General features: G+C 69.6%; 51 protein-coding genes, 1 tRNA gene and 3 pseudogenes. 23 read left to right on the top strand and 32 right to left on the bottom strand.

The window, feature by feature from the left end; genetic code table 11:
- Nucleotides 1-158: 158 nt before the first annotated feature.
- Together ACWGI8_RS02035 and ACWGI8_RS02030 are read right to left on the bottom strand one after the other, a co-directional pair.
- Entirely contained in the window at nt 159-1,067 is a 909-nt protein-coding gene (locus tag ACWGI8_RS02035) for a GNAT family N-acetyltransferase (protein WP_453657761.1), read from the bottom strand.
- A 5-nt stretch (nt 1,068-1,072) separates the two neighbouring features.
- Nucleotides 1,073-1,618: a DUF2269 domain-containing protein gene (locus tag ACWGI8_RS02030; RefSeq protein WP_453657759.1), complete on the bottom strand. Its 546-nt coding sequence runs from the start codon at nt 1,616-1,618 to the stop codon at nt 1,073-1,075.
- Between the two features lie 77 nt (nt 1,619-1,695).
- Here ACWGI8_RS02030 and ACWGI8_RS02025 point away from each other — a divergent pair, with 77 nt between their 5' ends.
- Nucleotides 1,696-2,328: an HAD family hydrolase gene (locus ACWGI8_RS02025; RefSeq protein WP_453657757.1), complete on the top strand. Its 633-nt coding sequence runs from the start codon at nt 1,696-1,698 to the stop codon at nt 2,326-2,328.
- 323 nt (nt 2,329-2,651) lie between these two features.
- On the top strand, nt 2,652-4,220 hold the full coding sequence (locus ACWGI8_RS02020; protein ID WP_453657755.1) for a globin domain-containing protein: 1,569 nt from the start codon (nt 2,652-2,654) through the stop codon (nt 4,218-4,220).
- A gap of 77 nt (nt 4,221-4,297) precedes the next feature.
- Here ACWGI8_RS02020 and ACWGI8_RS02015 read toward each other — a convergent pair whose 3' ends face one another.
- The 5 genes and pseudogenes from ACWGI8_RS02015 to ACWGI8_RS01995 all read right to left on the bottom strand — a co-directional run bounded on the left by ACWGI8_RS02015 (nt 4,298) and on the right by ACWGI8_RS01995 (nt 7,740).
- Nucleotides 4,298-4,777 (bottom strand): NUDIX domain-containing protein, encoded by a 480-nt coding sequence (locus ACWGI8_RS02015; protein ID WP_453657769.1) that lies wholly within the window; start codon nt 4,775-4,777, stop codon nt 4,298-4,300.
- Between the two features lie 109 nt (nt 4,778-4,886).
- On the bottom strand, nt 4,887-5,783 hold the full coding sequence (locus ACWGI8_RS02010) for a LysR family transcriptional regulator (protein ID WP_453657753.1): 897 nt from the start codon (nt 5,781-5,783) through the stop codon (nt 4,887-4,889).
- A 242-nt stretch (nt 5,784-6,025) separates the two neighbouring features.
- A pseudogene (locus tag ACWGI8_RS02005) lies at nt 6,026-6,864 on the bottom strand (PLP-dependent transferase).
- Nucleotides 6,861-7,352 carry a low molecular weight protein-tyrosine-phosphatase gene (locus ACWGI8_RS02000; protein WP_453657751.1) on the bottom strand — a complete coding sequence of 164 codons (492 nt, stop codon included), beginning with the start codon at nt 7,350-7,352 and terminating at the stop codon, nt 6,861-6,863. The pseudogene ACWGI8_RS02005 and the gene ACWGI8_RS02000 overlap by 4 nt, the downstream one beginning before the upstream one ends.
- Before the next feature lie 7 nt (nt 7,353-7,359).
- Nucleotides 7,360-7,740: a phage holin family protein gene (locus ACWGI8_RS01995; protein WP_453657749.1), complete on the bottom strand. Its 381-nt coding sequence runs from the start codon at nt 7,738-7,740 to the stop codon at nt 7,360-7,362.
- A 50-nt stretch (nt 7,741-7,790) separates the two neighbouring features.
- Here ACWGI8_RS01995 and ACWGI8_RS01990 point away from each other — a divergent pair, with 50 nt between their 5' ends.
- From ACWGI8_RS01990 to ACWGI8_RS01975, 4 genes are all read left to right on the top strand, one after another.
- Nucleotides 7,791-8,108 (top strand): cupin domain-containing protein, encoded by a 318-nt coding sequence (locus ACWGI8_RS01990; protein ID WP_453657747.1) that lies wholly within the window; start codon nt 7,791-7,793, stop codon nt 8,106-8,108.
- A gap of 130 nt (nt 8,109-8,238) precedes the next feature.
- Nucleotides 8,239-8,454, top strand: a complete 216-nt coding sequence (locus ACWGI8_RS01985) for a DUF5326 family protein (RefSeq protein ID WP_453657745.1) — start codon at nt 8,239-8,241, stop codon at nt 8,452-8,454.
- A gap of 446 nt (nt 8,455-8,900) precedes the next feature.
- Nucleotides 8,901-9,605: an IclR family transcriptional regulator gene (locus tag ACWGI8_RS01980; RefSeq protein ID WP_453657743.1), complete on the top strand. Its 705-nt coding sequence runs from the start codon at nt 8,901-8,903 to the stop codon at nt 9,603-9,605.
- A gap of 112 nt (nt 9,606-9,717) precedes the next feature.
- Entirely contained in the window at nt 9,718-10,152 is a 435-nt protein-coding gene (locus tag ACWGI8_RS01975) for an SsgA family sporulation/cell division regulator (protein ID WP_453657741.1), read from the top strand.
- Nucleotides 10,153-10,240: 88 nt separating this feature from the next.
- Here the strand turns inward: ACWGI8_RS01975 and ACWGI8_RS01970 are convergent, their stop codons facing one another.
- Nucleotides 10,241-11,596 (bottom strand): YibE/F family protein, encoded by a 1,356-nt coding sequence (locus ACWGI8_RS01970; RefSeq protein ID WP_453657739.1) that lies wholly within the window; start codon nt 11,594-11,596, stop codon nt 10,241-10,243.
- A gap of 196 nt (nt 11,597-11,792) precedes the next feature.
- On the opposite strand from ACWGI8_RS01970, the gene thiC reads away from it, so the two are divergent.
- Complete coding sequence (gene thiC / locus ACWGI8_RS01965) at nt 11,793-13,580, top strand: phosphomethylpyrimidine synthase ThiC (RefSeq protein WP_453657737.1); 1,788 nt, start codon at nt 11,793-11,795, stop codon at nt 13,578-13,580.
- Nucleotides 13,581-13,709: 129 nt separating this feature from the next.
- Here thiC and ACWGI8_RS01960 read toward each other — a convergent pair whose 3' ends face one another.
- Nucleotides 13,710-14,024: a putative quinol monooxygenase gene (locus ACWGI8_RS01960; RefSeq protein WP_453657735.1), complete on the bottom strand. Its 315-nt coding sequence runs from the start codon at nt 14,022-14,024 to the stop codon at nt 13,710-13,712.
- A gap of 131 nt (nt 14,025-14,155) precedes the next feature.
- Between ACWGI8_RS01960 and ACWGI8_RS01955 the strand changes: the two genes are divergently transcribed.
- Complete coding sequence (locus ACWGI8_RS01955) at nt 14,156-15,124, top strand: GlxA family transcriptional regulator (protein WP_453657733.1); 969 nt, start codon at nt 14,156-14,158, stop codon at nt 15,122-15,124.
- A gap of 28 nt (nt 15,125-15,152) precedes the next feature.
- On the opposite strand, the gene ACWGI8_RS01950 is transcribed toward ACWGI8_RS01955, so the two are convergent.
- The 3 genes from ACWGI8_RS01950 to ACWGI8_RS01940 form a co-directional block, all read right to left on the bottom strand.
- Entirely contained in the window at nt 15,153-15,977 is an 825-nt protein-coding gene (locus ACWGI8_RS01950) for a hypothetical protein (protein WP_453657731.1), read from the bottom strand.
- A gap of 148 nt (nt 15,978-16,125) precedes the next feature.
- Nucleotides 16,126-17,262, bottom strand: a complete 1,137-nt coding sequence (locus ACWGI8_RS01945; RefSeq protein ID WP_453657767.1) for a metallophosphoesterase — start codon at nt 17,260-17,262, stop codon at nt 16,126-16,128.
- 235 nt (nt 17,263-17,497) lie between these two features.
- Nucleotides 17,498-18,622, bottom strand: a complete 1,125-nt coding sequence (locus ACWGI8_RS01940; RefSeq protein ID WP_453657729.1) for a LacI family DNA-binding transcriptional regulator — start codon at nt 18,620-18,622, stop codon at nt 17,498-17,500.
- 401 nt (nt 18,623-19,023) lie between these two features.
- Here ACWGI8_RS01940 and hisC point away from each other — a divergent pair, with 401 nt between their 5' ends.
- Entirely contained in the window at nt 19,024-20,103 is a 1,080-nt protein-coding gene (gene hisC / locus ACWGI8_RS01935) for a histidinol-phosphate transaminase (RefSeq protein WP_453657727.1), read from the top strand.
- Nucleotides 20,104-20,170: 67 nt separating this feature from the next.
- Here the strand turns inward: hisC and ACWGI8_RS01930 are convergent, their stop codons facing one another.
- On the bottom strand, nt 20,171-20,578 hold the full coding sequence (locus ACWGI8_RS01930; protein WP_453657725.1) for a cyclophilin-like family protein: 408 nt from the start codon (nt 20,576-20,578) through the stop codon (nt 20,171-20,173).
- A gap of 243 nt (nt 20,579-20,821) precedes the next feature.
- On the opposite strand from ACWGI8_RS01930, the gene ACWGI8_RS01925 reads away from it, so the two are divergent.
- The 5 genes and pseudogenes from ACWGI8_RS01925 to ACWGI8_RS01905 all read left to right on the top strand — a co-directional run bounded on the left by ACWGI8_RS01925 (nt 20,822) and on the right by ACWGI8_RS01905 (nt 28,555).
- The gene (locus tag ACWGI8_RS01925) at nt 20,822-22,327 is read left to right on the top strand and encodes a cytochrome ubiquinol oxidase subunit I (RefSeq protein ID WP_453657723.1); all 1,506 of its coding nucleotides are present in this window, start codon (nt 20,822-20,824) and stop codon (nt 22,325-22,327) included.
- A 23-nt stretch (nt 22,328-22,350) separates the two neighbouring features.
- Nucleotides 22,351-23,352, top strand: coding sequence for a cytochrome d ubiquinol oxidase subunit II (cydB, locus tag ACWGI8_RS01920; protein WP_453657721.1), 1,002 nt, complete (start codon nt 22,351-22,353; stop codon nt 23,350-23,352).
- 44 nt (nt 23,353-23,396) lie between these two features.
- Nucleotides 23,397-26,966, top strand: coding sequence for a thiol reductant ABC exporter subunit CydD (gene cydD / locus ACWGI8_RS01915; protein ID WP_453657719.1), 3,570 nt, complete (start codon nt 23,397-23,399; stop codon nt 26,964-26,966).
- Between the two features lie 133 nt (nt 26,967-27,099).
- Nucleotides 27,100-27,225 (top strand): annotated as a pseudogene (locus ACWGI8_RS01910) (histidine kinase); the annotation flags it as partial.
- Between the two features lie 277 nt (nt 27,226-27,502).
- Nucleotides 27,503-28,555, top strand: a complete 1,053-nt coding sequence (locus ACWGI8_RS01905; protein ID WP_453657717.1) for a murein hydrolase activator EnvC family protein — start codon at nt 27,503-27,505, stop codon at nt 28,553-28,555.
- 119 nt (nt 28,556-28,674) lie between these two features.
- Here the strand turns inward: ACWGI8_RS01905 and ACWGI8_RS01900 are convergent, their stop codons facing one another.
- The 8 genes and pseudogenes from ACWGI8_RS01900 to ACWGI8_RS01865 all read right to left on the bottom strand — a co-directional run bounded on the left by ACWGI8_RS01900 (nt 28,675) and on the right by ACWGI8_RS01865 (nt 35,267).
- Complete coding sequence (locus tag ACWGI8_RS01900) at nt 28,675-29,529, bottom strand: Cof-type HAD-IIB family hydrolase (RefSeq protein ID WP_453657715.1); 855 nt, start codon at nt 29,527-29,529, stop codon at nt 28,675-28,677.
- A gap of 72 nt (nt 29,530-29,601) precedes the next feature.
- Nucleotides 29,602-30,549 carry an LLM class flavin-dependent oxidoreductase gene (locus tag ACWGI8_RS01895; RefSeq protein ID WP_453657713.1) on the bottom strand — a complete coding sequence of 316 codons (948 nt, stop codon included), beginning with the start codon at nt 30,547-30,549 and terminating at the stop codon, nt 29,602-29,604.
- Nucleotides 30,550-30,689: 140 nt separating this feature from the next.
- Nucleotides 30,690-31,241, bottom strand: a complete 552-nt coding sequence (locus tag ACWGI8_RS01890) for an RNA 2'-phosphotransferase (protein ID WP_453657711.1) — start codon at nt 31,239-31,241, stop codon at nt 30,690-30,692.
- A 138-nt stretch (nt 31,242-31,379) separates the two neighbouring features.
- Complete coding sequence (locus ACWGI8_RS01885) at nt 31,380-32,321, bottom strand: MerR family transcriptional regulator (protein ID WP_453657709.1); 942 nt, start codon at nt 32,319-32,321, stop codon at nt 31,380-31,382.
- Between the two features lie 9 nt (nt 32,322-32,330).
- Nucleotides 32,331-32,471, bottom strand: a pseudogene (locus tag ACWGI8_RS01880) (metal-dependent hydrolase); the annotation flags it as partial.
- Between the two features lie 44 nt (nt 32,472-32,515).
- On the bottom strand, nt 32,516-34,285 hold the full coding sequence (locus tag ACWGI8_RS01875) for an SDR family oxidoreductase (RefSeq protein ID WP_453657707.1): 1,770 nt from the start codon (nt 34,283-34,285) through the stop codon (nt 32,516-32,518).
- A 2-nt stretch (nt 34,286-34,287) separates the two neighbouring features.
- Nucleotides 34,288-34,416, bottom strand: coding sequence for a hypothetical protein (locus tag ACWGI8_RS01870; RefSeq protein ID WP_453657705.1), 129 nt, complete (start codon nt 34,414-34,416; stop codon nt 34,288-34,290).
- Nucleotides 34,413-35,267: a M24 family metallopeptidase gene (locus tag ACWGI8_RS01865; RefSeq protein ID WP_453657703.1), complete on the bottom strand. Its 855-nt coding sequence runs from the start codon at nt 35,265-35,267 to the stop codon at nt 34,413-34,415. Before ACWGI8_RS01865 ends, ACWGI8_RS01870 begins: the two co-directional genes overlap by 4 nt.
- 230 nt (nt 35,268-35,497) lie before the next feature.
- Between ACWGI8_RS01865 and ACWGI8_RS01860 the strand changes: the two genes are divergently transcribed.
- The 6 genes from ACWGI8_RS01860 to ACWGI8_RS01835 all read left to right on the top strand — a co-directional run bounded on the left by ACWGI8_RS01860 (nt 35,498) and on the right by ACWGI8_RS01835 (nt 39,765).
- Nucleotides 35,498-36,463, top strand: a complete 966-nt coding sequence (locus ACWGI8_RS01860; protein WP_453657765.1) for an ABC transporter ATP-binding protein — start codon at nt 35,498-35,500, stop codon at nt 36,461-36,463.
- The gene (locus ACWGI8_RS01855; RefSeq protein ID WP_453657701.1) at nt 36,460-37,371 is read left to right on the top strand and encodes an ABC transporter permease; all 912 of its coding nucleotides are present in this window, start codon (nt 36,460-36,462) and stop codon (nt 37,369-37,371) included. Before ACWGI8_RS01860 ends, ACWGI8_RS01855 begins: the two co-directional genes overlap by 4 nt.
- Nucleotides 37,368-38,279 carry an ABC transporter ATP-binding protein gene (locus tag ACWGI8_RS01850; protein ID WP_453657699.1) on the top strand — a complete coding sequence of 304 codons (912 nt, stop codon included), beginning with the start codon at nt 37,368-37,370 and terminating at the stop codon, nt 38,277-38,279. The genes ACWGI8_RS01855 and ACWGI8_RS01850 overlap by 4 nt, the downstream gene beginning before the upstream one ends.
- Nucleotides 38,280-38,293: 14 nt before the next feature.
- The gene (locus tag ACWGI8_RS01845; RefSeq protein WP_453657697.1) at nt 38,294-39,013 is read left to right on the top strand and encodes an ABC transporter permease subunit; all 720 of its coding nucleotides are present in this window, start codon (nt 38,294-38,296) and stop codon (nt 39,011-39,013) included.
- 102 nt (nt 39,014-39,115) lie between these two features.
- Entirely contained in the window at nt 39,116-39,394 is a 279-nt protein-coding gene (locus ACWGI8_RS01840) for an SGM_3592 family protein (protein ID WP_453657695.1), read from the top strand.
- Between the two features lie 265 nt (nt 39,395-39,659).
- Nucleotides 39,660-39,765: transfer RNA gene (locus ACWGI8_RS01835), tRNA-OTHER, on the top strand.
- 199 nt (nt 39,766-39,964) lie between these two features.
- Here the strand turns inward: ACWGI8_RS01835 and ACWGI8_RS01830 are convergent.
- The 9 genes from ACWGI8_RS01830 to ACWGI8_RS01790 form a co-directional block, all read right to left on the bottom strand.
- Entirely contained in the window at nt 39,965-40,768 is an 804-nt protein-coding gene (locus ACWGI8_RS01830) for an HAD family hydrolase (protein WP_453657693.1), read from the bottom strand.
- Nucleotides 40,765-42,042 carry a serine--tRNA ligase gene (gene serS / locus ACWGI8_RS01825; RefSeq protein WP_453657691.1) on the bottom strand — a complete coding sequence of 426 codons (1,278 nt, stop codon included), beginning with the start codon at nt 42,040-42,042 and terminating at the stop codon, nt 40,765-40,767. The genes ACWGI8_RS01830 and serS overlap by 4 nt, the downstream gene beginning before the upstream one ends.
- A gap of 564 nt (nt 42,043-42,606) precedes the next feature.
- Complete coding sequence (pheA, locus tag ACWGI8_RS01820) at nt 42,607-43,548, bottom strand: prephenate dehydratase (protein ID WP_453657689.1); 942 nt, start codon at nt 43,546-43,548, stop codon at nt 42,607-42,609.
- A gap of 69 nt (nt 43,549-43,617) precedes the next feature.
- Nucleotides 43,618-44,859: an iron uptake transporter deferrochelatase/peroxidase subunit gene (gene efeB / locus ACWGI8_RS01815; protein WP_453657763.1), complete on the bottom strand. Its 1,242-nt coding sequence runs from the start codon at nt 44,857-44,859 to the stop codon at nt 43,618-43,620.
- Nucleotides 44,860-44,890: 31 nt separating this feature from the next.
- Nucleotides 44,891-46,960: a copper resistance CopC/CopD family protein gene (locus tag ACWGI8_RS01810; RefSeq protein WP_453657687.1), complete on the bottom strand. Its 2,070-nt coding sequence runs from the start codon at nt 46,958-46,960 to the stop codon at nt 44,891-44,893.
- A 26-nt stretch (nt 46,961-46,986) separates the two neighbouring features.
- On the bottom strand, nt 46,987-47,439 hold the full coding sequence (locus ACWGI8_RS01805) for a copper chaperone PCu(A)C (protein WP_453657685.1): 453 nt from the start codon (nt 47,437-47,439) through the stop codon (nt 46,987-46,989).
- On the bottom strand, nt 47,436-48,101 hold the full coding sequence (locus ACWGI8_RS01800) for an SCO family protein (RefSeq protein WP_453657683.1): 666 nt from the start codon (nt 48,099-48,101) through the stop codon (nt 47,436-47,438). Before ACWGI8_RS01800 ends, ACWGI8_RS01805 begins: the two co-directional genes overlap by 4 nt.
- Nucleotides 48,102-48,145: 44 nt before the next feature.
- On the bottom strand, nt 48,146-48,904 hold the full coding sequence (locus tag ACWGI8_RS01795; RefSeq protein ID WP_453657681.1) for a YcnI family copper-binding membrane protein: 759 nt from the start codon (nt 48,902-48,904) through the stop codon (nt 48,146-48,148).
- A gap of 95 nt (nt 48,905-48,999) precedes the next feature.
- Entirely contained in the window at nt 49,000-49,848 is an 849-nt protein-coding gene (locus ACWGI8_RS01790; RefSeq protein WP_453657679.1) for a hypothetical protein, read from the bottom strand.
- A 213-nt stretch (nt 49,849-50,061) separates the two neighbouring features.
- Here ACWGI8_RS01790 and ACWGI8_RS01785 point away from each other — a divergent pair, with 213 nt between their 5' ends.
- Nucleotides 50,062-50,505, top strand: coding sequence for an ATP-binding protein (locus ACWGI8_RS01785; RefSeq protein ID WP_453657677.1), 444 nt, complete (start codon nt 50,062-50,064; stop codon nt 50,503-50,505).
- Between the two features lie 83 nt (nt 50,506-50,588).
- Here ACWGI8_RS01785 and ACWGI8_RS01780 read toward each other — a convergent pair whose 3' ends face one another.
- Together ACWGI8_RS01780 and ACWGI8_RS01775 are read right to left on the bottom strand one after the other, a co-directional pair.
- Entirely contained in the window at nt 50,589-52,052 is a 1,464-nt protein-coding gene (locus ACWGI8_RS01780) for an aminopeptidase P family protein (RefSeq protein ID WP_453657675.1), read from the bottom strand.
- Nucleotides 52,053-52,159: 107 nt separating this feature from the next.
- On the bottom strand, nt 52,160-53,683 hold the full coding sequence (locus ACWGI8_RS01775; protein WP_453657673.1) for a PP2C family protein-serine/threonine phosphatase: 1,524 nt from the start codon (nt 53,681-53,683) through the stop codon (nt 52,160-52,162).
- A 443-nt stretch (nt 53,684-54,126) separates the two neighbouring features.
- On the opposite strand from ACWGI8_RS01775, the gene ACWGI8_RS01770 reads away from it, so the two are divergent.
- Both ACWGI8_RS01770 and ACWGI8_RS01765 read left to right on the top strand, forming a co-directional pair.
- On the top strand, nt 54,127-54,840 hold the full coding sequence (locus tag ACWGI8_RS01770; protein WP_453657671.1) for a bifunctional DNA primase/polymerase: 714 nt from the start codon (nt 54,127-54,129) through the stop codon (nt 54,838-54,840).
- A 218-nt stretch (nt 54,841-55,058) separates the two neighbouring features.
- Nucleotides 55,059-55,610 carry a hypothetical protein gene (locus tag ACWGI8_RS01765; RefSeq protein WP_453657669.1) on the top strand — a complete coding sequence of 184 codons (552 nt, stop codon included), beginning with the start codon at nt 55,059-55,061 and terminating at the stop codon, nt 55,608-55,610.
- Nucleotides 55,611-55,781: the final 171 nt, after the last annotated feature.

Genomic DNA, 55,781 nt, shown 5'->3' with positions numbered 1-55,781 from the left:
CATCTCCCCAGCCCATTCCCCCTGCATGCCTACAAGACTGGCCCCGACTCCACCGAGCCGGGGCCAGAACCCGAGATTTTCAGCAATCTTCTAGGCCTGTCGGTCGATCGGGCGGGACAGGACCTACGGGCGTACACCCGGTCCTGGCGCGGACGCGCTCAGCCCGCCGCGACCGTCAAAGGCGCAAAGCGGCGGGTCCAGTCGCCCGGGAGGACGGGGGTGCCGTGGGTCATGACGGCGTTGAAGGCGATCGGGCTCAGGCCGTTCGCCTTCACCCACGTGAGGAGTTCCTCGTGGCGTACGTCGATGTCGGTGCGCAGGGGGCGGTCCGTCGCGTTGGCCAAAGAGACGATCAGGGACTTCGCCGTGTCCGTGTCGCGGGCGATGAGGGGGCCGATGACATGGGTCTCCATGTTGGGCCAGGCGGCCGCGTAGCCCGTGAGGACACCGTCGGCCTCCGCGACCCTCAGCTGGTCGGCGAATGCCGGGAGACGCGTGATCATGTGCGTGCGGTCCTGGCCGAAGACGTCGGCGTCGAGGCGGAGGATCGCCGGCAGGTCTTCCGCGGTTGCCGGGCGGGTCATGGCCCGAGGAGCAGGGCCGGAGAGGCGGAAGTGGCCGCGAACCATCTCGGCGCGACCGACGAGGGTGAAGCCCAGCTCTTCGTACAGCGGCTGTCCGTTCGGCGTGGCATGCAGGGTGAGCGGGGTCTCCCCGGCCTCGGCCAGCACATGCCGCATGAGACGCCGCCCGATTCCACGCCGGGCATACCGCTCGGCCACGAGGACCATCCCGATGGCGGCGAGCCCCTGGCCGTTGGCCGGACCCGAACCATGGACAGGGTCCGTGCCAGGCACAGAGCCCGGACCGTACGAGGTCACCACGCACGCGCTGACGAGGCCCTTGCCCGAGGGGTCGTCGATGCCGTACCCCGCTCCTGCCGCGAGCAGCAGGCCCCATTTGTGCTCCTCGCGCGGCCAGCCGCGGTCCTCCGAGAGATCGGCGCAGGAAAACAGGTCTGCCGGGGTCAGACGCCGGATGGCGAACTCGCTGAACGGTGTTGACATGAAGGTCAGGCTGTCGGACGCAGAGATCGCCCGTCCAGCGCTTTACCGGAACTGGGCGAGACCCGGAGGCGGCGTCCGCGCCGCGTCATTCCCCAGGGCTTGAGGACCGAGATCGCGGTCATGAAGAGGTATGCGGAGAGGGAGACGGTCGGGGCGGCCAGCAGACCGGACGGGTCCGCCACGGGGAGGCCTGCCGCAGCCTCCTGTGCCGCGTCGTTCACACCTGGCCGGAGCGAGAACGCCGTCAGTGCGGTCGTGAGCAGCGTCAGCCAGAACTTTGTCCAGACCCAGCGGTAGCGGGCCAGACCCCAGGGTGTGCCGAGCGAGAGCACCAGGCCGCTGCCGAAGGTGAGCAGGGCGACGGGGATCATCAGCCAGTTCGCGAAGACGGCCATGGAGCGGTACGAAGCTTCGGCGACGGCGGGGGATCCGGAGGCGATCGCGGAGACACTCAGTCCGAGCAGCCCGAGGGAGAGCCCGAGCCAGCCCGCGGACGCGGAGACATGGATGACGAGGACGGCCCGGCGAGCGGGGCGCTTCAGTGGTTTCACGTGAAACACCGTCCCGGGGAGACGGCCTCTTCCGCGTCTGACGGCGGGAGTAACCGGGCGTACTAGCCTCGGCGTACATGGCGAGACTGCACCTCTTCGACCTCGACGGAACGCTGATCCGCGGCTCGGCGGCCGCCGTGGAGATCTCGCGCCGACTTGGGCTCTCCCAGGAGATTGCCGAGCTGGAGCGTGACTTCGTACTGCGCGGACTACCGCCGGACGAGTTCGCTGTACAAGCCCGGGAACTCTGGGCCGCACTCACTCCGGAGCAGCTAACCGCGGCATTCGACAAGGCCCCCTGGATGGAGGGAATCCGTGAGGTGTGGGGCGATATACGGACGCGTGGGGAGTACTGCGCCGTGATCTCCCTCTCGCCCGATTTCTTCGTCGAGAGATTGCTGGCATGGGGTGCGCACGCCACCCATGGTTCACGTTGGCCGTCGGTTCCGTTCAGCGAGCCGGTCGACCGGTCCGGCATTCTTGATGCGGCGGCCAAGGTGAAGATCGCGAACCAGCTCTGTGCAGAGTTCGAGCTTGAGCTGGACGACTGCGTTGCCTACGGTGATTCGATGTCCGACGCGCAGATCTTCGCCGCGGTGCCCGTTGCGGTGGCGGTGAATGCGGACCATCATCTGTCCGGGCTCTCCACACACGCCTATACGGGGAGCGATCTGCGGGAGGCCTACGAACTGGTGCGATTCCTTCGATAGTTCGGGTGTGGGGCATGCCATGCCCTGCAGGCCCGATACCTGGCCGCGCTTACGGACATGGGGGCGATGCAGCCTAACGGGAAAACGGGTACGGATACCCGGACTTTCCGCTGTTTGTCCGATGCGGAGGGGCCACCTGGCATGCTGCGACGACGAGTGCTGCGGGCATTGACGCAATCCGGTCCCGCTCGTCCTGATTCTCGAAATCGCGAAGGCTAATGTGGGCGGGCAGGAGTCCTGAGGCAGAGCGGGGAATTGAGGGCACGTTCCGGACCATCGGAAGTGCGCAGACCGACCGAGAGATGTTCGAGGCGAGGCACATAATGGACGCTCCGACCACCACGTCGGCCGACAACGGCACCTCCGGCGAGAACGGTGCGAACAGCGGGGGAGGCTGGTTCACCCCTCGTAAGCGGTCTGCCGCCGGCCGGCCGGCTCCCGGGGCGGACGAAGGCCCCACGGCTGCGCCGGGCGAAGCAGGCGAGGGGCGAATAGCGACCCCGAGTCGGCCCGTCTCCTCCATACGCCCGGTCGGCACCGGGGCGGACCGGGCCTCCGGGACGACGGCCCGCGGGTCCACGGCCCCCCCGGCGCGGACCGCGCCCGAGGCCCCTGGGGCCGCCGCGCCCCAGGCCGTACCCCAGGAGGTGCCGCAGGCGGTGCCCCAGGGCGCGTCCGAGTACCGTGCCCCTGAGCCGCACGCCCCGCACCACGGCTCCGCCCCTGGCGCCGAGGCGGCTGAGCCCGCCCCCGATCCGCTCTCCGGCGTCCGCGACGACAACGCCTCGCCCGACGCGATCCTCATCCGGCGGACCATGGCGGAGATCGCGCCCGTCGCCGACAAGGTCACCTCGTACTTCTACGCCCTGCTGTTCGTCCGCCACCCCGACCTGCGGTCCCTCTTCCCCGCCGCGATGGACACCCAGCGGGACCGTCTCCTCAAGGCGCTGCTCACCGCCGCCGAGCACATGGACAACACCGCCGTACTCGTCGACTACCTCCAGCATCTGGGACGGGGCCACCGCAAATACGGCACCCAGCCCGCGCACTACCCGGCCGTAGGCGAGGCCCTCATCGGCGCGCTGACCCGTTACGCCACCACGACCTGGGACGACGAGACCGAGGCCGCCTGGGTCCGTACGTACACGACGATCTCCCAGGTCATGATCGACGCGGCGGCGGCGAACGAGCGGCTCGCGCCCGCCTGGTGGCACGCCGAGGTGGTCTCGCACGATCTCAGAACCCCTGACATCGCGGTCATCACCGTCCGACCGGACCAGCCCTACCCCTTCCTGGCCGGTCAGTACACGAGCCTGGAGACCCCGTGGTGGCCGCGGATCTGGCGCCACTACTCCTTCGCGGGCGCGCCGCGTTCCGACGGGCTGCTGTCGTTCCATGTGAAGGCCGTCCCGGCGGGCTGGGTATCCAACGCGCTGGTCCACCACGCCCGCCCCGGCGACGTGTTCCGGCTCGGTCCGCCCGCGGGTTCGATGACCGTCGATCACACCACCAACAACGGTCTGCTGTGTCTGGGCGGCGGCACCGGGATCGCCCCGATCAAGGCGCTGGTCGAAGATGTCGCCGAGCACGGCGAGCGCCGTCCGGTGGAGGTGTTCTACGGGGCGCGCAGCGGCCACGACCTCTATGACATCGACACGATGCTGCGGCTCCAGCAGAGCCATCCGTGGCTCCAGGTGCGGCCGGTTGTCGACGGCAAGGCACAGCTGCCCGACGCCGTACGCGAGTACGGTCCGTGGAACGAGTACGACGCGTATCTCTCCGGCCCGGTCGGGATGATCCGCAGCGGCGTGGACGCGCTCAGGAACGTCGGTATCCCGTTCGAGCGCATCCGCCACGACTCTCTTGAGGAGCTCGTCGCCGCGGCGGACTGAGCCACACCGCATGGGACCGGACCGCGCCGTACCGCACCGCGCCGGACCGGGCTCAGCAGCGGCCGAGCTGCAGGGGATCAGCCCAGGTCAGGCGCGTGCATGGCACGCACGCCCTCGATATTGCCGTCGAGATAGTGCCGCAGCGAGAGCGGTACGAGGTGGACCGCGGCGATCCCGACGCGGCTGAAGGGCACACGGACGATCTCGTACTCGCCGCACGGCTCGTCCACCTCGGGGCCATGACGCAGCGATTCGTCCATCGACGCGAGCCGGCAGACGAAGAAGTGCTGGACCTTCACGCCCGAGACTCCGCCGTCCACGATGTGCTCGACGGTGTCGACGAAGCAGGGCACCACGTCGGTGATCTTGGCGCCGAGCTCCTCGTCGACCTCGCGGTGCAGGGCGTCGACGACGGTCGCGTCCTCCGGTTCGACCCCGCCGCCGGGGGTGAGCCAGTACGGATCGACGCCGGGCTTGGTGCGCTTGATGAGGATGAGGTCATCACCGTCGAGCAGGATGGCGCGTGCGGTGCGCTTGACCACTGGCCTCGGGGGCAGGGGGGTCGTCCCCGCAAGGGAATTGCTGCCGGTCATGGCAAGAGAGTGGCCCACGCCACCCGTTCTGAAACTCCCGTCCTCCCTGCCGTTCGCCTGTCGTCGCCCGCCGTCACCAGTCGATCGCGGCACGCAGCAGTGCTTCGTGCGCACGCGCGATGTGCGGGAGTGCGAGTGTTCCGGTGCGGACGACGAGGAAGTAGGTGCGCAGTGGGGGGACAGGAGGGTCGAGCAGAGCCATCAGACGCCCGCTCTCCAGGGCGTCGGCGCACAAATAGCGTGGCAGGACGGCAAGCCCGGCGCCCGAGGCGGCGGACTCCAGGACCGCCCGCAGATCGGGCGCGATGACGGTGCCTGCGGCGGACGGCCGGCTGTCGAACACAGCGGCCCAGTAGCGCGCGACGAACGGCAGGGACTCATGCACCTCCACCACGGGCAGCTGCTCCAGCACGACAGCGCCCTTGCGCAGCAGCACACCGGGACCCAGCCGTGCCGCCCAGCGCGGTGAGGCGACCAGGACATGCTCCTCGTCGCAGAGGGGAGTCGAGGTGAGCAGCCCGCCGCGCGGGCGTGCCGTCGCGATGGCCAGATCGTGATGCCCGGCGGCCAGTCCCTCCAGAGCCTCGTCGGCGTTGGCCACGAAGGACGTGCGCAGCGCGAGGCCCTGTGAGATCAGCGGGGTGAGCGCGGGAAGGGCGCGTACGGAGGCGAACTCGGGCGGGCCGGCGAGATGGAGCGTCCGGACCCCCGACTCCTCGTCCAGTCCGGCCTCGGCGATCTCGACGAGGGCGTCGAGATGCGGGGCGGCCCGGTGGGCGAGCTCGTCGCCGACGGTCGTGGGCGTGACTCCACGCGCCTGACGCAGGAAGAGCGGGCGTCCCAGCTGCCGCTCCAGGGTCCGTATCTGGCTGGTCACCGCGGGCTGGGAGAGCCCGAGCAGCGCGGCGGCGCGGGTGAACGAGCCGGCCCGGTGCACCGTGATGAATGTGCGCAACAGGGCCAGGTCCATCGTCCAACTATAAATAAGTCGATAGGTCTCTGTCGCTAGCGTGATTGGACACTGACGCAGAGTCAACTAGCCTTGTTCGAGCGGTTCTTCGCGCGTGGAACAGCGCCGGCAGCCGCGTCGGTATCTGCGCAGGCGACCGCGTCGGCAACCGCGCGTGGAACCGGGACGGTCCGAGCCATGAGGGGGGAGGCTCGGACCGTCCGTCTCTCTTTCCCAGCCGTCTTCACCGCTGTCGGGCGGCCTCAGCCCGCGGCCGCGTCCAGGGCGCGGAGCACATCCGCCACGAGATCGTCCGGATCCTCCGCGCCCGCCGAGAAGCGGATGAAACCCTCCGCCACGGCGTCGCCGCCCCAGCGGCCACGGCGCTCGGCGCTGGAGCGGACGCTGCCGAAGCTCGTCGCGTCGTCGACGAGGCGCAGCTGCGCCAGGAAGCGCTCCGCGTGCGCGCGGTCCGGAAGCTCGATTCCGCGCCCAGCTCCAACGGGCGCTGGCCGAGCGGGGTCGCGAGCGTGTTGTCGACCGCGACCAGTGCGCCCCCCGCGTGCGCCGCGTCCGTGAGCCGGCGTACGTCACACACATCGAGCCCGGGGTTGGACGGTGTCTCGATCCACAGCAGCTTCGCCCCGTCGAGCACGGCGAGCTGTGCATCGTCCCTCGTCGGCGCGGTGCGCACCTCGACGCCGTACGCCTCGAGCTGCTCGCGCACCAGCGGCAGGGCCTGGTAGCCGTCGTCCGGGAGGACGACCACGTCGCCCGCCCGTACCTGGGACAGCAGCACCGCCGAGACCGCGGCCATCCCGGAGGCGAAGACGACCGTCTCGACGCCGGACTCCCCCGGCGCCTCCAGCTCGCCGATGGCCTGCTCCAGCAGCGTCCAGGTGGGGTTGGAGTCGCGCCCGTAGACGTACGGGCCCGTCGGCTCACCGGGCAGGTGGTAGTGCGCCGCGAAGACCGGCCCCGGCAGCGTCGGTTCGTACTTCCGGGCTTCCGGCAGCCCGGCCCGTACGGCCCTCGTTCCGTCGCCCACGTCGGGCCGGTCGCTCATGTCCGGCTCGTCACTCATGCTCGGCTCGTCACTCATGCCGCTCGCTCCTCAACAGCCTGCCGTACCGCGGCGAGCAGCCCCTCGCTCGCCGCCTCCACCATCTCCAGGCACTCCTCGAAGCCGTCCATGCCGCCGTAGTACGGATCGGGGACATCGAGTTCGCCCCGGGCGGCAGGATCGTAGGAGCGCAGCAGCCGCACCTTCGCGGCGTCCGCGTCCGTCGGGGCGAGCCGCCGCAGCTCGTGCAGATGTCCCTCGTCCAGGGCGATCACCAGGTCGAGCCGGGCGAACCAGGAGGCGCGGAACTGCCGCGCGACATGGCCGGACCCGTAGCCGTTCGCCCGCAGGACGGCGACGGTGCGGTGGTCGGCGCCGTGGCCCTCGTGCCAGCCTCCCGTGCCGGCGCTGTCCACCGCGACGAGGTCGCCGAGCCCGGCCTCCTCGACGCGGGCGCGGAAGACGGACTCGGCCATCGGCGATCTGCAGATGTTGCCGGTACAGACGAAACAGACGGAGAAGGACATCAGGTGCTCAGCCCTTGTCGTCGGGGAGTACGACGTTGAGCGCCCACGACACGACCGAGATGATCAGGCCGCCCAGCACGGCGGTCCAGAAGCCCTCGACGTGGAAGTCCAGCCCCAGTTTGTCGGCGAGCCAGGAGGTCAGCAGCAGCATCAGGGCGTTGACCACCAGCGTGATCAGCCCGAGCGTGAGGATGAAGAGTGGCAGCGTCAGCAGCTTCACGACGGGCTTCACAAGGAAGTTGACCAGGCCGAAGAGGAGCGCGACCACGACCAGCGTCAGCGCCTTCTTCCCGGTGCTGTCACCGGTGAGCGTGATGTCCTGGACCAGCCAGATCGCCACGAGCAGGGCCCCGGCGTTCGCGATCGTCTTGACTACGAAATTCATCATGTGTCTGATCGTGGCAGACACGATCGGACCAACGGCAGGGGCGGACGGACATGAAGGCATTCCGACTGGACGAGCTGGAGGCGGAGCGCGCCGCCAATGACGGTGCGTATCTGCAGTTCCTGCGCGAACCGAACATGTCGGTCGGACTGTACGCACTGGACGCCGGCGAGCTCGACCCGCAGCAGCCCCACGGTCAGGACGAGGTCTACTTCGTCGTCAGCGGCCGGGCCTCGATCACCGTCGGCATGGAAACGACGCAGGTGGGGCGGGGCAGCGTCGTCTACGTCCCCGCCGGAGTGGCCCACAAGTTCCACCACATCACGGAGGACCTGCGGGTTCTGGTCGTCTTCTCTCCGCCCGAGAGCTGACCGGTAACCCCCGGTTTCCCTAGGGGACGGCTCAGGGGACTTCAAGGGCTGCCGGGGCCCCGGAGACTGCTCTCGCACCTCTAGCATCGAAGCCAGGACAACTCAGAGAAGCGAGGTAAGGACGATGGCGGTGCGGGAGATATTGACGGGGATGCCCTGGTGGGTGAAGTGGATCGCAATCCCCTTGATCGCCATTGTCGTCTTCGGCGGGATGATCGCGAGTTTCGTCGGCTTTCTGGTCTGGCTGCTCTTCAAGATCCTTCTCTTCGTGGCGATCGTCGGTGGACTGATCTACGTCGTACGGAAGTTCATGACGTCGTCCTCGTCCTCGAAGAGCGACTGGTAGCGGCTGGCAGCGGCTGGCAGCGACTGCCAGGCATACAGCGACTGCCAGGCATACAGCGACTGCCAGGGATACAAGCAGTACGAGAGTACGAAAGGTACGTACGCCTGTTAGCCCACCCGGGGGAATGGTGAAGGCTGTACCACGCGGCCGAACGGGGGCTGCCATTAGAGTGGCAAACCTCCGCCGTCCCCTGGGAATCCTGAGTCGACGATCACCGTGAACAGCGGATTGTGCGACTTTCTGCGTTGTTTCTGTAATTGATCTCAGGAACACCTCATGTCCTCAAGGAGCACGGCGGGCGCGCGGGGGCGGCCCCCGCGGGCGGGCGAGCCGCCCGTCACCATGCCTGGGGGTGACCTGTGGCCACGGCTACGGCTACCAGCTCTGCGCCTACGACGACCGCCGCGCCTACCCTGATCGGCTCGGTCCAGCGGGCGTTGAGACTCATGGAGGCCGTGGCCTCCCATACCGACGGAGCCCCTGCCAAACAGCTCGCGCGTGAGGCGGGGCTGCCGCTTCCCACCGCCTACCACCTGCTGCGGACCCTGACGCACGAGGGTTATCTGCGGCGCGAGAAGGGTGTGTTCGTCTTCGGTGAGGCGGCGGTGCGGCTGGCGTTCGGCGGGGCGATGCAGAATCGTCGCAGCAAGATCCAGGACGCTATGGCGCACTGGCGGGACACGATCGGCGTACCCATCTACTTCGCCGTCTACCGCGAGGGCGAGATCGAACTCGTCGCGGTCGCCGACACCCCCTACTCGCCCGCCGTCGATGAATCGGCCGACATCCGCGCGACGGGGCACGCGCATGCACTCGGCCAGTGCCTGCTGAGTCAGCTCGACGAACAGGCCCGCAAGGACCACCTCGATCGCCATCCGGTGGAGGCGATCACTCCCTATACGGTGCGTGATCGGCGGACTCTGCTGGAGCGGCTGGGCGGGATGGGCCGGATGCAACCCGTGGTCGAGCGACAGGAATATGCAGTCGGCACGGTCTGTGCGGCCATTCCGGTCACCGCCGGTTCCACTGCCGCTGCGATGGCGATTTCTCTTCCCCACCACCAGGCAGAAAGATTGCTGCCCGCAGTCGATCAACTACGCAGAGGCGTCGAAAGTCTGCTCAGCTCCACCACGTTCTCTATCAGTATCTGAAAAATCACTCCTTGTGATCTGCTAGTAGGTGCAGCACGATGGCGTCAAGAGGGCCTAGGGGGATCATTCCTGGCCGTCTTCACGACTGCTTCATCCACTGCGGGGTAACACGATGCGCGAGTCGGTTCAGGCCGAGGTACTGATGAGCTTTCTGGTGTCGGAGGAACTGTCCTTCCGGATTCCGGTGGAACTCCGGTACGAGACCAGAGACCCCTACGCGGTGCGAATGACCTTTCATCTGCCCGGCGACGCTCCCGTGACCTGGGCGTTCGGCCGGGAGTTGCTGCTCGACGGCATCAACCGGCCCAGCGGGGACGGCGATGTGCACATCGCGCCGACCGAGCCCGAGGGGCTCTCCGACGTGCGCATCCGGCTCCAGGTCGGCTGCGATCGTGCGCTGTTCCGGGCGAGCGTCGCGCCCTTGGTGGCGTTCCTCGACCGGACCGACAAGCTGGTCCCGCTGGGGCAGGAGCGCACGCTCGGTGACTTCGAGGACCACCTGGAGGCAGCCCTCGGGCGCATCCTCGCCGAGGAGAACGCCGGCTGAGGCGCGGGCCCCGCAGGGCGGCCACTACGCGCGCCGGCCATTCTGCGGTCCGGCACGTGGCGGCACCCGTCCCTGTTCTGTCCTCCTGCTACTTCGCGCGCCTGCGGCGGCCCTTGCTGCGTACCGCGCCGGTCATCGCGCGCGTCACGGTGCCCCCCGGCCGGTCGGCGGAAACGACCAGAGCCGCCAGCGCCGTGGTCACCGGAACAGAGGCGACCAGGCCGATCGAACCGATCAGCGTCCGTACGATCTCCTCCGCCACCAGCTCGCTGGTGGCCACCGTCCCCACACTCGACTCCGCGATCGAGAACAGCAGGAGCAGGGGCAACGACGCGCCCGCATAGGCGAGTACGAGCGTATTGACGACCGAGGCGATGTGGTCACGGCCGATCCGGATGCCTGCCTTGTACAGACCGCGCGGGCCCATTGCCGGATCCGCCTGGTGCAGTTCCCAGACCGCCGAGGTCTGAGTCACCGTCACGTCGTCGAGCACGCCGAGCGAGCCGATGATGACGCCCGCCAGCAGCAGACCCGACATGTCGATGTTCGGAAACAGTCCGTGGATCAGTCCCGTGTTGTCGTCGGTGTTGCCGGACAGGGATGCCCAGCCGATGAAGACCGAGCCGAGCAGCCCGATCACCAGCAATGAGACGAGCGTGCCGAGCACCGCGACCGAGGTGCGGGCGTTCAGGCCATGGCACATGTAGAGCGCCAGCAGCATGATCGCGCTCGCCCCCACCACGGCCACGATCAGCGGATTCGAACCCTGCAGAATCGCCGGCAGGATGAACAGGGTCAGTACGGCGAAGCTCAGCGCGAGCGCGATCAGCGCCATCACGCCGCGCATCCGCCCGACCAGGACGACCACGAGCGCGAAGATCCCGGCGAGCAGCGCCATCGGGAAGTCTCGGTTCACGTCGCTCACCGAGTACTGCAGATCGCGCGGGGCGTCGGGGGCGTACGCCACCACCACGCCCTGGCCCTCCTTCAGCTGGCGCGGAGCGTCCGGCTGAACGATCTCGACAAACGTACGGCCCTTGTCCTTACCGGTCGTGATCTCGACGGTCGCTTTCTTGCACATCCCCTGCTGGGAGTTGACCGCTTCGCGCCCCTCAGGGGTGGAGGTGTCCCCGGTCGGCGGCACTTGTCCCGCGTTGACGTCCTTGCAGTCGACCTGCTCGACCCTGACCACCCGCGCCTCTTCGGTCTGGCGGTCGAAGCCGACGCCGGTGCGCGCGTGACCTGGTGCGCCGCCCGGCCAGAGGACGACGAGACCTACCACCACCGCGGTGGCGAAAGGAATCAGCACCGCGGCGATGACTCGTCGCAAATGCCGTGAAACAGGCGCAACGGGCCCGTGGCTGTGTGTATGGGCGTGGGCGTGTCCAGCCGTCCGGCCGTCCGCGTGGCCATCCGGTTCGGACGTCTGCTGGGAGGAAGTCACCGACCGATCATCGCAAGAACGGAAGGGGCCCACTGTTCAGCACGCCAGACTGCGCGCTAGCGTGGTGGCACCTTTGCACACGCGGGAGCTCGGAGCACCGGGCTGAGAGGGCGCTGACCTCCGTACATCCGTACGGGACAGCTGCGCCGACCGCCGAACCTGTTACCGGGTAATGCCGGCGTAGGGAGTAGGTCTCATGACCACATCGGACACGCGCACGCCTGCCTCCAGCACGGACAGCACGACGGAGGCCGGGAAGTCCATCGGCTGGCACAAGGGATACGTCGAGGGCTCACGCCCCGACATCCGGGTGCCGGTCCGCCAGGTGCACCTCACCAACGGCAAGGACGTGACCCTGTACGACACGTCCGGCCCGTACACCGACCCGAACGTCGAGACGGATGTCCGCCGGGGGCTGCCGCCCCTGCGGGACAACTGGATCATCGGCCGCGGCGACACCGAGGAGTACGCGGGCCGTCCGATCCGCCCCGAGGACGACGGGATCAAGCACACCTCGCCGCGCGGCGGGCTCCGCAACCTCGACGCGGTCTTCCCCGGCCGGCCGCGCCAGCCCCGCCGGGGCCGTGGCGGACAGGCGGTGACGCAGCTCGCGTACGCCCGCCGTGGCGAGATCACGCCGGAGATGGAGTACGTGGCGATCCGGGAGAACGTCTCTCCCGAGGTCGTCCGCGAGGAGATCGCCGCGGGGCGCGCGGTCCTGCCGGCGAACGTCAACCACCCGGAGATCGAGCCGATGATCATCGGCAAGCGGTTCCTGGTGAAGGTCAACGCCAACATCGGCAACTCCGCCGTGACCTCCTCCATCGAGGAGGAGGTGGAGAAGATGACCTGGGCGACCCGCTGGGGAGCGGACACGGTCATGGACCTCTCCACCGGCCGCAACATCCACACCACCCGCGAGTGGGTGCTCCGCAACTCCCCCGTGCCGATCGGCACCGTCCCTCTCTACCAGGCACTGGAGAAGGTTGACGGCCGCGCCGAAGAGCTGACCTGGGAGATCTACAAGGACACCGTCATCGAGCAGGCCGAACAGGGCGTCGACTACATGACGGTCCATGCGGGTGTGCTGCTGCGGTACGTACCGCTCACGGCCCGCCGCAAGACCGGCATCGTCTCGCGCGGCGGCTCGATCATGGCGGCGTGGTGCCTGGCGCACCACAAGGAGTCGTTCCTGTACGAGAACTTCGAGGAGCTCTGCGAGATCCTCGCCGCGTACGACGTGACGTACTCGCTGGGCGACGGCCTGCGACCCGGGTCGATCGCGGACGCCAACGACGAGGCGCAGTTCGCCGAGTTGAAGACCCTCGGGGAACTCAACACGATCGCCAAGCGTCACAACGTACAGACGATGATCGAGGGCCCGGGACATGTCCCGATGCACAAGATCAAGGAGAACATCGACCTTCAGCAGGAGATCTGCGAAGAGGCGCCCTTCTACACCCTGGGGCCCCTGACGACTGATGTGGCGCCCGCGTACGACCACATCACTTCCGGCATCGGTGCCGCGATGATCGCCTGGTGGGGCACGGCGATGCTCTGCTACGTCACGCCCAAGGAGCACCTGGGCCTGCCGAACCGGGATGACGTCAAGACCGGCGTCATCACTTACAAGATCGCGGCTCATGCCGCGGATCTCGCCAAGGGGCACCCGGGCGCGCAGGAGTGGGACGACGCCCTCTCCGACGCGCGCTTCGAGTTCCGCTGGGAGGACCAGTTCAACCTGGCCCTGGACCCGGACACGGCACGGGAGTTCCACGACGAGACGCTGCCCGCCGAGCCGGCGAAGACCGCGCATTTCTGTTCGATGTGCGGTCCGAAGTTCTGCTCGATGAAGATCTCCCAGGACATCCGGCGCGAGCACGGCGGCGACCTGAAGCCGGACGAGATCGAGGCGGGCATGGCGGAGAAGTCCGCCGAGTTCGCCGCGGCCGGCAACCGCGTGTATCTCCCGCTGGCCGACTGATCCGGTCCGTCCGACCAAGTGGACTGGACCCGTCTTTGAGAACCGGGCCAAGCCCTGTCCGGACCGGACAGGGCCTGGCCGGGGACCCCCGCGGCAGCGCCCGGGTGTCCGTGTGCGTGTGCGGATGTGTCAGGCAGAGGGGAGCTTCGCGGCGAGGACGTCCACCGGGCGGATGTCCGGAGCTTCCGTGAGGAGCGGGGTCGCGTCGATGAGGGCGGCAGCGATCTTGCCTTCGAGGTGGGCGCGGCGGGCCTCGTCGCTGCCGAAGGCGTCGAAGACACCGAACGAGGTGGGGCCCAGACGCAGGGCGAACCAGACCGTGGTGCCGGTCTCCTGTTCGGCGAGGGCGACCGCGCCGGTGAGCAGGTCCTGGATCTCCTTGGCGTGCTCCGGCTTGGCCTCGATACGGGCGAGCAGGCCGAGGCGGGTGGTGTCGTTGGTCATCGGGATCTCCGTCGATCGTCGGTCATCGGTGGTGTGGTCTGTGGTCGGGTTCCGGCCGGTGTGATCAACGTATGAGGCCACCGTAACCCCCTCCCAGTGGCGGATCCGACACGTCCTTTACCGTTTCCGACATGAAGATCTCGGTGCTGGTCTTTGACGGAGTCTTCGACTCCGGGCTCGCCTCGGTGCTCGATGTCCTCCAGACGGCCAATGAACTGCGCGACGAACTGACCGAGCCGCCCCCACCCTGGCAGGTGACGTGCGTCGGCCCGGGGGGACCGGTTCGTACGGCCGCCGGGCACCTGGTGGAGGCGGCCACGCCCGCGGCGGCGGGATCGCCGGATGTGATGGTCGTGCCGGGTGTCGGGTTCAAGCGGCCGGGGCCGCTCACGGAGTGGGTGAGCGGGCCCGGGCAGCAGCCTGTGCGCGACGAGGTGCGGCAGGCGCGCGCCGACAGGCTCCGCCTGGCGGCCGCGTGTACGGGGACGTGGATGCTCGCCGAGAGCGGGGTCCTGGACGGACTGCCTGCCACCACGAGCTGGTGGCTGGCGCCTCCCTTCCGGCAGCGCTACCCCCGCGTGGCCCTGGACGAGACCCACATGGTCACCCACGCGGAAGGTGTCACGACGGCCGGCGCCGCCATGGCCCACCTCGACCTCGCGCTCTGCCTCGTGCGCGAGAGCAGTCCGGCCCTCGCCGACCTCACCGCCCGCTACCTCGTGGTCGACAGCCGTCCCACGCAGGCGAGCTACGCCATCCCCGGCCATCTCGCCCGTACGGACCCGACGGTCAGCGCGTACGAACGCTGGGTGCGCGAGCACATCGACCGTCCCCTGCGCATCGCGGACGCGGCCCGGGCGGTCGGTGCGAGCGAGCGCACCCTGCAGCGGGCGCTGGACCGGGTGCTGGGCATTTCGCCGTTGCGGTTCGCCCAGCAGATCCGGCTCGAACAGGCGACGCATCTGCTGCGCACCACGGGTCTGCCGACCGATGTGGTGGCGCGCCGAGTGGGCTATGAGAACGCCGCGACACTCACCTCGCTCCTGCGCGAACGGCTGGGTACCACCCCCGGGCAGCTGCGCAGCCGGGCGGTCCACTGACCGGGACTGCGCGGTTGCTGCCCGGGGGCTACTCGGGCTGATGCTCCGGAGGGCCGAAGTCCGGGCTCGTGAAGTCCGGGCTCGTGAACGTCGGCCGGGAGCCGGCCGACGAGCCCTCGCTCGGGCTGGAGAAGTCGGGTCCGCTGTAACCGACCTTGGGGATCCGGTTCACGTTGCGCGGTGGTGCGGGCGACGCGGGATCGGCACTGGGATCGGCCAGGGCCGCCCGCAGGAACGGAATGACGCCACGCTCCAGCAGCGCGTGCCGCCAGGCTTCCTTGGCACGTGCCACCTCGTCGGGCAGTTCGCCGCCCGCGTCCTCGGCGGGCAGCTGGGTGGCGCCATTGCGCAGTGCCGTGATCAGCAGGCCGATCGCGGCGGCGAGGAGCCCCGCGGCCGTGAGCGCCCCGAAGAACCAGCCCACCGTCAGCAGGGTCTCCGCGAAGGAGGGTTCAGGGCTGAGCATCTTCAGGACATAGCCCACGAACAGAAAGATCACCGCGGCGGTGCCGGCCAGGACCGGCGCGAGGACGGTGAGCACGGCGCCGAATCCGGCACCGGATTCGGCGGTGTCGCCGGCTGCGGGGCTCGGCTCCGAATGGCGTACGGACGCGCCGACGGGTGAGCGTCTCTCCTCGCGGACGTTCACGAAGTACTCGTACTCGGCGGCGGCCGAAGCGGTTATCAGTGCGATCGCGTTGAGCGCCATCGTACGCAGCTGTTCCGCGTTGAGCCGCTCCCCGACGGCAGTGAGATCCGGACGGTCGTGCGCGTTGCGCAGCGCGTCGTCGAGGATGCGCTCGTACTCGGCGCGATCCTCGGTCAGCAGGTGCGGAGCGCTGTTCATGTGCATCCCCCGATGCTCCGTAGGGCCGGTTTGCCCACGTGGGTGGGGCAGTTGGGCGGAAACGGAGGAGAGCCTGCTACGGATAAGCCGATGGTAGAGCGGTTAAGGCACGGGGTGACAGGGGGTTTCCGGAAATCGCCTGCCCCGGATTCGTTCAGTCATGCAGAGGAAGCTGGACGACCAGCAGCTTTCCGGCCATGGTCACTCCGCCGTCCATGGCGATGGCGAGTCCGTCCGCGTACACGTGCGGGCCCTCGACGACCGGGCCGGAGCTCTCCTCACCGTCCGCCGCATCCTCCGTGCCGACTACTCCCAGCAGATACGGAATCGGGCTGTGACCATGGACGATGCGGGTGCCGCCGTAGGCGTCGAGGAGTTCGCGCACGGCTTGCGGGCCGTCGTCGTCACGGAAGGCGAAGCGCTTGGTGAATTTGCGGAACAGGTCCCAGCATTCGTCGGCGTCGTTCCGGTTGAGGATCTCGTGGACGTTGTCGTTGACGTCCGTGATCGTGGTGCCGTACTCGAGGTAGGCGGTCGTGTCGGAGTGCATCAGCAGATGCCCGTCCTCCTCGACCACCGCGTCCAGCCGGGCCATCCACTGCAGATGGACGTCCTGGAGGCGGTCCATGTCGCTCTTCTGGCCGCCGTTGAGCAGCCAGGCCGCCTGGAAGGTGGCGGTTCCCGCGCCGGAGTTGACGGGGGTGTCGGCGAAGCGCCGGGCGCCGATGAGCAGCAGTTCGTGATTGCCCATCAGGGCCTTGCAGTAGCCGCCGGCCGCAGCGGCTTCCGCGGAGAGCCGCATGACGAGGTCGATGACGCCGATGCCGTCGGGGCCGCGGTCGGTGAAGTCGCCGAGGAACCACAGCCGGGCGTTCCCGGCGGACCAGTGGCCTTCGGCGTCGATGAGGCCCTGCTCGGCGAGGGCGGCCACGAGTTCGTCGAGATAGCCGTGGACGTCACCGACGACGTAGAGCGGACCGAGCCCATCGGATGCGGGCGCGGGCGCCTCGTCGGGGGTGACGGTCACCTGGACGGTGTCGCCGCGGTTGATCACCGGCAGGTCGCGCTCGGTGGGGGTGTAGCCCTCGGGCGGCTCGTCGTCCGGGAAGGCGTTGCCGGGGTGCGGGGGCACCTGGGCGTGGGCCTGTGGCTGCACCGGGGCCTGTGGCTGCATGGGGACCTGCGACTGCACGGGGACCTGTGCGTACGGGGGCACGCGGAAGTCACGCAACGTCGCCGTCCGCTCCACGGGTCCCTGACCGGCCCCCTGTGTCATCGACCCCTCCACCACCGTCGTGCCGCCCTGCACCATCGGACCGTCCTGGTCGGGGAGGTCCTCGGTGTCGTGCGCCCATCATAGGAATGCGGATCGTGCTGTGTGACGCACCAGGGGTGCTGAATCCGGGTACACCCCGGGTTCACTGGTTGTTTCGCCCCAATTGAGCTGGTCTAGTCCTGAGTCCTGCCTGACCTGGAGTCTCGTCCTGAGCCTTGGCCTGCGTCCAGTCCTGTGTCCAGTCCCGTGTCTACTCCTGCGTCTCGTCCTGGGAGGGTGACCGCGGAGGGCTGACGGTCGTCCGTGGCGAACGGCGTTGCGACGACGTACGGACGATGAGTTCGGTCGGTATCACCTGCTCGACCGGACGGCCGCCGTCGATTCCCTCGATGGCGTCGATGAGCAGCTGGACGACGGCGGTGCCGATCCGCCGCGGTTTGAGCGAGAGGGTGGTGATGGGCGGTTCGGTGTTGGCGTACACGGTGGACTCGCTGCAGCAGACCAGCAGCAGATCGTCGGGGACGCGCAGCCCGTACCGCCGGGCGGCGGCGAGCAGGTCGGTGCCGTTGGGGTCGAAGAGACCGTAGACGGCGTCGGGCCGGTCGGGCCGGGCGAGCAGCCGGTCGGCGGCGACGGCCCCGGCGCACGGGTCGTGCGCGGGGTACGCCTCGTAGACCGGATCCTGGCCGACGCGTTCGCACCAGTTCAGATACGCGGTGGTGGAGAGCCGGGTGTAGGTGTCGGTGGTGGTGCCGGTGAGCAGGCCGATCCGGCGGGCTCCGGCGGCGGCGAGGTGGTCGAGCAGTGCGAGGACGGCGGCTTCGTGGTCGTTGTCGACCCATGCGGTGACCGGGAGGGTGCCGGCGGGGCGTCCGTCGGAGACGACGGGGAGGCCCTGGCGGACCAGCTCGGTGACCACCGGGTCGTGGTCGGAGGGGTCGATGACGACGGTGCCGTCGAGGGCGACGTTCGACCAGACGTCATGGCGTGAGGTGGCGGGGAGGATGACGAGGGCGTAGCCGCGGGCGAGCGCGGCTGAGGTCGCGGCTCTCGCCATCTCCGCGAAGTACGCGAATTCTGTGAAGGTGAAAGGTTCATCCCCGTACGTCGTCACGGTCAGGCCGATGAGTCCCGACTTGCCGGTACGGAGCGTTCGGGCCGCGGCCGACGGGCGGTAGCCCAGCCGGTCGGCGACCTCGCGGACATGGCGGCGGGTGGCGTCCGGGAGCCGGCCCTTTCCGTTCAGTGCGTCTGAGACGGTCGTGATGGAGACACCGGCTGCGGCGGCTACGTCCCGGATGCCCGCCCGGCCTTGCCGGCTGCCCCGGCGTGATGTCTCCGTCCGGCTCACCTGGTGCTTCCCTGCTGCTGTCATGGCAGGCCGATAGTAGGGCGATGGCAGGCGGTTGGGCCGGTCGCATATGCAGTCATTGACAGGCACGTTTCTGCATGGTGTGGCATACCCAATTACCTTTGAAATCAAGGGAGTTGGTAGGCGTGACGCTGGTCTCGCCGCTGCCGACCCGTATAGGCCTGCCAAATGACCGATGTCTCGAAGAGGTCTCAACTCACCACTACGGGGGATGCGCGCCACGGAGCGAGCTACCGGCGCGCGCCAGGCGGGGAGCGCTCCCCCCTTCCCCGCGGTTGCCGTCCGCTTTCCTCGCGGTTCCCGTCCGCCCATTCGCAGGAGCGGGGAATCCTCATAAGGTGAGCAGTATTGGTGAGCGGTACTGATGTGTACGGCCTGAGGTCGACGGTCGAGGAGGACCTGCGGTGAGCGAGACGAGCCCCAAGCTGCGCGCCGAGCTGGACGGCATCCCCACATACAAGCCTGGCAAGCCCGCCGCGCCAGGCGGTCCGGTCGCGTTCAAGCTCTCCTCCAACGAGAACCCGTACCCGCCGCTGCCGGGCGTGATGGAGAGCACCATCGCCGCGGCCGGCGGCTTCAACCGGTACCCGGACATGGCCTGCACGGGCCTGATGAACGAGCTCGCCGACCGGTTCGGGGTTCCCGTCTCGCATCTGGCGACCGGCACCGGCTCGGTGGGCGTCGCCCAGCAGCTGCTGCAGGCCACATCGGGGCCGGGCGACGAGGTGATCTACGCGTGGCGGTCCTTCGAGGCGTATCCGATCATCACCCAGATCAGCGGGGCCACGTCGGTGCCGATTCCGCTGACCTCGGGCGATGTGCACGATCTGGACGCGATGGCGGACGCGGTCACCGACCGGACCCGGCTGATCTTCGTCTGCAACCCCAACAACCCCACCGGCACCGTGGTGCACCGGGCGGAGCTGGAACGGTTCCTCGACCGGGTCCCGTCCGATGTCCTGGTGGTGCTGGACGAGGCGTACCGCGAGTTCATCCGGGACGTCGACGTGCCCGACGGCATCGAGATCTACCGGGACCGGCCGAACGTCGCGGTGCTGCGTACCTTCTCGAAGGCGTACGGGCTGGCGGGGCTGCGGGTCGGTTTCGCGATCGCCCATGAGCCGGTGGCCGCCGCGCTGCGCAAGACGGCGGTGCCGTTCGGTGTCAGCCAGCTCGCCCAGGACGCCGCGGTCGCGTCGCTGCGTGCGGAGGACGAACTGCTCGGGCGGGTCGGCTCGTTGGTCGCCGAGCGGACGCGTGTGTACGACGGGCTGGTGAAGCAGGGCTGGACCGTGCCGCGGACACAGGCGAACTTCGTCTGGCTGCGGCTCGGCGAGCGCACGGTCGACTTCGCCATGGCGTGCGAGCGGGCCGGGGTCGTGGTGCGGCCGTTCGCCGGTGAGGGCGTGCGGGTCACGATCGGCGAGTGCGAGGCGAATGACGTGTTCCTGCAGACGGCGGAGGCGTTCCGCAAGGAGCTGTAGCCGGCCGGGCACCCGGGGTGTCCGGGCGTCTCTCCCCGGGGTGCGCCCTCCCCCGGGGACGCGCGGCTCAGTCCGTCACGTGCTCGACGCGTATCGGGTCGCCCGGCCGTACGGTCGCGAGCACGCGTGGATCGCCGTCGATCCGGCCGAGGATGTTGCACGGGCTCGCGAGGCGGGGCTTGTCGCCCTGAGAGATGGGCGTCGGTCCGTAGGGCAGTGCCAGAGCGTCGCCCTCGGTCCAGAACGCGACCGTGCCCGGGTCCACCACCTGGCGTGCGTCGGCCTCGAGGGCGGGGGAGACGGAGCCGGGTGCTCCGGGGGTCGTCCCCCGGGAGAACACAGTGAAATAGACCTCTTCGCCCCAGGTGTGGGCGGTGGAGGAGACCGGGAGAGCCCCCGCGAGCGCCTTGCTCGTGGGGGTTTCTTCGAGGGTCGCCGTGAGCTGTCCGGCGGGCCAGGAGATTCGGATCTTCATTCGGCAGATTCAACAATATGTTGAAGATGTCAGGAAGGGCGACTGCCGGGTAACCGGGCGAGTGGCCGATCGGTGGCCGACGGGGGGACCCCGGTCGATGGTGCGGATTTCGTATGAGCCATAATGCTTGTGAATGTGAACGCGTTCACAAGCACGTCCTGGCTATCCCGGAATGGGTGGGATTAACGGGGCAAACTGCCGTGACCGCGCCGATGTGACCACGCCGACGTAAGGAGAGACGACGTGGACCTAGCTCTGGCGCCAGAGACTTTGGCGCGCTGGCAGTTCGGCATCACCACCGTCTACCACTTCCTCTTCGTCCCTCTGACGATCTCGCTGGCCGCCCTGACGGCGGGACTGCAGACGGCATGGGTGCGTACGGAGAAGGAGAAGTACCTCAAGGCAACCAAGTTCTGGGGCAAGCTCTTTCTGATCAACATCGCGATGGGCGTGGTCACCGGCATCGTGCAGGAGTTCCAGTTCGGCATGAACTGGTCCGACTACTCGCGCTTCGTCGGCGATGTGTTCGGAGCTCCGCTCGCCTTCGAGGCGTTGATCGCCTTCTTCTTCGAGTCCACCTTCATCGGGCTGTGGATCTTCGGCTGGGACAAGCTCCCGAAGAAGATCCATCTCGCCTGCATCTGGATGGTCTCCATCGGCACGATCCTCTCCGCGTACTTCATCCTGGCGGCCAACTCCTGGATGCAGCACCCGGTCGGCTACCGGATCAACAAGGAGAACGGGCGGGCGGAGCTCACCGACTTCTGGCTCGTGCTGACCCAGAACACCGCCCTCACGCAGGTCTTCCACACCCTCTCCGCTGCCTTCCTCACGGGCGGCGCGTTCATGGTCGGCATCGCTGCCTTCCACCTCGCGCGCAAGAAGCACATCCCGGTGATGAAGAGCTCGCTGCGGCTGGGGCTGGTCACCGTCGTCATCGCCGGTCTGCTCACCGCGCTCAGCGGCGATTTCCTCGGCAAGGTCATGTTCAAGCAGCAGCCGATGAAGATGGCCGCGGCCGAGGCGCTCTGGGACGGCGAGGGTCCGGCACCCTTCTCCGTCTTCGCGTACGGCGATGTCGACAAGGGCCACAACAAGGTCGCGATAGAGATCCCCGGTCTGCTGTCCTTCCTGGCCAACGACGACTTCACCTCGTACGTGCCGGGGATCAACGACACCAACAAGGCCGAGCAGGAGAAGTACGGGCCAGGCGACTACCGGCCCAACATCCCCGTCACCTACTGGGGTTTCCGCTGGATGATCGGCTTCGGTATGGCCTCGTTCGCGATCGGCCTGGCCGGGCTCTGGCTGACCCGCAAGAAGTTCATGCTGCTGTCCGCGCTGCGGGTCGGTGAGGACGAAGTGCCGCATGTGGTGCTGTTCAAGAAGCCGCTCGGCCCGAAGCTCACCCGGCTCTACTGGCTGCTCGCCATCTGGACGCTCGGCTTCCCGCTGATCGCCAACTCCTGGGGCTGGATCTTCACCGAGATGGGGCGGCAGCCCTGGGTCGTGTACGGCGTGCTCCGCACCCGTGACGCGGTCTCCCCCGGCGTCTCCCAGGGTGAGGTGCTCACCTCGATGATCGTCTTCACAGCGCTCTACGCGGTGCTCGCCGTGATCGAGGTCAAGCTGCTGGTGAAGTACGTCAAGGCAGGGCCTCCCGAGCTCACCGAATCCGACCTCAATCCGCCCACCAAGATCGGCGGCGACGACCGTGACGCCGACCGGCCTATGGCCTTCTCCTACTGAGACCGAGGACTGGGAGCTGAGGCATGGAACTCCACGACGTCTGGTTCGTACTCATCGCCGTCCTCTGGACCGGCTACTTCTTCCTCGAGGGCTTCGACTTCGGGGTCGGCGTTCTGACGAAGCTGCTCGCCCGTGACCGGGTCGAGAAGCGCGTCCTGATCAACACCATCGGTCCTGTCTGGGACGGCAACGAGGTGTGGCTGCTGACGGCGGGCGGTGCGACGTTCGCAGCGTTCCCCGAGTGGTACGCCACGCTCTTCTCCGGCTTCTACCTGCCGCTGCTGATCATCCTGGTCTGTCTGATCGTGCGCGGTGTCGCGTTCGAGTACCGGGCGAAGCGGCCTGAGGAACGGTGGCAGCGCAACTGGGAGGAGGCGATCTTCTGGACCTCGCTGGTGCCGGCGGTGCTGTGGGGTGTGGCCTTCGGGAACATCGTGCGCGGCGTGAAGATCGACGCGGAGATGGAGTACGTCGGCACCTTCGGCGACCTGCTCAATCCGTACGCGATCCTCGGCGGACTGGTGACGCTGTTCCTGTTCACCTTCCACGGGACGGTGTTCGCAGCGCTGAAGACCGTCGGGGACATCCGCGGTCGGGCGCGGAAGCTGGCGCTGACGCTGGGGCTGGTCACCGCTGTGCTGGCGCTCGGCTTCCTGAGCTGGACCCAGGCGGACAAGGGTGACGGGACCAGCCTGGCCGCGATGATCGTCGCCGTGGTGGCACTCGTCGGCGCGATCGTGGCGAACCAGGCGGGCCGCGAAGGGTGGTCGTTCGCACTGTCGGGCGTCACGATCGTGGCCGTGGTCGCGATGCTCTTCCTGACGCTCTTCCCCAACGTCATGCCGTCGTCGCTCAATGAGGAGTGGAGCCTGACGGTGACGAATGCCTCGTCGAGCCCGTACACGCTGAAGATCATGACGTGGTGTGCGGCGATCGCTACACCCGTGGTGCTGCTGTACCAGGGGTGGACGTACTGGGTGTTCCGGAAGCGGATCGGTACGCAGCACATCGCCGACTCGCACTGAGTTCCGTAGGGACCGCCGAGTCCCCTGACTGAGGGATGTTTCACGTGAAACCCGTCGACCCGCGTCTGCTTCGGTACGCCAGGGCCACCCGCCTCTTCATGGCGGCCGTGGTGGCTCTTGGTCTTGCCGGGGCGGCGCTGGTCGTCGCCCAGGCGATGCTCATTGCCGAGGTCGTCGTGGGGGCGTTCCAGCGAGGGCTGGACGCCTCCGAGCTGCGGACCCCGCTGATGCTGCTGGCGGCGGTCGCGGCGGGTCGGGGGCTGGTGGCCTGGCTGACCGAACTGGCGGCGTACCGGGCGAGTGCGGCGGTCAAGTCCGAGCTGCGGATGAGGCTGCTGGACCGGGCTTCGCGGCTGGGCCCGGGATGGCTGAGCGGACAGCGGAGCGGTTCACTGGCCGCCCTGGCCACGCGAGGCGTGGACGCACTCGACGACTACTTCGCCCGGTATCTGCCGCAGCTCGGACTTGCGGTTGTGGTCCCGGTGGCGGTCCTCGCGCGCATCGTGACCGAGGACTGGGTGTCGGCGGCGATCATCGTGGTGACCCTGCCGCTGATTCCGGTCTTCATGGTGCTGATCGGCTGGGCCACCGAGGCCCGGATGGACCGTCAGTGGAAGCTGCTGTCACGGCTGTCGGGGCACTTTCTGGATGTGGTCGCGGGGCTGCCGACGCTCAAGGTCTTCGGGCGGGCGAAGGCGCAGGCCGAGTCGATCCGGACGATCACATCGGAGTACCGGCGCGCGACGCTGAAGACGCTGCGGATCGCGTTTCTCTCGTCGTTCGCGCTGGAGTTGCTGTCGACGCTGTCGGTGGCGCTGGTGGCGGTCGGCATCGGGATGCGGCTCGTCCACGGCGATCTTGATCTCTACACCGGCCTCGTGGTGCTGATCCTCGCGCCCGAGGCGTATCTGCCGATCCGGCAGGTCGGGGCGCAGTATCACGCGGCGGCGGAGGGGCTGTCGGCAGCGGAGGAGATCTTCGCGGTACTGGAAGCGCCGGTCCGCACAGGCGGCATGGCGGCGGTGCCGGGCGCGCGTGGAATCCGGCTGGAGCTGGATTCCGTGACCGTACGGCATGAGGGGCGGTCCGAGCCCTCGCTGGACGCGGCCTCTCTCGTGGTGGAGAACGGTGAGACCGTCGCGCTGGTCGGGCCGAGCGGGGTAGGGAAGTCGACGCTGCTGGATGTGGTGCTGGGGTTCGCGCCGCCGGACGAGGGGGCCGTGCGGGTTGGGAGCGCCGGTGAGGCCCCTGTGGACCTGGCCTCCGTGGACCTTGAGGAATGGCGCCGGCACATTGCCTGGGTGCCACAGCGGCCGTATCTCTTCGCCGGAACGGTCGCGGAGAACGTGCGGCTCGCACGTCCGCACGCGGATGACGCACACGTCGCGGCGGCGCTGAGGGACGCGGGGGCGTACGACTTCGTGGCCGGGCTGCCGCAGGGGACGGACACGGTCCTGGGCGAGGACGGCGAGGGGTTGTCCGCCGGGCAGCGCCAACGGCTTGCGCTCGCCCGGGCCTTCCTCGCGGACCGGCCGCTTCTGCTGCTCGACGAACCCACGGCCGCGCTGGACGGTGAGACCGAGGCGGGCATCGTGGACGCGGTGCGGCGGCTGGCGCGGGGGCGGACGGTGCTGCTCGTCGTCCACCGGCCGGCGCTGTTGTCGCTGGCGGACCGGGTGGTGGAGCTTCGACCCGCCGTCGAGGGGGGAATCCCGGGTTCTCCCAGCCCTTCCGGGTGGCCGCAGCCGTCGTCTGCGCCGAGCGGTCCGCAGGTCGCACCTGCGGGGGATGATGCGGGTGCGGTCCCGGGTGCGGGCCCAAGTGCCGCCGCACTGAGGCATGCGGACGAGGGCACTCGTCTCGGGGCACTGGCGCGGGTACGGGCGATGGCGGGGTCGTTGCGGGGGCAGCTCATTGTGGGGCTGGTGCTCGGGAGCCTGGCGCTCGGATCGGCCGTGGGGCTCATGGCGGTTTCCGGGTGGCTCATTTCGCGGGCGTCGGAGCAGCCGCCGGTGCTGTATCTGATGGTGGCCGTGACGGCGACGCGGGCCTTCGGGATCGGGCGGGCCGTGTTCCGGTATGCCGAGCGGCTCGTGTCGCACGACGCCGTGCTGCGGATGCTCGCCGATCTGCGGGTCGGCGTGTACCGGCGGCTGGAGCGGATCGCGCCGGCCGGGCTGCGCCGCACCCGCCGGGGTGACCTGCTGTCGCGGCTCGTCGCGGATGTCGACGCACTCCAGGACTACTGGCTGCGATGGCTGCTGCCCGCGGGGGCCGCGGTCGTCGTCGGGGCGGGTTCGGTCGGGTTCACTGCCTGGCTCCTGCCGGAGGCCGGTGCGGTACTGGCCGTCGGGCTGCTCGTCGCCGGGGTGGCCGTGCCGACGGTCAGCGGGGCGTGCGCGCGGAATGCCGAGCGGCGGCTCGCCCCCGCCCGCGGTGTGCTCGCCACCCGGGTCGTCGATCTGCTCCGCGGTACGGCCGAGCTGACCGTCGCCGGGGCGCTGAAGGACCGGATGGCCGCGGTACGGAATGCCGATCACGGACTGACCCGGATCGCGTCGCGCGCAGCGACCGCCACCGCGCTCGGCGGCGGGCTGTCCGCCGTGGCCTGTGGACTGACCGTCGCCTTCGCCGCGTACGCGGGCGTCTTGGCCGTGCACGCGGGCCGGATCGAGGGTGTTGAGCTCGCCGTCGTCGTGCTGACGCCGCTCGCCGCGTTCGAGGCGGTCACCGGGCTTCCGCTCGCCGTTCAGTACCGGCAGCGGGTGAAGCGGAGCGCCGAGCGGGTCTTCGAGGTGATCAACGCTCCCGCACCGGTGCACGAGCCGTCGGCGCCGGCCCCGGCGCCCGCGTCCGCGTTCCCGCTGGAGGTCCGTGGGCTCGCGGCTCGCCACGCGGACCAGGAGCGGGACGCGCTCACCGGGTTCGACCTGACGCTCACGGCGGGCCAGCGGATCGCGGTGGTCGGCGCCTCCGGTTCGGGCAAGACCACCCTCGCCCAGGTGCTGTTGCGCTTCCTGGACGCGCGGGCCGGGACGTACACGATCGGCGGAGCGGACGCGGCGGCGCTGGACGGGGACACCGTGCGGCAGTTCGTCGGGCTCTGCGCACAGGACGCCCACCTCTTCGACAGCTCCATCCGCGAGAACCTCCGGCTCGCCCGTACCGGAGCGTCCGAGGACGAACTGCGTGCAGCGCTCGCCGCCGCCCGGCTGCTGGAGTGGGCCGACGGCCTGCCGGACGGCCTCGACACGCATGTCGGCGAGCACGGCGCCCAGCTCTCCGGGGGCCAGCGCCAGCGCCTCGCCCTGGCCCGTGCGCTCCTTGCCGACTTCCCCGTACTGCTGCTCGACGAGCCGGCCGAGCACCTCGACCAGGCGACGGCGGATGCGCTCACCGCGGATCTGCTGACCGCCACCGAGGGCCGTACGACGGTGCTGATCACCCACCGGCTCCGGGGGCTCGAGGCGGTCGACGAGGTGCTGGTTCTTGACGACGGCCGGACCGTACAGCGCGGCTCCTACGCCGAGCTTGCCGAGGCGGAGGGCCCGCTGCGCCGCATGCTGGAGCGCGAGCGGGCCGCTGATCTCCTGGAAGCCGGCTCAGGGAGCTGACTTTCCATGCCAAATAGGGCTTACTGCTCTCGGGTGCATGACAGCGCCCGGAACGAAGGGTCCCGCGGGCTCCGGAGATCCTGAGGATCCGAAGGACCGCCTCGAAGCCGTGACACGGGCGACCCGAAGCCTCCAGGACCGGATCGTCCGTGACCTTCATGACCTGGTGATCCAGCGGCTGTTCGCCACCGGGATGATGCTGGAGAGCGCGTCGCGCCAATCGCCGGCGCCCGCCGGTGCGCGCCGGGGATCTGGGAAGCCCCGCTCCAGCCGCAGGCTGCCGCGCCCGCAGCGCCCGCCGCCACCACGGGACGGGAACCGACGGAGTTCTGAGCGGAGCCGGGGATCTGATGCGGCGTCGGGGATCTGATGCGGCGTCCGGGGGCTGATGCGGTCGCCGGGGATCTGACGCCGCGTCGGGACCTCCGCCTTTTCCGGGCAGAGGCCTCCGCCCCCTCCGGGCAGACTGGGCCGGATGGCGGCACGAAAACAGCGAAATGTAGCACACCGGACATATCCGATGTGACGATCCGAGCATGCGACACGAACAAAACCACTTCCAGCGGAGCCTGTTCATGCCGTTGCTGTGCGTGCTGCTGGCCTCCTTCACCCTGCTGCCCGCGTCGCCGGCCATGGCGAGCGACGGGCCGAGCGTCAGCGCCCAGGTGGCCCGGCTGTACCAGGAGGCGGCGCAGGCCACCCAGGCGTACGAGCGGGGCCGGCGCGCCGCGGCCGCCGAGCGGGTACGAGTCGACCAGCTCGAGGAGGAGTTGGCGGACGTGCGGTACGAGCTCGAGGGGATCCGCGACGAGATCGGTGTGGTGGCTCGAGCCCAGTACCGCAGTGGCGGTTCGCTCCCGCTCTCCGTTCAGCTGCTGCTCGCCGACGACCCGGACGCGATGCTGAGTGGGGGTCAGGTCGCCTGGAAGGCGGAGATGGCCGTGAACCAGCTGATGGGCGAGGCGGAGAAGGCCGAGCGCCGGACCGCCGCGGTGGAGGAGAAGGCCCGCGAGGCCTGGGAACGCCTGGATGCGCGCACCGCGGAGCTGGCGCGGATCAAGCGGGGCATCGAGACCAAGCTGGAGTCGGCGCAGTGGACGCTGCAGGCGCAGGCGAACCGCAGTGCGGCCGCCGGGCAGTGTGCGGGCGCGGTCCGGCTCAGCCAGCCGGAGCCACCGCGTGGGCCGTCCTGGGTGGCGCCGGTCGAGCACTACACACTGTCGGCCGGTTTCAACAGCTCGGGCACGCATTGGGCGAGCAGGCACACGGGGCAGGACTTCGCCGTCGGCATCGGCACACCGGTGCGGACGGTCGGCGAGGGACGGGTGGTCTCCGTCTCCTGCGGCGGTGGCTTCGGCATGCAGGTCGTCGTCCAGCACGTCGACGGCTGGTACACGCAATATGCGCACCTCGCCGCGGTCACGGTCGACCAGGGGGACTGGGTCCGTACCGGTGAGTGGGTCGGTCAGACCGGCACCACCGGCAACTCGACGGGACCGCACCTGCATTTCGAGGCGCGGCTCACGCCGTATCTGGGGTCCGGGGTGGATCCGGTGGGCTGGCTGAGGGACCGCGGTGTCTGGCTGTAGCAGTGGCGGTGGGCGGTGGGCGGTGGGCAGTGAGCAGTGGGTCTGGGGCCGGCGCCGTCAGGCTCGGCCCGCCAGGCCGTGGACCCGATCAGCCGTGGACCCGATCCAAAGGACAGGACCTAGGCCCGGCGCGCGGCCAGGATCTGCTCGATGACGACCGCTACGCCGTCCTCGTTGTTCGCGACGGTCCGGCCGGACGCGGCGGCGATGACGTCCGGGTGGGCGTTGCCCATCGCGTACGACGTGCCTGCCCAGGTCAGCATCGCCACATCGTTGGGCATGTCCCCGAACGCGACGACCTCGTCCGCCGAGATTCCGCGCTCGGCGCAGCACAGGGCGAGCGTGGAGGCCTTGGAGACGCCGAGACCGCTCACCTCCAGCAGCGCGCTCGGGCTGGAGCGGGTGATTGTCGCGATTTCGCCGGCGGCCGTGCGAGCCAGGGTGAGGAAACCGTCGGGGGTCAGTTCCGCGTGGTGGGCGAGCAGCTTGAGCACCGGGGTGCCGGAACCCGGCTCCTCCTCGTGAAGCAGCTTCTCGGCGGTGGCGACGGTGGCGCCCGGGTCGAGGTGGAACGGCGGGTAGGCCGGCTCGTAGTGGATGCCCGTGGCGGTCTCGACCGCGAACGACGTGCCGGGTGCCGCTTCCCGCAGCCTTTCCACGACATCGAGCGCGGTCCCGCGCTCCAGCGGGCGGACCTCCAGCAGCTCCCCGCCGGCGTGCAGATCGACGACCGCCGCCCCGTTGGCGCAGATCGCCAGGCCGTGGCCGTGGACATGGTCGCTGACGACGTCCATCCAGCGGGCCGGGCGGCCGGTGACGAAGAAGACCTCGATCCCTGCCTCCTCGGCGGCGGCGAGCGCCGCGACGGTGCGGTCGGAGACCGACTTGTCGTCGCGCAGCAGCGTGCCGTCGAGGTCGGTGGCGATCAGCCGGACAGTGGCGGGGAGCGGCAGAGGATCGTTAGCTGAGGTCACGCACGCATTCTTCCGTACCGCCCGCACGGCCGTGCGGGCGGGCGCACATTTGAGTACGGGCCACCCGGCCGCTCAGCGCAGCTGCGCCAGGCCCTCCGTCGCGATCTGCTCGAAGACCTTCTCGTCGGCGGCGAAGACCGAGTCGGCGACGGGCCAGTGGATGACGATCTCGGTGAAGCCGAGCTCGGCGTGCCGGCCGGCGAAGTCCACGAACGCGTCCACGGACTCCAGCGGGCGGCCCAGCCGGGGGGCGGCGGTGGCCGGGTTGAAGTCGGGGGTGAATCCGGTGAGCAGGATCTTGTCGAGTTCCGCCGCATCCCGGCCGGCGTCAGCGCAGGCCTTGCCCAGTTTTGTGAGCTGTCCTGCGACGGCCTCGACCGACTGCTCAGGGGTACCCGCCTCGTACAGCTTCGGGTCGCCCGTCGTCACCCAAGCCTGTCCGTACTGGGCGGCGAGCTTCAGCCCGCGAGGGCCGGTGGCGGCGACGGCGAAGGGGAGCCGGGGCCGCTGGACGCAGCCGGGCACGTTCCGCGCCTCGGTCGCCGAGTAGAAGGTTCCTTCGTACGTCGTCCCGGCCGGCTCGCGCAGCAGCTTGTCCAGCAGGGGTACGAACTCGCCGAAGCGGTCCGCGCGCTCGCGCGGGGTCCAGGGCTCCTCGTCGCTCTTCAGCAGCGTGGTCGCGTCGAAGCCGTTGCCGCCCGCGCCGATGCCGAGGGTGATCCGGCCGTCGGAGATGTCGTCGAGGGTGATCAGTTCCTTGGCGAGGGTGACCGGGTGCCGGAAGTTCGGCGAGGTCACCAGGGTGCCCAGACGCAGCCTGTCGGTGGCCGCGGCGGCGGCCGTCAGGGTGGGCACGGCTCCGAACCACGGACCGTCACGGAAGGTCCGCCAGGCCAGGTGGTCGTAGGTGTAGGCGGCGTGGAAACCAAGCTCCTCGGCGCGCTGCCAGAGTGCCCGGCCCCCCTCGTTCCAGCGGTGCACGGGAAGGATCACGGTGCTCAGGCGCAGAGGAGACGTCATGCCCTCCAGCGTACGGTGGTCCTGTCACCGGCCTCGCCGCTGTGCGCATCAGCCGGGGTATGTGCAGGTCAGCAGCAGTGTGCCGCGGTCGTCCGCTGAATCCGGAGATCAGGCGGGGTCGGCCGGGGGCCGGTGCGGGGTCAGGCGGGGTCAGCCGGGAAGCGCAGGAACTCCGGCGGGACCGCATCCGCGAGCCAGACGCCATTGGCGCTGACATGGAACACATGGCCCGCACGGTGCATCGCTCCCGCGTCCACGGAGAGGACGACGGGACGGCCGCGGCGTGCGCCGACGCGGGTCGCGGTCTCCCGGTCGGGCGAGAGGTGGACATGGTGGCGGGCCATCGGGCGCAGTCCTTCGGCGCGGATCGCGTCCAGGCTGCGGGCGACGGTGCCGTGGTAGAGATACGCGGGCGGCTCGGCGGGCGGCAGGTCCAGGTCGACGTCGACGGTGTGGCCCTGGTTGGCGCGGATCCGCGGGCCGTCGATCGTGAAGCGCCGCTTGTCGTTGACGGCGACGACGTGGTCCAGCTCGGCCCGGGTGAACCGGAAGCCGTGCGCGGTCGCGGCCCGCATCAGCTCGTCGATCTCGACCCAGCCGTTCGCGTCCAGAGTGAGCCCGATCTGCTCCGGCTGATGACGCAGATGTCTCGACAGGTACTTCGACACCTTGACGGTGCGCTGTTCGTTCATGCCGTCAGAGTCCCGTGGAAGGTCGGTGTGCCGCCACGCGATTTTCATCCGGACGACAGTGATCGAAATGTTTGGTCCACAGCCAAGTGCGGTTATCCACAGGGGAATTGGCGCCTCTGTGGACAACGGCCTGGCGATTTAATTCTTTTGATCAACTTCACCATGTTCAGGGTGAATTGCGGTAAGTGCGTCCAATGTCCGTGCATGAACCTCCCGTTCGGTCGCGGCCGTGATGAATGCCGCGGCGTTCTCCGGGCCAACCAGGCGCTGTACGGCCCGGATTGTCCCGGCGGGCAGCGCCACGGATCGGGGTTCGGCGCCCTGCGGCACCGGACCCTCCGCGCTCAGGTGGTGCTGAAGGTGCCGGGTCGCGAACAGCCGCATCGCCCGGGCCAGTTCGGCATCGACCGTCTGCTGTGCGAGCGGCCTGAGTCGGCGCACCATCGCCGCAGCCTCTGCCGCGTCCGCCTCTGTCGGCGGCCGATGTCCGAGATAGCGGGCGAAGACATGCTCGGTGGTGAACTCCAGGAAACGAGAGGCGATGTGCTCCACCTGGCCTCGAAGTTCCCTCAGATGACCGGAGATAGCGAGCAGTGGAACGCCCGCCGCATACAACTCGGCGGCCACGGCCAGCTCCTGGGGGCTCGGAACGAGGAACTCGTCGTCCCGGCCGGGGATGCGCTCCAGGACTCCGAGCTCCACCGCCTCGGCGATGGCGTCCTCGTCGGGCTTCCCCCCGAAGGTCTCGTCCAGGTCCGCGCGACTGATCCTGTCCGCCTCCTCGTCCGTCCACGGACCCTGGACCTCGGCGACGAGACCGAGCACCCCGCCGAGCCCTCGCCCCGCGTCCCAGGCCTCCAGCAATTCCTTGATCGAGGCCAGTGTGTACCCCCGGTCGAGGAGGTCGGCGATCTGCCGCAGCCGGGCCAGGTGCGAGTCCCCGTACACATTGGCCCGGCCGCGCCGCTCCGGCTTGGGCAGCAGCCCGCGGTCCTGGTAGGCACGGATCGTCCGGACCGTGGCGCCGCTGTGATGCGCGAGGTCCTCGATCCGGTACTCGACTGCCTGATCCCCGGACACGATCACTCCCTACTGCCCGATGGCGGCGCGGCCCACCGCTCCCGCCGCCGCACGGGCCGCCGGCGGTGTCGCGAGATACTCGACGGCCTTGCGCAGCGAACCCTCCTGCGAGGGATGGTACGACCGCCGGAAGCAGCGGGGTATCGCGGCGTCGAACGACACCCTGCGTCGCGGCGCGATCACATGGTGGTCGCTCACAGCGGCGGCTCCAGCCGGGCTATCGCGCGCAGCGCCTTGGGCGTGAAGCGGGACAGGAGCCGGGCGCCGTGGGCCTCCGGAGTCACCGGAACCACCGCCTGGTTCTTCACGACGGCGCGCAGGACCGCCTCGGCGACCTTCTCCGGCGGGTAGTTGCGCAGCCCGTACAGCCGGGAGGACTTCCGCTGCCGGCGCTGCTGCTCCTCCTCGGAGACGCCGGCGAAGCGCGCTGTCGCCGTGATGTTCGTGTTCACAATGCCCGGGCAGATCGCCGAGACCCCGATGCCCTGGCCGGCCAGTTCCGCCCGCAGGCATTCGCTGAGCATCAGCACCGCGGCCTTCGACGTCGAGTACGCGGGGAGTGCCTTGGAGGGCTGATAGGCGGCGGCGGAGGCCGTGTTGACGATATGGCCGCCCTGGCCGCGCTCGGCCATCTGCTTGCCGAAGATGCGGCAGCCGTGGATGACGCCCCACAGATTGACGTCGAGGACCCTGCGCCAGTCCTCGCTCGTCGTGTCGAAGAACGAGCCGGAGAGACCGATCCCGGCATTGTTGACCAGCACGTCCACGATGCCGTACTCGGTGGCGACCTTCTCTGCGAGCTTTTCCATGGCCTGCTCGTCGCTGACGTCCACCGTCTCGCCCCAGGCCGCCGGTGCGCCGATCAGCCGCGCCATCTCCGCGGTCCTCGCCGCGCCCTCCGCGTCCCGGTCCACGGCGACGACCCGCGCCCCCGCCTCGGCGAAGGCGAAGGCCGTTGCCCGCCCGATACCGCTGGCCGCGCCCGTCACCAGCACGAGCTGCCCGCCGAACCGCTCGGTGTACGGACCGGCGGCCGCGCTCGCGGGAGCCGGCCAGGCCGACCCGCCTTCCTCGTGCGCCGTCACGAACTCGGTGATCCAAACGGCCAGTTGGTCCGGGCGGGTGCGCGGAATCCAGTGCTTGGCGGGCAGTGTGCGGCGCACCAACTGAGGCGCCCACTGGGCCAGATCGTCGTAGAGCCGCTCGGAGAGGAAGGCGTCCCCGGTCGGTGTGATCAGCTGGACCGGTGCGTGGGCGTACGCGTCGGAGCGGGGCCGGCGCAGCCGGGCGCGGACGTTGTCGCGGTAGAGCCAGGCGCCGTTCGCCGCGTCGGAAGGCAGCGATGGTGTCGGGTAGTCGCCGGCCGGTACCTTTTCGACCCGCTCAAGGATCTTCGGCCACCTCTTGCCCAGCGGCCCGCGCCAGGCCAGCTCGGGCAGTACCGGCGTATGCAGCATGTACACGTACCAGGACTTGGCGCCCTGACCGAGGAGCTGACCGACACGGCGCGGAGTGGGCCGGCTCATGCGCTGCTTGATCCAGTGCCCGAAGTGGTCGAGGGAGGGCCCGGACATCGAGGTGAACGAGGCGATCCGGCCCTCTGTCCGCTTCACCGTGACGAACTCCCAGGACTGCACGGATCCCCAGTCGTGCCCGACCAGATGCACCGGACGGTCCGGGCTGACCGCGTCCGCGACCGCCAGGAAGTCGTCCGTCAGCTTCTCCAGGGTGAAACCGCCGCGCAGCGGCACCGGCGCTGTGGAGCGGCCGTGCCCCCGCACGTCGTACAGCACCACATGGAAGCGCTCCGCGAGCCGGGACGCGACCTCGGACCACACCTCCTTGCTGTCCGGGTAGCCGTGCACGAGCAGCACCGTCGGCTGCATCTCGTCACCGAGCTCCGCGACACACAGCTCGATCCCGCCTGTACGCACCCATCGCCGGCGCGCGCCCTCGATCCCCACCTTCACACCGCCTTCCGATTGTTCTCCCCCAGGGCCTTCGGCCTGGGGGTGCCCCCATCTCCGCCCGCTCGGCGCAGAGGCTCGGCCATCACTTCTGTCTGCGGCCCGGCGGCCTCGCGTGCGTCGCTCACGACCCCTCCTCGCTCCAGCGCCGCACATGCGGCAGATCGTCGTCCAGCCAGAACGCGCTCTGCTCCGGGTCCTTGGAGTCGGTGACGACCAGGATCTCCTCGAACTTCGCGCCCGTACCCCGGAAGCCGAGGTGCGGCTCGACCGCCCACAACCCCGGCTGGGGCGGGTGGTCGGAGAACTTGTACGGCGACCACAGCGGCGACCAGCCGTCCCGGTGGCCGTGCAGGGCGTCGCTCGCGAGCCCCTTCAGCGACTGGGTGCCGAACCCGAAGAGCGTCGGCGACCAGGGGCGCTCCTTGACCCGGTCGACCTTGTGGGCGATGACGCCGAAGGGGTACGCGCGATGCCGGTTGGCATACCCCTGCCGGACCATCAGCCGGTCGACGTCCTCATAGATCTCGCGGAGCGTGCGGCGCTCGCGCACCTCGCGCAGAATCAGCTCGCGGTGCGCCTGAAGATCGTCGAGCAGCTTGTCGTGCACGGGGTGGAGGCCCAGGCAGCCCGAATAGCCGATGTCGGCGGTGAAGCCCTTGTAGACCGGAGCCATGTCGAGGATGAAGGGCATCCCCGCCTCCAGCCTCCGGTTGGTCGGAAAGAACTGCAGCGGTATGCGGAAGTTGACGAACGCCGTACGGTCGCCGAACCAGGCGAAGGGGAGATGGAACCAGTCGCGCACGCCGCGCCCGCGCAGCCACTCCCGCTGCATCCGCGCCGCCTCACGCTCGGTCACCCCGGGCTTGAGCTGCGCCGCGACGGCCTCCGCGCACTCGTACGCCAGGCGCTGCACCTCCCGGAACCCCCGCAGGTCCGTCGCGAGTTCTGTGTTCACTGCTGAGGTCTTGCCGGCCATGCCACCGTCCGTCCCTCGTCGTGTGCGGTACGTGCCCGTAACTTGACACTGATGAATGTGACAATGTCCGGCGGCTGCGTCAAGAGTCATGCACCGGCCTGTGGATAACTCCGCGCAAGTCCTCCTTCGGCCTGGCCCCCTACGGGCCCGTACGCCTGGAGTCTGATGCGGATCCAGCCGCCAGGGTTGACGTCGCGTGTGGTCTGCGCCACTACCGTCGAACCGTGACTGTGATCGTGACCGAAAGCCTGAGCAAGCGGTTCCCCCGGGTGACCGCGCTTGACCGGCTCTCCCTGGACATCGGGCCCGGTGTGACCGGACTCGTGGGCGCCAACGGAGCCGGCAAGTCCACACTGATCAAGATCCTGCTGGGTCTGTCCCCCGCCACGGAAGGCCGGGCCGAGGTGCTCGGCCTGGACGTCGCCACCTCCGGCGCCGCCATCCGTGAGCGCGTCGGCTACATGCCCGAGCACGACTGCCTGCCGCCCGATGTCTCGGCCACGGAGTTCGTGGTCCACATGGCGCGCATGTCCGGACTCCCGCCGACCGCGGCACGTGAGCGCACCGCCGACACCCTGCGCCACGTCGGCCTCTACGAGGAGCGGTACCGCCCCATCGGCGGCTACTCGACCGGCATGAAGCAGCGCGTGAAGCTCGCGCAGGCGCTGGTCCACGACCCGCAGCTGGTGCTCCTCGACGAGCCGACCAACGGCCTCGACCCGGTCGGCCGCGACGAGATGCTCGGCCTGATCCGCCGCGTGTACACCGACTTCGGCATCTCGGTCCTGGTCACCTCCCACCTGCTCGGCGAACTCGAGCGCACCTGTGACCACGTAGTGGTCGTGGACGGCGGAGCTCTGCTGCGCTCCAGCTCCACCAGCGACTTCACCCAGATCACGACCACTCTCGCGGTCGAGGTCACCGACTCCGACGCCCACCCCGACGGGACGGCGGCACTCCGCGAGGCCCTGGCCGCCGCCGGCATCACGCTGCACGAGGGCGTCGAGGAGGGGCTGCCGGGGGCCGGTCACATCCTCCTGCTGGAGGCGACCGGCGAGGAGACGTACGACACCGTCCGCGACACCGTCGCCACCCTGGGCCTCGGCCTCGTACGGATGGAACAGCGCCGCCACCACATCGCGGAGGTCTTCCGCCCGCAGGCAGCGGCCCAGCCCATGGAGGTGCCGGCGCGATGAGCAACGGGACGACCCACACCGACACACCCCGCACCGAGACCACACGTATCCACAACATCGGATACCGCAACTACGAAGGCGCGCGCCTCGGCCGGGCCTACGCCCGCCGCTCGCTCTACTCGCAGTCGCTGCGCGGCGCTTACGGACTCGGCCGCTCCGCCAAGTCCAAGGTGCTGCCGATGATCCTCTTCGCGGTGATGTGCGTGCCCGCGGCCATCATTGTGGCGGTCGCGGTCGCCACCAAGATGAAGGATCTGCCGCTCGACTACACCCGCTATGCGATCGTCACGCAGGCGGTCATCGGCCTCTTCCTGGCGGCCCAGGCCCCGCAGTCCGTCTCCCGCGACCTGCGCTTCAAGACCGTGCCGCTGTACTTCTCGCGGCCCATCGAGCGAGTCGACTACGTCCTCGCCAAGCTCGGTGCGATGGCCTCCGCCCTGTTCGTCCTCACCGCCACCCCGCTGCTGATCCTCTACATCGGCTCGCTGCTGGCGAAGATGGACTTCTCCGACCAGACCAAGGGATTCGTGCAGGGGCTGGTCTCCGTGGCGCTCCTTTCGCTCTTCTTCGGCGGCCTCGGCCTCGTCATGGCCGCGCTCACCCCGCGCCGCGGCTTCGGCGTCGCCGCCGTCATCGCCACCCTGACCATCACCTACGGCGCGGTGTCGACGGTCCAGGCCATCGCACACGAGACCGGCTCCGGCGGAGTCGTCGAGTGGCTGGGCCTCTTCTCGCCCATCACCCTCATCGACGGCGTGCAGACCGCCTTCCTCGGCGCGACCACCTCCTTCCCCGGAGGAGAGGGCCCCGGCACCGGAGCCGGCGTGGTCTATCTGCTGGTCGTCCTCGCGCTCATCGCCGGCTCGTACGCCGTGCTGATGCGCCGCTACCGAAAGGTCGGGCTGTGACAACCATCAACATCGACCACGCCTCCCGCTGGTTCGGCAACGTGGTCGCCGTCAACGACGTGACCATGACCGTCGGCCCGGGCGTCACCGGACTGCTAGGCCCCAACGGAGCCGGCAAGTCCACGCTCATCAACATGATGGGTGGTTTTCTCGCCCCCTCCACGGGCAGTGTCACCCTCGACGGGCAGACGATCTGGCGCAACGAAGCGGTGTACCGGCAGATCGGCGTCGTGCCCGAGCGCGAGGCGATGTACGACTTCCTGACGGGGCGGGAATTCGTCGTCGCCAACGCCGAATTGCACGGACTGGGCGCGAAGGAAGCCCAGCGCGCGCTGGCCACGGTGGAGATGGAGTACGCGCAGGATCGCAAGATCGCGACGTACAGCAAGGGAATGCGCCAGCGCGTCAAGATGGCGTCCGCGCTCGTGCACGAGCCGAGCGTGCTGCTCCTCGACGAGCCCTTCAACGGCATGGACCCGCGCCAGCGCATGCAGCTCATGGAGCTGCTCCGGCGGATGGGTGCCGAGGGCCGCACGGTCCTGTTCTCGTCCCACATCCTGGAGGAGGTCGAGCAACTCGCCTCGCACATCGAGGTGATCGTCGCGGGACGGCACGCGGCGAGCGGCGACTTCCGCAGGATCCGCCGGCTCATGACGGACCGGCCGCACCGGTATCTGGTGCGCTCCAGCGACGACCGGGCGCTGGCCGCCGCGCTGATCGCCGACCCCTCGACGGCCGGCATCGAAGTGGATCTGCAGGAAGGCGCGTTGCGGATCCAGGCGGTCGACTTCGGGCGGTTCACGGAACTGCTGCCGAAGGTCGCCCGTGAGCACTCCATCCGGCTGCTGACGGTCTCGCCTTCGGACGAGTCCCTCGAGTCGGTCTTCTCGTACCTCGTAGCGGCCTGAAAGGAGCCTTCGACATGTACAACCCGACAGTCGCCCGGCTCACCTACCGGGCCTTGCTCGGCCGGCGCCGGGCTGCGGTCCTCTTCGTCCTCCCGGGGCTGCTGCTGCTCATCGCGGCGGCGGTGCGGGCGTTCAACGGAGTGGACGACCAGATTGCCTCCGATGTGCTCGGCGGCTTCGCCATCGCCACGATGGTGCCGCTGATCGGTGTGATCGCCGGTACGGGAGCGATCGGGCCGGAGATCGACGACGGTTCGATCGTCTATCTGCTCGCCAAGCCGGTGAAGCGGCCGACGATCATCGTCACCAAGCTGATCGTGGCGATCGCCGTGACCATGGCGTTCTCAGCGATCCCCGTCTTCGTCGCGGGATACATCCTCAACGGCAACGGTCAGCAGATCGCGATTGCCTACACGGTCGCGGCGCTGGTCGCGTCGATCGCGTACAGCGCGCTGTTCCTGCTGCTCGGTACGGTCAGCCGGCACGCGGTCGTGATCGGCCTCGTCTACGCCCTGGTGTGGGAGACGCTCTTCGGCAGCCTCGTGCCGGGTGCGCGGACACTCAGCGTGCAGCAGTGGTCGCTGTCCCTCGCCGAGAAGATCGGCGGCGAGGGGATGATCACCTCCGACGTGGGCCTGCCGCTCGCGGTGGCGCTGCTCGTGGGCGTCACGCTGCTGGCGACGGGGTACGCGGGGCAGAAGCTGCGGACGCTGACGCTGGCGGGCGAGGAGTAGCGGGGGCGGCCCCCGGGGGACTGCCCTCGGGGGCGGTCCCGTTCTCACGCCCGCCTGACGAGCCTGTGAGGACACTGGGTGGAGGGCGAGAGGAGGAGCGCCATGGCCGAGCAACCGGAAGGGGCCCCCGGGCCGGAAGGGATCCCCGGGCCGGAAGGGGTCCCCGGGCCGGAAAAGGCGCAGTCCTGGGACGAGGCTGTCCTTGACGAGGACTTCATACGGGCCGCGGAGACGGCCGAGCCGTCCGCCCGGGCGCGGATGCTCGCCGCCCGCTGGCGGGGCTCGGCGCCCGAGCCGCAGCCGTGGCGGTCCGACGAGCCACCCGCGGGATGGTTCTGGAGCCGGGCGCGCAGACGGTGGCGGCGGCGAAGGAAGGGCTGACGGGGCTGTCGTCCCGCAATGGCCCGAAATTCAGTGGCGCGGAACTGACGGGGCGGGCACAGTAGTTGAGGCAGTCGCGCAAACGTGCGAATGCCATTTCAGGACCGGGGAGGGGTGCGGCGATGACCGAGAGTACGAGTCCGTCGAGCTCCCAGCAGGGCAGCGCACGGCAGGCTTCGGAGTAATCATCGGACTCCGTCGAGCCGCCGCGAGACTGCTGCCCGGGCGGCCGCTTCGAGCGCGCATACGCGCGGGCCGCCCTCCCGGAGGATTGGCCGAGTGGTAAGGCAGCGACTTGCTCTGTTTCTGCTCAGAAGCAAGTCGTCGTCGGGGCCTTGGACCCCGCGCGCGTTCGATCCGCGCATCCTCCGCGTTTCGCCTCCGGCGGTTCTGGGCCCCGCCGGGGTGGGCCCGGACCGTAGCGGCACCTGGTACCGGGGCGTTGTGCCCACCCTCACCCAGAGCTTTTGCCTGGGCTGGGGGTGCCCCCGGCCCAGCGGGCCGACTGCCCACAACGGCTAGGGCCTGTCGTTTGGACCAGGCCGCCCGGCAAGATCCGAACGATAGGCCCTAGCGGCCCAGCAGCTCCTCGAGCACCACAGCAATGCCGTCGTGCTCGTTCGAGGCCGTGATTTCGTGGGCCACGGCCTTGAGATCGTCGTGGGCGTTGGCCATGGCTACGCCGTGGGCGGACCAGGCGAACATGGGGATGTCGTTGGGCATGTCGCCGAAGGCGATCGTCTGGGCGGCCTTCACGCCGAGGCGCCGCGCGGCCAGGGAGAGGCCCGTGGCCTTGCTGAGGCCCAGCGGGAGGATCTCGACGATGCCGGGGCCGGCCATCACCACGTCCACCAGGTTGCCGACCGTCTCGCGGGCGATCCGGGTGAGGGCGTCGTCGTCGAGGTCAGGGTGCTGGATGTAGACCTTGTTGAGCGGGGCGGACCACAGCTCGGCCGGGTCGTCGAAGGCGACGACGGGGAGCGGGCCCTCCTGGACCCGGTAGCCGGCGCCGACGAGGACCTCGCCATCGAGGCCGTCGCGGCTGGCGGCGAGCGACAGCGGGCCGACCTCGGCCTCGAGCTTGGAGAGGGCGAGCCCGGCCAGCTGGCGGTCAAGGGTCACCGAGGTCAGCAGCTTGTGCTCGCCCGCGTGGTAGACCTGCGCGCCCTGGCCGCACACCGCGAGGCCCTGATAGCCCAGGTCGTCCAGGATGTGCCGGGTCCACGGGACGGCCCGCCCCGTGACGATGATGTGCGCGGCGCCCGCCGCCGTGGCGGCGGCGAGCGCGTCGCGCGTGCGCTGCGAGACGGTGTCGTCGGAGCGCAGCAGCGTCCCGTCGAGGTCCGTAGCGATCAGCCGGTACGGAAAACTCACTTGGCGACCGGCTCCAGGACCTCACGGCCGCCCAGATACGGACGCAGGACCTCCGGCACCCGCACCGAACCGTCCGCCAGCTGGTGGTTCTCCAGGATCGCGACGATCGTGCGCGGTACGGCGCACAGCGTGCCGTTCAGCGTCGCGAGCGGCTTGACCTGCTTGCCGTCACGCATCCGCACCGACAGCCGGCGCGCCTGGAAGCCGTCGCAGTTCGACGCCGACGTCAGCTCGCGGTACTTGCCCTGGGTCGGGATCCACGCCTCGCAGTCGTACTTCCGCGAGGCGGACGCGCCGAGGTCGCCGGACGCCACGTCGATCACCTGGAACGGCAGCTCCAGGCCGGTCAGCCACTGCTTCTCCCAGTCCAGGAGACGCTTGTGCTCGTTCTCCGCGTCCTCCGGGTCGACGTACGAGAACATCTCGACCTTGTCGAACTGGTGGACGCGGAAGATGCCGCGCGTGTCCTTGCCGTACGTACCGGCCTCGCGGCGGAAGCACGGGGAGAAGCCCGCGTACCGCAGCGGCAGCTTGCCGGCCTCGATGATCTCGTCCATGTGATACGCCGCGAGCGGGACCTCGGACGTGCCGACGAGATAGAAGTCGTCCTTCTCCAGGTGGTACACGTTCTCCGCGGCCTGGCCGAGGAAGCCCGTGCCCTCCATGGCGCGCGGGCGGACCAGCGCCGGGGTCAGCATCGGGACGAAGCCGGCCTCCGTCGCCTGCGCGATCGCCGCGTTGACGAGGGCGAGCTCCAGCAGCGCGCCGACGCCCGTCAGGTAGTAGAAGCGGGAGCCCGACACCTTGGCGCCGCGCTCGACGTCGATGGCGCCCAGCGCCTCACCGAGCTCCAGGTGGTCCTTGGGCTCGAAGCCCTCGGCCGCGAAGTCACGGATCGTGCCGTGCGTCTCCAGGACGGCGAAGTCCTCCTCGCCGCCGACCGGGACGTCCGGGTGGACCAGGTTGCCCAGCTGGAGCAGCAGCCGGCGGGTTTCCTCGTCGGCCTCGTTCTGCTCGGCCTCGGCGGCCTTGACGTCGGCCTTCAGCTGCTCGGCCTTCTTCAGCAGCTCGGTGCGCTCGTCCGGAGAAGCCTTGGGGATGAGCTTGCCGAGCGACTTCTGGTCGGAGCGGAGTTCGTCGAAGCGGACGCCGGACGACCTGCGCCGTTCATCGGCGGAGAGCAGGGCGTCGACGAGTTCGACGTCCTCTCCACGGGCGCGCTGGGAGGCGCGAACACGGTCGGGGTCCTCACGGAGCAGGCGAAGGTCAATCACCCCACCAGGCTACCGGTGCGTGCTCCCCCCTCCCCAGTTGATATTGACTTGCGTTCCCTTTTGCCCTAATTACCGGAATTGAGGAACGTCACGGTGAATCCGGACCGACATCCGTCAATGAACGGGATGCCGGTCGCCGAAATGGGGCAAGTGCCGCTTCTTGCTTGACCTGTTCCCCTTGGGGAGTGCGGAACTTGGGGTCGTTGTCCACAGGGGTGGGCCGCTTCATGGGGTTATCCACAGGGTGTGAGGAAGATCTGTGGACTACGGAATTGATCATTCCGAAAGTCGCATGCGGACCAGAGGATTCCCCTTCCAAACCTGGTCCACGCACTCGTTCGGGTGGGAATTCCTCGCCCCAAAGAGTTGATCAAAGGAATTGGGCTGACCCGGACTGCCGGACGCGCTGTGGATGCATCTGGGGTGACTGGGGCGATTTGTCGACCATGTCGATTTACGTTGTCGACTTGTCCCCAGGTCGAGAAGCGCGCCTGTGGATAACTTCTGTGGGTAACGAAAAGTAGGAAGAAAGCGGGGACGGAACCGGTCAAAGAAAACGCAGGGTTACGCGCGGCCGTCCTGGCAGCGCGCCAGCCACTCCGCCGCGTCCACGAACTCCGCGTCCGACGTCCCGGGCCTCAGTACGCGCGCGGCGTGCTCCGGCGAGGACACGCCCGCCCGCGGATACGACCCCAGGAAACGCACCTTCGGGCAGATCCGCTTCAGACCCATCAGCGCCTCGCCCACCCGCCGGTCCGAGATATGGCCCTCGGCGTCGATGGCGAAGCAGTAGTTCCCGATCCCCGCGCCGGTCGGCCGGGACTGGAGCAGCATCAGGTTCACGCCGCGCACCGCGAATTCCTGGAGCAGCTCCAGCAGCGCACCCGGGTGGTCGTCGCGCTGCCAGATGACCACCGACGTCTTGTCCGCGCCGGTCGGCGCCGCGGGCCGGGCCGGACGGCCGACCAGTACAAAACGCGTCTCCGCGTTCTCCGCGTCGTGGATCTCGGTGACCAGTGCTTCGAGGCCGTACGTCGCCGCCGCGAACTCACCGGCGAAGGCCGCGTCGAACCGGCCCTCCTGCACCAGCCGTGCTCCGTCCGCGTTCGACGCAGCCGACTCCCACACGGCGTCGGGCAGATGGGCGCGCAGCCAGTTCCGTACCTGCGGCTGCGCGACCGGGTGGCCGGTCACCGTCTTCACGTCGGAGAGCTTCGTGCCGGGCCGCACCAGCAGCGCGAAGGTGATCGGCAGCAGCACCTCGCGGTAGATCATCAGCGGCTCGCCCGAGGCCAGTTCGTCGAGGGTCGCGGTGACGCCGCCCTCCACCGAGTTCTCGATCGGTACGAGCGCGGCCGCGGCCTCCCCGCTGCGTACGGCGTCGAGCGCGGCCGGCACGGACACCATCGGGACGAGCTCCCGGGTCGCGGCCTCCGGGAGCGTACGCAGGGCGGCCTCGGTGAAGGTGCCCTCGGGACCGAGATACGTATAGCGAGTCGCGGACATACCAGTCACCCTAGTGCGCCCGTGTACCTCGCTGCTCCCGGCGACGGGTGCGACGAGTGCGATGGGTGCTCACTGCTCCAGCAGCCGCTGGCCCACGTACTCCCCCTTCTTCGGACCGCCCGGCACGGCGAAGAGGCCGCTGGCCTCGTGGCGGATGAACGTGGACAGGGCGTCGCCCCGGTCGAGCTTGCGCTGCACCGGCACGAAGCCCTTCAGCGGGTCCGCCTGCCAGCAGACGAACAGCAGCCCGGCGTCGGGCGTACCGTCCGCGGCGATTCCGTCGTGGAAGGAGTACGGCCGGCGCAGCATCGCCGCGCCCCCGTTCTGTTCGGGGGCGGAGATACGGGCATGAGCGTTGTCGGGAATGACCAGATGTCCATCAGGACCGGTCTTGTCCAGATCGGGCTCGGTCGTCTCGCTGCCGCCGGTCAGCGGGGCGCCGTCCGACTTGCGCCGGCCGATCACCTGCTCCTGCTTCTTCGGCGGCAGCTTCTCCCAGTCGTCGAGCAGCATGCGGATACGGCGGACCACGGCGTACGAGCCGCTCGCCATCCACGGGTGCTGCCCACCGGTGCCGCCGGCCGGGACGAAGATCCGGCGGTCGAAGTCCGGCTCGGACGGCTTCGGGTTGCCGGTGCCGTCGATCTGGCCCATCAGATTGCGCGCGGTCATCGGCTGCGCCGTGGCACCCGGCGAACGATTGAAGCCGTTCATCTGCCAGCGCACCCGCGCTGCCTCGCCCGCGTCCTTCTGGACGGTACGCAGCGCGTGGAAGGCGACCAGTGCGTCGTTCGCACCGATCTGCACCCACAGATCGCCGTTGGAACGCCGCGCGTCCAGCTGGTCGGCGGAGAAGGCGGGCAGCGGGTCCAGCTCCACGGGCCGCTGCGCCACCAGGCCCGTACGGTCGAAGAAGGTCCGGCCGAAGCCGAAGGTGAGGGTCAGCGAGGACGGTCCGGCGTCCAGCGCGACGCCCGTGTCGCCGTCCCCGGCCGGTTCGCCCGCCATCAGCCGGGCCGCGGTCGCGGACCAGCGGCGCATCAGGGCGACCGCTTCCTTGCGGCCCGCCCCCGGAGCCAGATCGAAGGCGACCAGATGGCCGCGGGACTGCATGGGCGTGATGATGCCCGCCTGGAGCTCGCCGTAGAAGGCCTCCGAGGCGGAGCCGACGGTCTCCAGTGCGGTCGCCGGGTCGCCGGCGGCCGCCGCGTATCCGGCGGCGCCGCGCGCCGCGCCCAGCACGATCCCGGTCGCGCCCGCGGCGCCCACTGTGCCGAGCAGCCTTCGCCGCGAGATCTCGATGTCGCCCATGTCCCTGCTCACGTCCATGTCGCTGCTCACGTCAGCCGATCTTCACGTTCTTCTCGATGGTCGCCTGATCGATGTCGGACGTCCGTACCGTGACTTGGATCCGCCACTCGCCGGGCAGCGGGATCTGGATGTTGCTCGCGCTCCAGTGGCCGGTCGCGATCCGGTCGAGCACGACCGGCAGCGGGCCGATCTTCTCGGCGGTCAGGGTGAAGGCGACCTTCACCTCGGGAACGTCCAGCGGGCGCCCGTTGGGGCGGTTCACCCGTAGGTGCAGTTCGTTGGCGCCGGAGCTGCCCGGGTCGATGCTCAGCCGGGCGGTGCCCTTGCCGTCCTTGCCGCCGGTGTCGAAGGGGAGGGTGATGTCGACGGGCCGGTCGGGTACGGCGGTGGAGGCGGCCCCGGAGTCGCCGGCCTTCGCCGCCTGCTCCTCCGTACGCCCGGGCTCGGTCGACGTGAGGACGGTCGTCACGGCGAGCAGCACGACGGCGACGCCCGCCTCCGCCAGTACGGAACGGCGCAGTCCGGAGCGCTCCGGGTCGGCGTCCTTGATCCGCTTGCGCGCGGCAGTCGCCACCGCGGCCTTCTGCCGGGCAAGCTGGGCGGCCCGCTCGGGGTCGGCCGGCCCCGAGGCGTCCGTTTCCGGCTGCGCCTCCTCGGTCCCGGAGCCACTCTCGGCCCCGTCCGCCCCGGCCTCGGCTTCGGCCTTGGCCTTGCCCCTGATCCCGGCCTCGGTCCCGGCCTCGATTTCCACCGGAGCCGGACCTTCCGACAGCCGCGCCGTCCATCGGCGCGAGATCCACGCGACGCCGACCAGTACGGCGACCAGCCCCACCTTGAGCAGCAGCAGCCGGCCGTACGACGTGCCGGTCAGCGCCGACCAGGAGCCGACCTGCCGCCAGGACTGGTAGAGCCCGGTGACGGCCAGCACCACGACCGACCAGAACGCCACCCGGGAGAAGCGGAGCACCGCCGTACGTTCGACCGAAGGCGCCCGGTGGAGCGCCACGAGCAGGGCCGCCAGACCGCCGAGCCAGGCCGCCACGGCCAGCAGGTGCAGTACGTCCACGGGCATCGCGACGCCCGGCTGGACACCGGTCGAGGCGTGCTCGGAGAGCGCCCAGGTGCAGGCGATCCCGGCCGCGACGACCGTGCCGCCGATGGACAGCCCGAAGGTCAGGTCCTTCTTCTCCTTGGCGAGTTCCTTGGCGAGTTCCTCGGCGCGCTTCTCGGCGCGCTCCTCGGACGCCGCTACCGAACTCTCCGCGTCCCCCTTCGCGTCCTCCCCCGCATCTCCCTCCGCGTCCCGCTTCGCGTACGCCCCGAACAGCACCGCGACGAACAGCGCCGCCGCGCCGAGCAGCAGCAGCCGCGACACCAGCGCGGCCCCGGTCTTGGTCTCCAGCACGGCCTGCAGCCCGGCCAGGTCGAACACGTCGCCCAGCTCTCCCGAGCCGGTGTACGGGTTCCGCAGCAGCAGCATGGCGAGCGTGGCCGCAGTCAGCGTCACCCAGCCCTGCACCACCAGCCGCTGCATCGGCCGCGCGCCCGCGCCCCGCGGCCAGCAGGCCAGGATGAACGCGGCGCCGCCGACGAGCACGACGAACCCCGCGTACGCCGCGTACCGCGCGATGCCGTAGAGCGTGCCGACGAGTCCCCCGCCCGCCTCCTGCTTCGGCAGCTCCACCGCGGTCTTCGACGGCGCGCCGATGGAGAAGGTGAACGCGCCCGCGATCGGGTGGCTGTCGGCGGAGACGGCCTGCCAGGCGACGGTGTACGTGCCGTTCGGCAGGCCCGCGTGCAGCGTGACGCCGTACTTGACGAGGTTTCCGCTGCACAGGTTGTTGAGCTCGCCCGTGTCGACGCGCTTGCTGCGGGGGTCGAGGACGCGGATCGAGTCGTTCCCCATGGCGACCTGCTCGGAGAACGTGAGTGTCACGTCCTTCGGGGCGGTGGCGAGCACCGCCCCGTCCTTCGGGTTGCTTCCGGTCAGCGCGGCGTGCGCGCTCGCCGTGCCGGCGAGCACGGTGCCGAGCAGCGCGGCGGTGATGAGCAGCAGCCGCAGAAGAGTTGCGGCTCCGAAGCGCGGGGCGGTGGCTGTCATGGTGTGTCGTCAGTCCCTCAAGTAGCTCAGTGCTTCTTCGGGTTGTGGGTCTGCGCCTCCACGGGAAGCTCGACCTTGATCGAGTCGGCCTTCTCGAAGTGCAGTTCGATCTCCACCTTGTCGCCCTGCTTGGGGTGCTTCTTGAGGGCCATGAACATGATGTGGCTGCCGCCGCGTTCGAGCTTCAGCTCACCATTGGCGGGGATGTCGAAGGACTCCACCTGCTGCATCTTCTGGTTCTTCGTCTCATGGATCTGGACGTCGTCCGAGAGGCTGCTGGTGACCGAGGTGAGCTTGTCCGCCGTGTCACCGCTGTTCTTGACCGTGAGGAAGCCGCCCGCCATGTCGCCCACGGGCTGCGGCATGAACGCACCGCTGACCTTCAGCTCGGGTGCGGACTCCGAGGAGCAGCCCGCCAGCGCCAGGCCCGCGGTGAGGGCTATGACGGAGGCGAGGGTGCTCGTGGTGCGGCGGGTCACGGGTTCTCCCCCTTGATGATCTTCGGCAGGTCCTTGGCGTAGTCGTCCGCCGTGGTGTCCTCCCCGTACAGGACATAGCCCTGGTCGGTCTTGGGGGAGAAGGCGATCACCTGCGCGCCGTGCATGGAGACGACGGAACCGTCCTTCTCCTTCTTCGCCGGATCGATGCCGATGCCGATCTGGCGCGCGCCTGCCTGAATGGTCGGGAAGTCGCCGGTGAGGCCGACGAAGGACGGGTCGCCCGCCGCGGGCAGCCACTTGCCGAGCTCGGCGGAGGTGTCCCGCTCGGGGTCGGTGGTGACGAAGACGACCTGAAGCCGGTCCTGGTCGGCCTTGGGGAGCTTCTTCTTGGCGATGGCGATGTTGCTCATCGTCAGCGGGCACACGTCCGGGCAGTGCGTGTAGCCGAAGTAGATCAGCGTCGGCCTGCCCTTGGTCTGCTCGCGGAAGTCGTACTTCTTGCCCTTGGTGTCCGTCAGGACGAAGTTCGGCTTCTCGAAGGGCCGGTCGAGCACGGTCGCGGCCTTGCCCTTCGGCGCGGCCGACACGTCGGCGACGGAGTGGTGGGCCCCGTCCGCTGCGTCGCCGTCGGAACCGCAGGCGGAGAGGGTGAGCGCGGCCGCCGTCGCCAGGGCGGCGGCCGTCAGAGTCTTGATGCGCATGGAGTTGTGTCCCAGATTTCCAGATATGAGGTGCGGGGTGGGCGTCAGGCGGAGCGACGGCGGCCGGCCAGCACGCCGAAGGCGACACCGGCCACGCCGACGAGAATGCCGACGACGCCAAGGACCCGGGCCGTGGTGTCGGTGGAGCCGGCGGAGGCCGCCTCGGTCTCCTTCTCCGCCTCGTGCTCCTTGCCGTGCGCGGCGTTCTTGTCGCCCGCGGCGTTCTTGTCGTCGCTCGCGGCGCCGCCACCGTGGTGATCACCGGTCGCGGCCGACAGCTTGAGCACGGGCGCGGGGCTCTCCGGCTCCGCGGCGCCTTCCTTCGGCTCCTCGATCCAGCGCACGACCTCCTTGTTGTCGTACGTCTGGAGGGCCTTGAAGACGAGCTGGTCGGTGTCCTCCGGCAGCTGTCCCAGCGAGACCGGGAACTGCTGGAACTGGCCCGGGGCGATCTTGCCGCCGTCCGCGGTCCAGGTGATCTTCGAGACGGCCTCGGTGATCTGCTTGCCGTGGACGGTGAGCGGCTTGGCGAGCTTGGTCTTGGTGACCTCGGCCTTCCAGCCCGGCACGGGCTGCGGCATCACGGAGGAGAGCGGGTGCTCGGCGGGGACGGTGACCTCGAGCTTCACGGTCGAGGCGTTGTCGCGCTCGTTCGGGACCTTGAAGTTGACCGTGGCGTAGCCGCCCTTGGCGGCCTCGCCCTGCGGCTGCACGCTGACGTGCGCGAAGGCGGTGCCGCAGAGCAGGAGCACGGACGAGGTGGCGACAGCGCCGGCGGCGGCGAGACGAGAGACGTTGTTCATGGCAGAGAACACTCCACGTGAGAAGCAGGAAGGTGACCGGTCCGCGTGCGGGTGCGCGGGTACGTCGCGACACCACTCCCGTCGAGTGGGCCGCGTCAGGCTGCGAGCGAATACGGCACGGGAGGACCGCGCCTGATCACCGTGTGCTGGAGTGCCCCGGCCGCCGGCGGCGGGGGTGCGTCGAGGGACGTACGGAAGGGGTGCGGACCGGCGCCGGGCGCCCCGGGCAGTCCGGCGAGCAGCGCCCTTACGAGCACGAGGGCGGCCCGCAGGGCACGGACGAGCCCCGCCTCGGCCACCACCTCGGTGGCGCCGTGCGCACCCTGCGCGGAGAGCGCGGCCAGCCGGAACAGCGCGATGTCGCCGCGCCGCAGCAGCCAGCCGGTGGCGAGCGCGGCCAGCAGATGGCCGAGCAGCATCGGGAGGCTGGGCAGCAGCCCGGCGGAGGTGACGGCCACGGCCGGATCGGCCGCGGCGTGTCCGGCGTGTGCGGCGTGTGCGGCGTGTCCGGCCCGGGCCACCGTGGCCGGGTCGAGGCCCGCGCCGGTGACGATCCGGTGGGCGTCGGCGGCGCTCAGCGCGCTGCCGCCCGCGCCGCAGACGAGCTTGGCAGCCATCCTGATCAGGGCGTCGTCGGCGCTCGGCGACATGGTGAGGTGCCGCTGGCCGAGGCCGAAGAGGGCATGCAGTGCGAGCTGTCCGCCGGCCAGGAAGGCCACGACGGCCGGGAGCGAGCGCGTACGCCCGGCGAGCGGCGCCGTCACCGCGAAGACGATCAGAAACCCGGCGAGCAGCGTCCACCAGGGGACGGTCGCGCACGCGGCCAGTACGTGCCCCAGCGCGGACAGCACGACGCAGACCGCGGTGAACACCGCGGCCCTCAGCAGCCGCAGACCGGCTCCGGCGGGTGCGTCGGCGGGTGCGACCGACGGTTGGGCAGACATGGCCGGAACATCATCGCACTGCCCGTATCGCCTTCGTACGTCAGGTCCGGAAGGTCACGTTTGACGCCGCTCCGGGTGCGTGGCGTGGGCATACACGGGTTGGTTGATTCACGCATCCGCCGAATGAGGGCAATCACGTCAACTCCACGCTTACGAACGCGGCTCTGCGGCAATACGTAACGGTATGTCGAGCCGCAGCCAGGAGGCTGGAGCATGAGCATCTGGTGGACACTCCATTTGCGGCGCGAGGCGGCGAGCGTTCCGCTCGCCCGACGTCTTCTGCTCGGTGCCATGGAAACCGCGGGCGTCGACCCCGACATCTCCTACGATCTCTCGGTCGCGCTGAGCGAGGCGTGCGCCAACGCCGTCGAGCACGGTGGGAGCGCCGCAGCCGGTTCCTCTTCGGACGCGTACAGGGTGACGGCGTATCTGGACGACGAGAAGTGCCGTATCGAGGTGGCGGACGCGGGGCCCGGGTTTCCGGACTGCCGGCACGCCGCCGCTCCCGCCCTCTCCGCGGAAGGCGGCCGCGGGCTCTGCCTCATCGAGGAGCTCGCCGACCACGTGTACCTCCGGAACAGGCCGGGCAGGGGCGCGGTGGTGAGCTTCGACAAGATGCTGAAATGGCGGGAGGGCGCCCTGCTCAGAGTGGTCTGAGCGGAGCGCCCTCGCCGTACGGCACCTGGGGTGCGGCCCGGGGGATCAGCCCTGGGACCAGCACCTGGTCCCGTGAGGATCCATCAGCTCTTGAGCTGTGCCATCCAGGCCTCGACCTCGTCGGCCTGGCGCGGCAGCGCGGCCGACAGGTTCACGTTGCCGTCCTCGGTGACGAGGATGTCGTCCTCGATCCGGACGCCGATGCCGCGGTACTCCTCGGGCACGGTCAGATCGTCGGCCTGGAAGTACAGACCCGGCTCGACGGTCAGGCACATACCGGGCTCCAGCGTGGCATCCACGTACATCTCGCGGCGCGCGACCGCGCAGTCGTGGACGTCCATGCCGAGCATGTGGCCGGTGCCGTGCAGGGTCCAGCGGCGCTGAAGCCCCAGCTCCAGCACCTTCTCGACGTCGAGGTCGCCCAGCAGGCCCCACTCCACCAGCCTGGTGGCGAGGACGCGCTGCGCGGCGTTGTGGAAGTCGAGGTAGCCCGCGCCGGGCTTCACCGCGGCGATACCGGCCTCCTGGGCCTCGTACACCGCGTCGTAGATCTTGCGCTGCAGCTCGGTGTAGCGGCCGTTGATCGGCAGCGTCCGGGTCACGTCGGCGGTGTAGAGCTCGCTGGTCTCCACACCGGCGTCGAGCAGGAGCAGCTCGCCGGGGCGTACGGCGCCGTCGTTGCGCACCCAGTGCAGGGTGGTGGCGTGCGGGCCGGCGGCGCAGATCGAGCCGTAGCCGATGTCGTTGCCATCGACGCGGGCGCGCAGGAAGAACGTTCCCTCGATGTAGCGCTCGCTGGTGGCCTCGGCCTTGTCGAGGACCTTGACGACATCCTCGAAGCCGCGGGCGGTCGCGTCGCACGCCTTGCGCAGCTCGGCGATCTCGAACTCGTCCTTGACGAGGCGGGCCTCGGAGAGGAAGACCCGCAGCTCCTCGTCCCGCTCGGCGGTGACCTTGTCGGTCAGGGCCGCCTCGATGGCGGCGTCGTGCCCGCGGACGTTACGGACCGGGCCGGTCGCCTCGCGCAGCTGCGCCGGCAGCTCGCGGACGTCCTTGGCCGGGAGACCCAGCAGCTGCTCGGCCTCGGCCAGCGAATGACGCCGGCCGACCCACAGCTCGCCCTGGCCGTCCAGCCAGAACTCGCCGTTCTCCCGGTTGGAGCGCGGCAGCAGGTAGACGGTCGCCAGGTGGCCGTCCTCCGCCGGCTCCAGGACCAGGACGCCGTCCTGGGTCTGGTCACCGGTGAGGTACGCGTACTCGGTCGAGGCGCGGAAGGCGTACTCGGTGTCGTTGGAGCGGGTCTTCAGATTGCCCGCCGGGATCACGAGACGCTCGCCCGGGAAACGGGCGGAGAGTGCGGCGCGACGACGCGCGGTGTGCGCGGCCTGCGCGATCGGCTCGAGGCCGTGCAGCTCGGTGTCGGCCCAGCCGGACTTCATGTTCTCCGCGAGCTCGTCGGAGACTCCCGGGTAGACCGTGTTCTTGCGCTGACCGATCGGCTGTTCTTCGGACTCTTCCGGGGTCTCCGGGGTGAGCTCCTCTGCCACGGGCCTGCCTCCTCCTTGTTGGTACGACGCTGAACCCCTACCCATCGTACGGTCGTACGGAAGGGGCCCAGGGCCGCGCGGCCCATCACCCGTGAGTCACTGGAGCGTCACTCGAACCGGGCGGCCAGCATCACCACGTCCTCGCCGTCGTCACCCGCGTCGAGCCCGTCGGGCAGCACCGTCCGCAGCACGTGGTCCGCGATCGCCGCCGGATCGTCCCGGGCGGTCCTCGGCACGCTCGCCGCGGCGCTGTGCAGCCGTGCGAACGCCCGGTCCATGGGGTCGCCGGTGCGCCGCAGCAGCCCGTCGGTGTAGAGCAGCACCGTTTCTCCGGATGCGGGGGAGAACTCCACGCTCGGCGCCTCCCAGCAGGCGAGCATCCCGAGCGGAGCCGACAGCGAGGTCTCGACGAACTCGGTGCGCCGCTCGCCGACGATCAGCGGCGGGGTGTGCCCGGCCCCGGCCAGGACGATCTTCCTCTCCTGGCCGCCGGTGGGGGTGATCGCGGCGGGTTCGCAGTACGCGAAGAGCGCGGTCGCCGAACGGGCCGGTTCCGTCAGCCGCAGCAGCAGCTCCAGATCGGACAGTACGGCGACGGGGTCCTCGCCCTCCATCACCGCGTACGCCCGCAGGCTCGCCCGGAGCCGGCCCATCGCGGCCAGCGCGCTCGGCCCCGAGCCGGAGACAGAGCCGACGGCGAGCCCCAGCGCGCCCTCGGGCAGCGGCAGCGCGTCGTACCACTCGCCGCCGCCCCGCGGCCCGCCGAGATGGCGGGCGGCGAGCCGCACCCCGGGCACCCGGGGCAGTCGGGTGGGCATCAGTTCCTCGGCGATGACGGCCATCTGGCGGCGCGCCCGGTCCAGCTCCAGCAGCCGGGCCAGGTGCTCGGTGGCGTACCGCCCGTAGAGGCCGACGAGATGGCGCTGGCGGTCCACCGGCTCGGCCGGCTCGTCGTAGAACCAGACGGCGACGCCCAGCCTGCCGGCCTCGGCGGTGGCGAGCGGCAGGGCGTAGCTCGCGGCGTAGCCGAGGCGTGCGGCGACCTCGCGGTGGCGCGGGTCGAGGGACTCGTCGTGGAACAGATCGCCCTGCGCGACGCCGTCGGGCAGGCCGGCGCTCGTTCCGTCGAGGATCCGGCCGTACGCGGTGGCGCTGCGGGGGACGGTCTCGATATGGCCGAGGTCGGCGTGGGCCAGGCCGAGGCCGACGGTGCTGGCGGGCCCCTGGCCGTCGGCCGGTTCGAAGACGACCATGCCACGGCGGGCGCCGACCAGGGCGGCGCCCGCGCGCAGAAGTTCATGGAGTGCGTCGTCCAGGACCGCGGTTCTGGCCAGGCGCTCGGTGAGTTCGTGGAGGGTGGTCAGGTCGGAGACCCAGCCGGCCAGCCGGTCCTGGATCACCGCGCCGGGCGCGGCGGTCGGGACGCGGGAGGACGTGAGGGACGCGGCAGTGTGCGCGGGGGCTGGAACCGCAGAATCGATTCCAGCCACTTTCGGCAGGTGAGGGGCGCTCATGGCAGCAGGCTTTCCCGCTGGTGCGTTTCGGCCAATAGCATCGCAAACCCCCATGTCAATCTGCGCCGCTATCACTGCATCCACATCTACACGCACACAAAGGGGGATGTCCAGCATCGTCCTGGTGGGATTGCTGGTGTCCGACCGGTAGCTAACTTGGCCAAAAAATGCCCCCCATGGCAACGTTTTGCGGTCGACTAGGGGGTGTTCGGCATGGGGAACCCCTCAGGGTAGAAGCCCGAAGGGGAGTCATTTCGGACGTGATGGGTACGTAAACGGTGATGGCCAGGGGCAGTTGGGACAGCCCCGGAACCTGGCGGGGAGCCCGGGCGTCTTAACCGCCGTAGGCCGCCGCCCCCATCCCATGTGGCGGGACGAGTACAGCGGGACAGCAAGCGCCAGGCGCGCGCCACCCCTCGCCATGCGTTAAATGGACACAGCCCATGGGATCACCCATGCCTACGGCAAGGGCGGCGAGACGCCGCTCTGTGCGCACAGTGAAGCGATGCACACCTGGTGTGATGTGGACCTCGGCGTTCAACGGAAAGGAACGAGCGCTCATGCGCGAGATCCTCGGAAGGCGACGCAGGCTCCGGTTCCGGCGCAAGAGGAGGCCTGCTCCTCAGCTCGACGCGGCGCTCACCTGCGCCACAACATGGCAGTGGCCCGTACTTCCCGGCGTGGGACTCAAGGCGGCCGGCGGGCGGGCCGAACGCGGACGCGGCTGCGCCTGCCCCGATCCCGAGTGCGTCGTGCCCGGCGCGCACCCCTTCGACCCCGGACTCCTCGCGGCGACCACCGATGAGCGCATGGTGCGCTGGTGGTGGAACCAGCGGCCCACGGCCCCGATCGTGCTCGCCACGGGAGGCCGCGCGCCCTGCGCGGTGAGTCTGCCCGCGGTGGCCGGGGCCCGGGCGCTGGCCTCGCTCGACCGCATGGGTATGCGGCTCGGCCCGGTCGTCGCCACCCCGACCCGTTGGTCACTGCTCGTCGCTCCGTACTCGATGGAGCAGCTCGGCGATCTGCTCTACGCCAAGGACCGGGTGCCGAGTTCGCTGCGCTTCCACGGCGAGGGCGGCTATCTGATGCTGCCTCCCTCGGAGACCGGTACGGGACAGGTCCGCTGGGAGCGCGCGCCGCTGCCCGGGTCGGCCGCGCCCTGGCTGCCGGATGTCGAGGCGGTCGTCGACGCGCTCGTCGAGGCGAGCGTCAGTACGCCGTCCGGCGGGATGACACCACCGGAGACCGGGGAAGGCTCGCGGCTCGCCTACTGAGCACCTCGTTCACCGGGCACTTCGCTTACCGGGCACCTCGTTCGCGTACGCGGCTCGCGTACACGGCTCGCGCGCGTGGTCCGTTTGCACGGCTCGCGTACGTGCGGAGCATCCGGGCGCGGCGACTCACTCGTACGGGTGTGAGCCGGGCCCAGTTGCACGGGAATTGAGCGCGCGGCGCCCGGGCGTGCCGTGACCGTCGATATCTTCGGCCCACCATGAATCTGCGTATGACCGGGCTCACGGTCGCCGTCGTATCTGCCTCCTTGCTGCCGCTGGCTGCCTCCGCGGGACCGGCGGGCTCGCCCGATCCCGAAACGGCGGATCACAAGGGGGCGGAGCGGCCGGGAATTCTGGCTGGAATTCATGCACTCGAGGGCCCGGCAGAGGCGGCCGATGAGGGCGTCCGCGGGCAACGCACTAGCGAACGCTGCGGCCCGGAACTCAGCTCACCGGAGGGCGTCGAGGCGCAGACATGCGTACTGACGGAGGGTCCCGACGTCTGGGTGCGAACGTACTACCGCAACGCCACGGGTGAGCCGCTGAGTGCCGCGCTGAGCCTGATGGGCCCCGGTGGCAGAACCGTACAGACGCATTGTGGGATCGAAGCGGGAGATGAGCCCGCAGCCTGTGAAACGCCGCGTGAGAAGGCCCGTGGTGAAGCGGACGAGTATTCGGCGGTGGCGGAGTTCGCGGGTTCCGGAGATCACGCCGACGGTCCGCTGCTGCTGCGATCGGGGAGCAACTCCGCCGGTGCTGCGAGCAGTTGACGCCCGGCGAGGCGGTGGCTCGAATTCCGGAAATGGCAACGCCCGGTCGCTGGCGACGGGGGATGCACCAGCGACCGGGCTTCAAGAACGGTAACAAGAGATCTGCTGTTCGCAAATTCGATCTCGGGTATTCGGACAAGGAATTACTGGTCCGTACGGGCCGTTGTGACA

The sequence above is a fragment of the Streptomyces sp. NPDC054841 genome (assembly GCF_053611045.1).
Note: the sequence above shows the minus strand (reverse complement) of the source record. Positions and strands in the feature narration are given on the sequence as shown.

Bases quoted from the DNA above. Each gene is read 5' to 3' on its own strand.
- ACWGI8_RS02035 (WP_453657761.1), bottom strand. From the start codon at position 1,067: ATGTCAACACCGTTCAGCGAGTTCGCCATCCGGCGTCTGACCCCGGCA.
- ACWGI8_RS02025 (WP_453657757.1), top strand. From the start codon at position 1,696: ATGGCGAGACTGCACCTCTTCGACCTCGACGGAACGCTGATCCGCGGC.
- ACWGI8_RS02020 (WP_453657755.1), top strand. From the start codon at position 2,652: ATGGACGCTCCGACCACCACGTCGGCCGACAACGGCACCTCCGGCGAG.
- ACWGI8_RS02010 (WP_453657753.1), bottom strand. From the start codon at position 5,783: ATGGACCTGGCCCTGTTGCGCACATTCATCACGGTGCACCGGGCCGGC.
- ACWGI8_RS02000 (WP_453657751.1), bottom strand. From the start codon at position 7,352: ATGTCCTTCTCCGTCTGTTTCGTCTGTACCGGCAACATCTGCAGATCG.
- ACWGI8_RS01995 (WP_453657749.1), bottom strand. From the start codon at position 7,740: ATGATGAATTTCGTAGTCAAGACGATCGCGAACGCCGGGGCCCTGCTC.
- ACWGI8_RS01990 (WP_453657747.1), top strand. From the start codon at position 7,791: ATGAAGGCATTCCGACTGGACGAGCTGGAGGCGGAGCGCGCCGCCAAT.
- ACWGI8_RS01980 (WP_453657743.1), top strand. From the start codon at position 8,901: ATGGAGGCCGTGGCCTCCCATACCGACGGAGCCCCTGCCAAACAGCTC.
- ACWGI8_RS01975 (WP_453657741.1), top strand. From the start codon at position 9,718: ATGCGCGAGTCGGTTCAGGCCGAGGTACTGATGAGCTTTCTGGTGTCG.
- thiC (WP_453657737.1), top strand. From the start codon at position 11,793: ATGACCACATCGGACACGCGCACGCCTGCCTCCAGCACGGACAGCACG.
- ACWGI8_RS01960 (WP_453657735.1), bottom strand. From the start codon at position 14,024: ATGACCAACGACACCACCCGCCTCGGCCTGCTCGCCCGTATCGAGGCC.
- ACWGI8_RS01955 (WP_453657733.1), top strand. From the start codon at position 14,156: ATGAAGATCTCGGTGCTGGTCTTTGACGGAGTCTTCGACTCCGGGCTC.
- ACWGI8_RS01950 (WP_453657731.1), bottom strand. From the start codon at position 15,977: ATGCACATGAACAGCGCTCCGCACCTGCTGACCGAGGATCGCGCCGAG.
- ACWGI8_RS01940 (WP_453657729.1), bottom strand. From the start codon at position 18,622: ATGACAGCAGCAGGGAAGCACCAGGTGAGCCGGACGGAGACATCACGC.
- ACWGI8_RS01930 (WP_453657725.1), bottom strand. From the start codon at position 20,578: ATGAAGATCCGAATCTCCTGGCCCGCCGGACAGCTCACGGCGACCCTC.
- cydB (WP_453657721.1), top strand. From the start codon at position 22,351: ATGGAACTCCACGACGTCTGGTTCGTACTCATCGCCGTCCTCTGGACC.
- ACWGI8_RS01905 (WP_453657717.1), top strand. From the start codon at position 27,503: ATGCGACACGAACAAAACCACTTCCAGCGGAGCCTGTTCATGCCGTTG.
- ACWGI8_RS01895 (WP_453657713.1), bottom strand. From the start codon at position 30,549: ATGACGTCTCCTCTGCGCCTGAGCACCGTGATCCTTCCCGTGCACCGC.
- ACWGI8_RS01890 (WP_453657711.1), bottom strand. From the start codon at position 31,241: ATGAACGAACAGCGCACCGTCAAGGTGTCGAAGTACCTGTCGAGACAT.
- ACWGI8_RS01865 (WP_453657703.1), bottom strand. From the start codon at position 35,267: ATGGCCGGCAAGACCTCAGCAGTGAACACAGAACTCGCGACGGACCTG.
- ACWGI8_RS01855 (WP_453657701.1), top strand. From the start codon at position 36,460: ATGAGCAACGGGACGACCCACACCGACACACCCCGCACCGAGACCACA.
- ACWGI8_RS01845 (WP_453657697.1), top strand. From the start codon at position 38,294: ATGTACAACCCGACAGTCGCCCGGCTCACCTACCGGGCCTTGCTCGGC.
- ACWGI8_RS01840 (WP_453657695.1), top strand. From the start codon at position 39,116: ATGGCCGAGCAACCGGAAGGGGCCCCCGGGCCGGAAGGGATCCCCGGG.
- pheA (WP_453657689.1), bottom strand. From the start codon at position 43,548: ATGTCCGCGACTCGCTATACGTATCTCGGTCCCGAGGGCACCTTCACC.
- efeB (WP_453657763.1), bottom strand. From the start codon at position 44,859: ATGGGCGACATCGAGATCTCGCGGCGAAGGCTGCTCGGCACAGTGGGC.
- ACWGI8_RS01810 (WP_453657687.1), bottom strand. From the start codon at position 46,960: ATGACAGCCACCGCCCCGCGCTTCGGAGCCGCAACTCTTCTGCGGCTG.
- ACWGI8_RS01800 (WP_453657683.1), bottom strand. From the start codon at position 48,101: ATGCGCATCAAGACTCTGACGGCCGCCGCCCTGGCGACGGCGGCCGCG.
- ACWGI8_RS01795 (WP_453657681.1), bottom strand. From the start codon at position 48,904: ATGAACAACGTCTCTCGTCTCGCCGCCGCCGGCGCTGTCGCCACCTCG.
- ACWGI8_RS01790 (WP_453657679.1), bottom strand. From the start codon at position 49,848: ATGTCTGCCCAACCGTCGGTCGCACCCGCCGACGCACCCGCCGGAGCC.
- ACWGI8_RS01785 (WP_453657677.1), top strand. From the start codon at position 50,062: ATGAGCATCTGGTGGACACTCCATTTGCGGCGCGAGGCGGCGAGCGTT.
- ACWGI8_RS01775 (WP_453657673.1), bottom strand. From the start codon at position 53,683: ATGCTGGACATCCCCCTTTGTGTGCGTGTAGATGTGGATGCAGTGATA.
- ACWGI8_RS01770 (WP_453657671.1), top strand. From the start codon at position 54,127: ATGCGCGAGATCCTCGGAAGGCGACGCAGGCTCCGGTTCCGGCGCAAG.
- ACWGI8_RS01765 (WP_453657669.1), top strand. From the start codon at position 55,059: ATGAATCTGCGTATGACCGGGCTCACGGTCGCCGTCGTATCTGCCTCC.